Here is a 57,671-nt window from a genome sequence, read left to right as displayed (position 1 = left end):
ATGATCAGCAGTTCTACGATTCCGTATTATGAGGGAACCAAAGAGTTTATGGAATTAGGTTATGTTCCTTTAGATCGCAACGGTAGCGCAGGCTCCTTGACTTTGGAGTATGCTTATGATGATTGGACAATCTATAATACAGCTTTATTAGCGGGAAACCGATCCGTGGCCGATACCTATAAAAAGCGTGCGTCCAATTACGCGAATGTATTCGATACCTCGATCGGATATGCCCGTCCCCGTTATACGAATGGTAAATTCAAAGAGGACTTCAGTTTGTTAAGCACGCACGGTGAAGGGTTTATCGAGGGAAATGCCTTGAATTATTCCTTCTATGTCCCTCAAGATGTCAATGGTATGATTCAGTTGAAGGGAGGCGAGCAAGCATTCATCACTAAAATGGATTCCTTATTCACGATGCATCTTCCTGATGAGTTCTTTGCCGAGACCGAAGACGTAACCAAAGAAGGATTACTAGGAGGTTATGTACACGGCAACGAACCCAGCCATCACATCCCATTCTTATACACATGGACCAGCCAGCCTTGGAAAACCCAATACTGGCAACGTGAGATCATGAATAAGATGTATCGCAACAATATCGACGGCCTTTGCGGTAACGACGACTGCGGCCAGATGTCCGCTTGGTATATCCTTTCCGCCATGGGATTCTATCCGGTTTGCCCGGGTACGGATCAATACGTATTAGGCGCTCCCTACCTTCCATATATGAAGGTTCGCTTGGAGAATGGTAAGACTTTCGAGGTAAAAGCCGATAAAGTCAGCGACAAGAACCGTTATGTAAAAGCGGTAAAGCTAAACGGGAAACCCTATACCAAAGGATACATCACGCAGGATGACATCTTGAACGGCGGAACGCTCACTTTCGAGATGACTTCCAGCCCGAACAAAAAGCGATTGTTCAACGGAGAGGATCGTCCTTATTCACTGACAGATTAGCCTATTTTCACCTAAAAACAGATGAGACTTATGAGATATAAACAATTAATCAGCGGTGCTTTCCTGCTGTGGACTTGCATCGCTTGCTCCGGCAAAAAGGAACAGGCGGCTACCGTAGCGGAAGCTCCCCCTACTCCTTGGGATAATTATTACATCGGAAAGATTGATTTCGAGAATCTTTCCCCCGAGGCTAAGGGCTCGGCGATCTATGCCGCCGTTATCCCTGATCCGGAAGCTTATATTACCAAGCACGCCCGCAAGGTCGTAGAAACGCTTTATTTCACTCCGGAAGATAGTATCCCGGGCATCGAGGAGATCCACTATACATTAAAGGAATACGACGGGGTATCCGCGAAAGACGGAGCGCCCCCTTCCATCAGTATCGTATACAGCACGAAATGGATCGAGAAAAGTTTTGCCAATAACGACACCGCGAAAGTGGATTACGAGACCCGTGGCGTATTATACCATGAGCTGACGCATGGTTTCCAATTGGAGCCTCAAGGCATAGGTAGCTATGGGACTAATAAGACTTTCTGGGCCATGATAGAAGGTGTGGCGGATGCCGTAAGATACCTAAACGGCGGTTTTACCTTGGAAGATCGTCCCAAAGGCGGCCATTATATGGATGGTTACCGCACGACAGGCTTCTTCCTCGCATGGCTTACGCAAACCAAAAACCCGGATTTCCTGCGGAAGTTCAACCGAAGCACATTAGAAGTTATTCCTTGGTCGTTCGATGGTGGCGTGAAATACGCGCTCGGCAATGATTACGACATAGACTCCTTATGGAAAGAATATATGGCAACGATGGGAGATGAAGCGTAGCCCCGGCAAAGGCTACGACCAACGGCGGTAACACTCAACAAGTTACCGCCGTTCTTTTATAGTATCACTCCCGACCTTCCGCCAATAGGCATTATAAGGTCGCAACAATACCCATCGTAAGCTCCTTATACTGCCCATCCTAACAACCTTACAATGGGCATTGTTACATTATTCCCCTAAAACACCTTCCTTATTTGCATTTCCGTAAACATATATCTACTTTTGCGAAAAAGTAAATATGGAACTTTATACCCGAATCCTGTTGCCGAAAGCACGATTCTCTTTCTCGTATGAGGACCGGGTCGTGATGATGGGCTCCTGCTTCGCCGAGAATATCGGGCGGAAGCTGGAAGAGAATAAGTTCTCCGTAGATATAAACCCATTCGGTACTCTGTATAACCCGGCTTCCGTAGCGGAAGGATTGAGGATGCTGCTACGCCCGGAGCGTTTCACTCCCGGCGATTTATTCCAGCATGAGGGCATATACCATAGTTTTACCCATCATAGCCGTTTCTCCGCTCCCTCGGAAGAAGAATGCCTAGGCCATATAAACAGCCGCTTATCCGAATCCTCCGATTTCCTGCGAAAAGCGACCCGGTTGGTAATCACGTTGGGAACCGCTTTCGTCTACCGCCTCAAGAGCGACGGGCGAATCGTGTCGAATTGCCATAAGCTACCGGAAAAGATGTTCGACCGGCAACGATTATCCACGCAAGAGATCGTCGAGGACTGGAAACCTCTGTTACTAGCCCTTTGGGAACAAAATCCCGCCTTGAAAATCTTATTTACCGTAAGTCCGATCCGCCACTGGAAAGACGGGGCGCACGAGAACCAACTCAGCAAAGCTACCCTATTGCTAGCCACGGACGCCTTACAGAAAGATTATCCCGACCGAATCGCCTACTTCCCCGCTTATGAGATCCTTATGGACGAGCTCCGGGATTATCGTTTCTATGCGGACGATATGCTCCATCCCTCCCCATTGGCCATTGATTATATTTGGCAACGTTTTATCGAAAATTTCTTATCCACAGACACTTCGGCAATCCTTAAAGAATGGGGTGATATTCAAAAAGCTATTAACCATAAGCCCTTTCAACCGGATAGCGAGGCCTATAAGCGGTTTATACTTCAAACTTTGTTAAAGATGGAACGAATTAGCGAGAAAATTCCTTCCTTTGATATCAGAAAAGAGATCGAAATAGTAAAGTCTAAACTAAAATAAAAGAATGGAATACGCAATTAAAGAAATAGCAAGAGTTATCGGTGCTAAAACAAACCAATTGCTTGACGATACGGTCAGTTTGCTGTTGACAGATAGCCGTCGTCTCTCCTTCCCGGAAAAAAGCCTCTTCTTCGCCTTGAAAACCAAGACGAACGACGGACATAGATATATACAGGAACTCTATAAACTTCGTGTTCGCAACTTCGTGGTAAGCGATATGCTACCGGAGTTCGAGAGCATGAAGGATGCGAACTTCCTGATCGTAAAAGATACGTTACGGGCTTTACAAAAGCTGGCCACCCACCACAGGAAGCAATTCAATATCCCCGTGATCGGCATCACCGGTAGCAACGGAAAGACGATCGTAAAGGAATTCCTCTATCAACTGTTGCATAACGAGTTCAACATCGTACGTTCGCCCCGGAGCTACAACTCCCAGTTGGGGGTTCCTCTCTCGGTATGGCAGATGAGCGAGAAAAATACACTGGGCATCTTCGAGGCCGGTATCTCACAACCGGACGAGATGGAACGCCTGCAACCCATTATCGCCCCCACGATCGGTATCATCACGAATATCGGGGAGGCTCATCAAGAGAATTTCCTCTCCTCCAATCAGAAATGTATGGAGAAGCTGACGCTTTTCAATGATTGCGAAGCCATTATTTATGATGGGGATGATTTATTTATCGCCAATTGTATCGAATCGGCTTGCCTTTCCCATAAAGCGATCGCATGGAGCCGTACGGACTCCGAGGCTCCTTTGTTTATCGAGTCTATCGATAAGAAAGAGTTTGAGACGATCATTCACTGTACTTTACTGGGCTTCAACCGGGTCGTTACCATTCCGTTCACGGACGACGCTTCTATCGAGAACGTGATCCATTGTATGGCGGTTATGCTTTACCTAAAACCCACCAGCGTAAACGACGTAACAAAATTCTTGCATCTTGAGCCGGTGGCTATGCGATTGGACGTAAAGCAAGGTATCAACAATTGCCTGTTGATAAATGATACCTATAACTCGGATATCAACTCCTTGGATATCGCGCTCGATTTCCAACAAAGCCGCCGGGTAGGCAAGCAATTAAAGAGCACTTTAATCCTCTCCGATATCCTTCAATCGGGTACCTTGCCGAAATCTCTATATAAGAAGGTCGCCGATTTGGTTCGCCGTAAGAAGATAGATCGTATCATCGGTATCGGCCGCGACTTAAAGGAATATGCTTCCGTCTTCGAGATCGAGAAGGAGTTTTACACAACCACCGAGGAATTTATCAAGTCTCCTTCCTTCAAGAAATTCAAGGATGAGTTGATCTTGATTAAAGGTTCCCGCCATTTCCATTTCGAGCAGATCTCCGAGTTGTTGGAGAAGAAAGTGCATGAGACGATCCTAGAGGTAAATCTGGACGCGATCGTACACAACTTCAATCAGTATCGTTCCAAGCTAAAGCCGGAGACTAAGATGGTTTGTATGGTAAAAGCTTTTGGTTATGGAGCCGGCTCTTACGAGTTGGCGAAGACCCTTCAAGAACATCGTTGCGACTATCTGGCCGTGGCGGTAGCCGACGAGGGAGCCGAATTGCGTAAAGAAGGCATCTCGATCCCCATTATCGTCATGAATCCGGAATTCAGCAGTTTCAATGTCTTGTTCGAGAACCATCTGGAACCGGAAGTCTATAGCTTCCGCCTATTGGATGCCATGATCCGGGAGACCGAGCGCAGAGGGATCACCTCTTACCCTATCCATATCAAGATCGATACCGGCATGCATCGCCTAGGGTTTCAACCGGAGGATGTCCCGGCGATCTGTGAACGCTTGATAGCGCAATCCGGGGTTATCGCCCGTTCGGTCTTCTCTCATTTAGCCGGAAGCGACTCGTACGTCTTCGATGATTTTACCCATCAACAATTGGATAAATTCACCAAAGCCGCAGGGGAACTAGAAAGCGGGTTAGAGTATAAGGTAATCAAACATATCCTAAACTCTGCGGGAATCGAGCGTTTCGCCGCTTATCAAATGGATATGGTACGTTTAGGTATCGGTTTATATGGAGTAAGCGCATCCGGACAAAAAGGCTTACGGAATGTCAGCACCTTGAAGACAACGATCTTACAAATACAAAACGTACCCGCAGGGGATTCGATCGGTTATAGCCGTATGAGTTATGTGAAACGTGATTCCCGGATCGCTATCATCCCGATCGGATACGCCGACGGACTGGATCGCCACTTCAGCAACGGAGGTGGGGAAGTCTTGATCAATGGACAACGCTGTCCGATTATCGGCAACATCTGCATGGACGCTTGCATGATCGACGTCACCGACACGCATGCGCAAGAAGGCGACGCCGTAATTATTTTCGGCGACGAACTACCGGTGAGCGAACTTTCGGATAAACTGAAAACAATCCCTTATGAGATATTAACCTCTATCTCGCCTCGGGTAAAGAGGGTTTATTTCCGGGAATAAGAAGTAGCCGCCAACAAAGAATGGCTCTACCTTGTTTTAATATCAAGGCACATATTCAAATGTCAGGCTATGATATTCATTTGCGTATGTTGCACATTTTGTGTATGTTTGTGCCGTAATTAATAAACAAGAGGTATGAGTCATAATTTATTGAAAGGCAAGAGAGGCATTATCTTCGGTGCTCTGAACGATATGTCTATCGCCTGGAAAGTGGCAGAAAGAGCCGTAGAGGAAGGTGCGACTATCACGTTAAGCAATACGCCTATCGCTGTTCGTATGGGTCAGGTAGATGCTTTGGCGGAGAAGTTGAATGCGCAGGTAATCCCGGCGGACGCAACCAGCGTAGAGGATCTGGAGACCGTATTTGCGAAGTCAGTGGAAATATTAGGTGGTAAAATAGATTTCGTTTTACATTCTATCGGTATGAGTCCGAACGTACGCAAGAAACGTACGTACGATGATCTGGACTATGGAATGCTGGAAAAGACGTTGGATATCTCCGCTATTTCTTTCCACAAGATGCTACAGGTAGCTAAGAAACAAGACGCTATCGCCGAGAATGGTTCCGTAGTGGCATTAAGTTATGTGGCCGCCCAGCGCACGTTCTTCGGATACAACGATATGGCGGACGCTAAGAGCCTGTTGGAATCTATCGCCCGTAGTTTCGGTTACATCTATGGCCGTGAGAAAGGCGTACGTGTGAACACGATCTCCCAATCCCCGACAATGACAACCGCAGGTAGTGGCGTGAAGGGAATGGAACACTTGATGGACTTTTCTAACAAAATGAGTCCACTGGGTAACGCCAACGCTGACGAATGCGCGGACTATTGCGTAATGATGTTCTCCGACTTTACCCGCAAGGTAACGATGCAGAACCTATACCACGATGGTGGTTTCTCAAGCATGGGTATGAGCCTCCGGGCCATGAACCAATATAGTAAAGGATTAGAGGAATATACAGACGAGAACGGACACATTATCTACGGCTAATATGTTAGTGAGAATCTATCCGGAGAATCCGAATCAAAAAGAAATAGACAAGGTCGTCAAAGTCCTGCAGGACGGCGGCCTTGTCGTTTATCCTACCGACACGGTTTACGCGATCGGTTGCGATGCGTTAAACGTGCGTGCGGTAGAGAAAATATGTCAGATGAAAGGAGTTAATCCACAGAAAAGCAACCTGTCTATCATCTGCTACGACCTGTCTAATCTTAGTGAATACGCCAAGGTAAGCAACGCCGCTTTCAAACTGATGAAGAAACATCTGCCCGGTCCTTTCACCTTTATCTTACCCACCAGCAGCGAGCTTCCAAAGATTTACAAGAACCGGAAAGAAGTCGGAATCCGTGTACCGGACAATAACATTACCCGTACATTGGTACAATCCTTGGGAAATCCAATCCTAACCATGTCCATCCGTGACGAGGATGAGGTGATCGAATATACGACAGATCCGGAATTGATACACGAGAAATACGAGCATCAAGTGGATATCGTAATCGATGGCGGTTTCGGAGGATTGGAAGCCTCTACGGTTATAGATTGCACGACGGATAATTTCGAGATCGTACGTCAAGGCAAAGGAGAATTGTAGCTATCCACCACGATTTGTATTCGCTCCTCCGGCAGATTAGCAGGGAACTCCAAGCTTATTTCTTGTTGGTCACCCGGCATTAGCGTAATATAGTTATCCGAATAATGTACCGGTAAGATTCGTTTGCCTGTCTCCTTATCAAAGACCTTGATACGGTTGAAGAACGAGATCTGCGAATCAGCGCTCAGACGGACTGTACCTACGAAATTCGAGCCTTCCTTCTTGATCTCGGTCTTGATATCCGGTCTTGACTTCGGAAGTTGAGATAAGCTGGTGTAGTCTTTCGGCTCGGTTGTCAGCCAATAAATATTGGGAACGTCCGCATTCAAAGCCAGCCGTAAGAAATAAGCGCCTTGGATCCCTTCCGGAACGGGGATATCCAATAATTCCTGTACCGTATTCGCCTTGGAGCTCGCTCTCGTCTCTTTCTCCCAAAGCAGTTTGCCTTCCAGATTATAAATACGGGCTATAATCGATAAATCCGTATAATCTTTCAGGGTCGTATTCAACAATCCCGCCTTACGGGTTACCGGGTTATAATAGGCATGTAAAGGTTCACAGCCTTTCCGGGTTCCGTACAAGGAAGCATTTACATCGAGAGACCAATCATACATTTGCCCCCGCAAGGATGTCCATGGATTCTGGGTTTTCCAGATCAAGATACCCGTATACCAATCCCACATATGAGAGGCCCAGCCTTCCATAAAACTACGATATTGGTCATAATTCACGACTTGGGCATACTTACAATAGGTCTCGATATCTTTCACCTCCCCATATCGCTCCAGATGATCGCCATAGCCCAGATCCTTATGATAGCGCCACGTATAATTACGAGTAAAACCTTTCCTTGGGAAACCGGCCAAATCCTGTTCCGTCATCATCTCCCGCATACTCTCGACCTCCGGGGAACCAACCGATCCGGCTTCCGGATTAAACGGATGCGAACGGAAGCTAAAGAACCATTCCGGCTCTTGTATACCGTAAGGACCATCCCCATTATCCCCCAAATAATTCCGGGTAAACAACGTATCTGTAGAGAAACTCACGAAAAGACGTTCCGGATCTAACCGGGGGAAAACCTCCTTTCTCAAACATTGATCGATATCTTTCGCTAAAGGCCATTCATTCGCCCCACACCAGAAACAAAGGCTCGGATGGTTACGGATCATTTTCACTTGATCTTCCACGGAGGCGATAAATAAATCATGATTATCGGGATATTCCCAACGACGTTCTCGGGAATCCATTTTGGTCGGGTCCTCCCAAGCGCCATTGCAATCACCACTGCCCCACAGATCTTGAAAGACTAAGATACCGAACTCATCACAGGCGTTATAGAATTCCGGTCGTTCCACCAACGCACCTCCCCATACACGGATCATACGCAGATTCATTTCCGCGTGGAAACGTACCTCATCCCGATAACGTTCCGGAGAAAGACGAAGCAGCCAATCGGAATTAATATAGTTACCACCCGTGACGTATATTTTCTGTCCGTTCACGAAGAAACGGCGTCCCCCGTTATCCGGGCATTTATCGGAAGTAATCTCCCGGATACCGTAACGCAGCCGTTCCCTGTCACTCACTTGATTCCCAATCTCAAAAGAGAGGTTCATATCATATAAAGGCTGCTCACCGATACCGCTAGGCCACCATAAACGAGGATTCTTTACCGCTAAAGGATTCAAGGATACCGTTTTCTTCTCGAATGGCGATAAAGTAACTGGCTGGGTTAAGCGGGTTCCGTTCGTCTCACAAACCAATAGTCCTTTTAAGGAAGTGCTCCCGGTATTCTCTAGCTCGACAGAGGTATTCACAAAAGCCTCCCTTTGAGTTTTCGTTTCCGGATCACGTACGCCGGGTACCTTGGTCACGACATAAGGAGAAGAGAGGCATACCGGCCCGGTTGTCGTAATAGAGACCTCATCCCAAATACCCGTATTCCGGTCACGTACCGGTTGTATCCAGTCCCAACCCGGCGTATATTGCATCGTATTATTCCGGGCGATCTGCCCATCGCCACCTTGTCCGCCATTCGGATTTCCGGCATGTGTAGGTGGATAAACCAATACCGCTAATACATTAGGGGCATCCGTACGAAGATAAGGGGTTATATTAAAAATCTTCCTCAAGAACATGCCCTCATGGGTATTTCGATTGATCCGCTTACCATTTAAAAAGATTTCCGCCTTATAATTAATGCCCCGGAAATTTAACCAGACATTACGTCCCTCTGGTAAATTATTGATAGTAAACTGACGAGTAAACCAATAAGTATAGAAATCATTGCCGACCTCATGTATATCGGGTATCAGATTGTTATTCAAGCCGAACTCGGGAGCCGGATACATATGGTTCTCCAAAAGTGTAGTCAATACCGTGCCTGGCACACGGGCCGGTAACCATCCTGTTTTATCCAAAGGCGCCGCGCTCAACCGGTTCCCATCCATTTTCACTTCATTCGCTTTCCGGGCATACCAATCTGAGTGAATCAAGGTTTTCTCTCCCGGCTCAGGAATCGCCAACAAGGCTTGCTCCTCTGCTGATACGGGCTTTAACCAGCAAGCCAGACAAAGCCAACAAAATAAATAAATACATCTGTTCATCATATAATCTTAGATTTATCCTTCTAAAGTACTACAAAATTCAGAAGGGCCTCTTCGCAAACTCGAAGAAGCCCTTTCATTACATATTATTTAACAATAAAACCTATTAATGCCGATTAGAAATTACCTACACCAGCCTTATCCCACCATACATGAGTGCCACCTTTATCACCGGAGATCGAACCCGTATTCTCTTGGTTCAGCAGCTCGATACCTTTTTGATATTCCACGGTATTCGTATTATCCTCATTATCGGAATACAATAAACGACGAACCTGTTCATTCGTATCAATATCCCCATTACTCTTATTCACGCGGTTCGGGAATAATTTCGGATAACCTGTACGACGAAATTCCGCCCAAGCCTCGCAAGACAACGGGAAGTTCGCAATCCATTTCTGTGTGATAATACGTTGTAATTTCTTCTCATTAGTCGCACTCTCATCCCACTTAACCGTAATATCATTCTGAGCCTTGATGCTGTTTTGACCATTAACCGGGTCGACGAAGTCCTTTTGTGTTGTCGTGCCACTGATATAGGCATCGATCTCTGTTTCTGAAATTGAACTTACTCCGGCCAGACTTCCCTTATAAGCCAACTGATTCTTAATAGAAACACGGATACCTTGCTCATACAGTTCCTTCGCCGTACCTCCCATGTTACTCCAACCACGCAACGCACCTTCCGCACGCAAGAAATAACCTTCGGCTGCCATCATTACCGGTAAAGCTGTTGTATAAGAACAAACGATCTTCGAGAAGTTACCCCATTGATTCGGTTTAGCAGGCAAGTCACAGCCGCCACGAATACCTAAATATTGAGTACCGGATGCAATCGTCTTCCCATCCTCACATTCAACATCAGCTTGGTTCTTCGTCATATACAGCGGTAAGCGAGGATCTTGGAATCCTTCCAGTATCGTGGTTAAGTTAGCGTTCATGCCACTATCTCCCCATTCGAACATACGAGTTTGCTCATTACTCAAACTCTTATTGATCAATACATCCTGCTTTAAGATAGCGCCCTTGGCAGCCTCTTCAGCTTTTTGTTTAGCTAAAGTCGGGTCGGCCTTCACGATACGCAAGGCTGCACGTAGCTTTAATTGATTGGCTACTTGAATCCACATATCCAAATCGCCATTACACCAATAGTCGAATGACTGTCTCTCCTCCAATGTGGATTTCGGACTCTGGAAATCTTGAAGCGCTTTATCTAACAATTCGAAAATGGAGTTATAAATGCTCTGCTGTGTATCATAAGAGAACGAAGCACCATTTGTCGGATCTTCGATGCAAGACGTATAAGCTACCGGGCCGTAAACATCCGTCAACATCTGGACCGCATAAGCCTGAACAACACGCATCATTCCCGCATAGTCTGTCAATCCTTGTTCGTCACAAGAGGCGATCAAACGACGTGTATTATTGAATATGTGCAAATAAACATTCTCGTACATACCTCCACAAAAACTACGATTCAACGCATAATCCACGTTACCGGAACCATTGAAATTATGTGGTGTCATGAAATAACCGCTAAACAAGTCTACGTTCAAACTAAAGCAGTACTGGAACAAGTTCTGTTGCGGAGCATATACATAAGACAGCGGTTCTTTAAACTGCGCAGAGAAAGGAAGAGTGTTCGGGTCTACCTCATACTGATCGGTATTCAATGTCTCAAAATCGTCTGTACAGCTCACGGTTGTTAATCCTGTGCTAAAAGCTAAAGCTGATACAGCCGCATATTTTAGAATTCTATTTAGTTTCATAAGTAATACCTGTAAGATTTAGAAATTAAGTTTTAAGTTCAAACCAAAGCTACGGGTTGTCGGCAACGCAAACATATCGATACCCTGCCAGCCATTACCCGTTCCAGCAGCTACATCCGGATCCATCGGAGCATCCTTATAGAAGAAGAACAAGTTACGTCCAATGATAGAAGCGGTCAAGTTTTTACCTGCGCCAAACAAGTTGCGGAAGGTATAACCAAATGATAACTCACGCAAACGAACATTAGTTGCGTCATATACGTACTGGGAAGTCAAGATATTAGAGTTGTAGCTTGTACCACCGGTAGTTGAATAATACAATTGCGGGTCAAATTGTACTCCATCGACCTCTACAAAACCTGCGTCACGAGCCAAACCAGAACGTTCGGAAACGCCCCAACCATCCATGGTAGCCTCAGTCATCGACAAGACCTTACCGCCAACCTTCGCATCGATTAAGAATGACAACGTGAAATCTTTATAGTGGAAGGTATTAGTCCAACCCATGTTCACTTTCGCATTCATATCGCCCGCATAAACAAGATCTTTATTATCGGATCCAGCTAATACAGGGGCACCGGTATCAGAGACAATAGGCTTTCCGTTATCATCACGTTGTAAGTCGCGAACATAAAGGTCTCCGAAATGCCCACCTTCTTTCAAGAGCACTTTGGCACCTGTACAATAACTTGTCAGGTTCCACTCGGAAAGCTCGTCGGCCAACTCTATAATCTTGTTATTATTGTAAGAGAAGTTAAAGTTCGTGCTCCAGCTGAAATTATCCGTAAATTGATTATACCAACCTAGACTAACCTCGAAACCTTGATTCTGTACGTTACCAGCATTAATATAACGGCTCTTCAAACCAGTTTCCCATGGAGCGGAGATGTCAAAATATTGATTCTTGGTATTTGTCTTATAATAGGTCAAATTTACGTTGAAACGATTCTGGAAGAATGTACCATCAAAGCCGACTTCCAACGAATTTGTCTTTTCTGGTTTCAACGTACGGAAAGATGATTTTTCCGGCGGATTCAACGCTCCTTGATCTCCTAATGTATAACGCTCGTTGGTCACACCGATAGGCACATCGTTACCTACAATAGAATAAGAAGCACGTAACTTGAATAAATCCACGTTCTTGCCGAAATCAATAAATCTATCCAACAAAACACTTGCTCCAACAGACGGATAGAAGAATGAAACACCATCTGTAAACGCCAATGTTGAGGACCAGTCGTTACGGGCACTAACATCGATAAACAGACCTTCCTTATAACCAAATTGGGCAGTAGCAAACACTGAATTCAAACGTTTCTCGGCCAAAGTCTTTGTAGTCTGTAATTTATAATAGTTAGCCGGAGAGAAGATATTAGGATAGTAAGCACCACTTGTAATCACGCCCGCATCGTTAACAGAGAACTGAGAATCACCCCAACCGATCAATTCTAAAGAAGAACTTTTTGTCTTTTGGTAGCTTCCACCTGCAGTTACAGACAAAGAATAAGTATCCTCCCAAGTCTTATTATATTGGGCCAACAAGTCACCATAAGTCTGCTCGCTATTCACGCGTGTGTCTTTCATCGTACCCAGCAAGTTACGGCCTGCCGTACTAGACGCATATTCATTCAAGTTCCATGTCTCATCACCACGTTCATAGCGCAGGCGACCTGTAACGGAAAGACCTTCCATTATGTCATACTTGACACTACCGCCAAACTCATAGCGATTACGATAAGAAACCGGTTTTTGGCGATTCAACATCCAGTATGGATTGGAGAACTGCTCTTGAGCGGTATTTGTCCAATTGTGTACATTTATATTTCTTGTCCCATCGTACACCTCATAGTTACTCTTATAATAATCCCAGTCCTCTCCTCTTGGAAACAAGTAAGCGCCCAAAGTAGGATTACCCACATAACCGGCAGTCGGCTGGTTCTCGATATGCTGATTATTATAACGAGCGGACACGTCTACATGAAGTTTTGTCCATAGGTTAAAGCCAACCTTCGCTAGCAAGTTATGGCTCATATATGTATTCTCCGGAACAATACCATTAGAAGATACATTCGCATAAGAAAAATAAGATGAGATATTATCATTACCACCAGCCAACGAGATAGAGTTGTTGGTCGTATAGCCAAGATTATAATAATCCTTCGCATAGTTTGGAGAAGCAGAAGCAAGCTTATCGCCCCAGCTAAACGTTCCTTGGTTACTTACGCCATAAGAATTCTGGAACTTCGGTAACACCATCGGAGTCTCAACCGTCGTATTGCTAGATACATTTATAGCGACTTTTCCAGACTGCGATGACTTAGTCGTAACCATAATGGCACCGTTGGCAGCGACCGCACCATACAAAGCAGCGGCGGAAGCACCTTTCAACAAGGTAATCTGAGCGATATCGTCCGGGTTGATAGTAGACATGGCATCACCACCGTCACGACCACCACCATAAGATCCATCAATCTGTGAATCCGAGACATTCATCATCATAGGAACACCATCCACAACGATCAACGGCTGATTATTACCACTAATAGATTTATTACCACGGAACAAGATCTTGGAAGAACCACCCGCACCCGTAGAGTTCGGGGTAATCTGCAAACCAGCGCTCTTTCCTTGTAAAGAGTTGATCATATTCACATTCTTAATCTCGTTCAAGTCCTTACCGCCTACCGTTTGTGCGGAATAAGTCAAAGTCTTTGATTCACGTTTGATACCCATCGCCGTTACGACAACCTCATCCAAAGCCTCTGCGTCTGAAACCATCGTAACATCGATTTTCGTACGGCCATTTACAGGCTCCTCAATCGTTTTCATACTTAAATAAGAGAATACCAAAATAGAGTTTGCGTCAGCCTCCAAGGTATATTTTCCATCAAAGTCAGTAATGGTACCGGTTGTCGTACCTTTTACTAACACGTTCACTCCTGTTAGTGGCTCATTTAGATCCTTGTCAATGACGACACCACTAATCGTTAGTTTCTGTGCATATCCTGTAACACACAGAAAAAACGCCAATAATAAGATAAATGACTTTCTCATGAAAAATCGTTTTTGATTTAAGTGATTCTACATTTGTGCTTTTTTAATTTTCATACTCTTTTTAGAGAGATCGGGCTCTCTTTTCTTTCTTTTTTAGTGCATAGGCATTTACTCTTTTTTGTTTAAAGTTATTATTATGCTCATACGGAAATCTCTTTCTATTTAAAATCAAACGGTTCTATTTTAAATAATAATAACAACGTAGTATCATTAGAACTAAGTCGTTTTTCATATTTTGACAGACAAATATATATATAATAACTATACATACAAGTTAAAACGTAACAAAAATCAGTATGTTCCTCACTTTTTCAGGTGTTTGCGATAACACATAGTCAAATTTTCATCATGCCTCAATAAATTAAATATGTTAATTTGATTTAGTTCTAATGAAACTAACAACAAATTTCAATTAACATAATTTTCCTTCATTATCTTCTTCCTCCTATAACATCCAATCGCTATCTGACTATCATCTTGGAATAAAATTACAGCTCTATTTACAAGCTTCGAAAACAACTCAGTCAGGAAATTAACCATTAACTCTAATTTCTTCCACAAATATTCAATGATTTGCACAGATTATCTCTACATTTGCGATATATATATTAATGTATTGACTATGAACTGGACCCAGCTATTATCCGGCAAGCGTTTCGGGATGGAAGAGTATCACGAGCGGAAACATGAGAGAACTGATTTCCAACGTGACTATGACCGTTTGATTTTCTCATCCCCTTTTCGAAGACTACAAAACAAGACACAGGTGTTCCCCCTTCCGGGAAGTATCTTTGTACATAACCGACTTACACATAGTCTGGAAGTATCATGCGTAGGACGTTCATTGGGTAATAACGTAGCGAAAGGACTTATGCAAAAATATCCGGATGGCAGTATCAACTTCCCGGAGATAGGTTCCATCGTATCAGCCGCTTGCCTTGCCCATGATATGGGAAACCCTCCATTCGGGCATTCCGGAGAGAGAGCGATCTCCGCTTACTTCTCCGAAGGGAATGGGCGAAAACTAGAAGAGAAAGTACGGAAGGAACGGGGACGCTGGGAAGACTTCGTCCATTTTGAAGGTAACGCAAACGCCATGCGGTTGCTGACCCATCAGTTCATTGGACGCAGAAAAGGGGGATTTGCCTTAACATATAGCACATTAGCCTCTATCATCAAATATCCTTACGCATCCATCTATTCAGGAAAGAAAGGGAAATTCGGCTTTTTCCAATCGGAGGAGGGAAGCTATCTGCAAATCGCCCAAGAGCTAGGGATCGGACATAGCCCGGAAGCCCCGGACAAATTTCTTCGTTACCCGTTAGTTTACTTAGTAGAGGCGGCAGACGATATCTGCTATCAAATTATGGATATAGAAGATGCTTGCAAACTACATATCCTGACCACCGAAGAGGCCATACAACTATTATTGGGATTTTTCGAAGGAGAGCGGTTGGAGCATATCCGCAAGGTCATGCATATGGTAGACGATACCAATGAGCAAATCGCCTATCTGCGTTCTTGTATTATCGGGCTATTAGTAGATGAATGTTCCCGTGTCTTTTTAGAGAACGAGGAAAGCATCCTCAATGGTACCTACAGCACTCCGTTAATCAGTAACATATGCGATCAAGCCAAGCAGGCTTACGCTAATTGCTCGGCTACAGCATACAAGAAAATATATAAGGCAAAAGAAGTGCTCGACATTGAATTAGCCGGTTATCATATTTTCAGCCATCTGATCGACAGCTTGACCGAGGCCGTGATGAACCAAGAGCATGCTTACAGCAAGCTGCTCTTACAACGGATACCGGAGCAATACGACACGAAAGCTCCTACTACATATGGCAAGATACAATGCGTACTCGATTATATCTCCGGCATGACCGATGTATATGCGCTCGATCTATACCGGAAAATCACCGGTATGAGCCTGCCGGCCGTTTGATGTTGTAATAAAGTGTTAGAATTCTTCCCGGTACTTGCTTTCCATGCGATCATCCAAGATACTTAGATAGCTTTTATAGCGGGACTCACTGATTAGCCCATCGTTAACGGCTTGAATGACGGCGCAGCCCGGTTCATGACGGTGCGTGCAGTTATTGAAACGGCATTCTTCCGAGTATTTAAACAACTCCCGGAAATAATGGGAGATCTCAGCGTCCGCCATCTCGATCGTTCCAAATCCTTTGATACCCGGAGTATCGATCAAATAGCCTCCCCCGGGAAGAGAAATCATCTCGGAAAAGGTGGTCGTATGCATTCCTTTGTTATGATATTCGGAGATATCACCGGTACGGAGATTCACCCCCGGCACCAGTTTATTGATAATCGTGGATTTTCCGACACCCGAATGGCCGGACAAAAGCGTAATCTTATCTTTTAGATCCGCTTTCAAGGCATCCAAACCTTCCTCGGTCCGGGCACATAGCGTCGAACAGGGATAGCCAATCGAGGTATACAACTCGATTAAACACTCCAACGCCCTTTGATCCTCATTATTATAACGATCAATCTTATTGAAAACTAATTTAACGGGGACACGATAAGCCTCGGCGGTCGCCAAGAAGCGATCGATAAATATCGTTGTTGTTATAGGATAATTCACCGTAACGATCAGCATCGCCTGATCCAAATTCGCGGCGATAATATGCGATTGCTTCGATAAGTTAGAGGCACGACGGATGATATAATTCTTACGCTCCTCGATCTCTGTAATAAAAGCGGTTCCTTCTTTATTAATATCGATTACGACACGGTCTCCTACCGCGACCGGATTGGTACTCTTTATGTCTTTCAGACGAAAGTTACCCTTGATCTTACTCTCTATATCTCGCCCGTCTTCCGTACGGACCGTATACCAACTACCTGTGTTTTTTATTACCAGTCCCCTCATGAGAATTGAAAATTGAGAATTGAAAATTGAGAATTGGAATAAGGACTCAATGGGGTTCCTTAATTCTCAATTCTCAAGTTTCAACTTTCAATTATTTAAACGGTCATTACTTCTTTTTCTTTAGCGGCGTAAAGCTCATCGATCTTTTTGATAAACTTATCATGGATTTTCTGAACCTCTGCCTCGGCGTCTTTCTCTACGTCCTCGGGAACCCCATCAGACTTGATGCTTTTCTTCAAAGCCTCAATAGCGTCACGACGAGCGTTACGAACGCTGATCTTCGCATTCTCCGCCTCCTGCTTACATTGTTTCACCAATTGACGGCGACGCTCCTCAGTCAACGGAGGAATACCTAAGCGGATCACCTCACCGTTATTCTCCGGCGTGATACCTAACTCAGAATCCAGAATACCTTTCTCAATATCGCGGATGATCTTCTTCTCCCACGGAGTGATCATGATAGTCCGTGCGTCCGGAACCGTCACCGTAGCCACGTTAGTAAGAGGAACAGGCGCCCCATAATACATTACCTTCACACAATCGAGGATTTTCGGATTAGCCTTACCAGCCCGAATGTGAGACAATTGCTCGTCCAGATACTCAATGGCGAACGTCATCTTCTCTTCCCCTGCTTTGATCAATTGTTTCGTATCTATCATAAATATACGTTTTTTGTTTGCGAATCTTTTAATTAACAAAAGTAATAAAGATTTCCAACTTCGCAAACATATAATTAAAATACTCCCTAACAAAAGATTTATAGTACCGTATAAAAGCTTATCACCTTCACTGTTTACTTAACTTAGACGTAAAGAATAGTAAGTAGGCTACACCCACGCACAACACCAGCACCGCCCCTACTTGAGAAGCCAACATATCGGATGCCACGCCCATAAAGATCGGGAAGATCGTGCCGCCAAACAGTCCCATAATCATCAAACCGGACACCTCATTCTGCTTATTCGGCATAGAAAGCAGGGCTTGGGCGAAAATAATGGAGAAGACGTTCGAGTTTCCAAAGCCGATCAAGGCGATACAAGCATAGATGATCTCTTTCGAATGGAAGAACAGCAGACCGATCATCGCCAATAACATCAAGAAAACACTAAAGGCAAAGAATCCTTTCGGAGAGACTTTTCGCAAGATAAAAGCCCCGGAGAAGCATCCCGCCGTACGGAAGATGAAATACAGGCTCGTGGCGAAGCCTGCGTCGGCCAATGTCATGCCTAGACGTTCCATCAAGATCTTCGGGGCGGTCGTATTCGTCCCTACATCGATCCCCACATGGCACATGATACCGATAAAGCAAAGCAGGATAAAAGGCTTGCCCAGCAAAGCCAGACATTCGCCAAAGGTGGAGGGCCGCCCCTCCTCTTTGGTCTCATGGATAGTGGTAGCTCCCAATAGCAGGATAGCGATCACGGCGATCACCATATAGACCGGAAACAAGACACGCCAACCGAGTCCCATCGACGGTATCGCTTGGGTAGCCCCCCACATAGCGATATAAGGCGCCAAGAAGGAGGCGATCGCCTTCACGAACTGACCGAATGTCAAAGAACTAGCTAGTTTATCCCCGCTTACGATATTCGATAATAACGGGTTCAAGGAAGTCTGCATCAAAGCGTTGCCGATACCCAACAGGGAGAAGGATATCAACATGACCATATACGCGTCGTCGAAGATCGGGATCATTAGCGAAAGGAAGGTCACAATCAAGCTCAATAGCACGGTCTTTTTCCGCCCGATACGGTTCATCAACATTCCCGTCGGGACGGAGAAGATCAAGAACCAGAAGAACACGAGCGACGGGAAGATATTCGCCTCCGAATCACTCAAGCCTAAATCCGCTTTCAGGTAATTAGAGGCGATTCCCACTAAGTCCACGAATCCCATGGCGAAGAACGCCAACATCACGGGAATCAATTTCAAGGATGAAGTCTTCTCGCTCATGGCTTATAAATCTTTAGGGTAAGCAGGCCATGCGCCACTCTGCGTACAAACATAAGCGGCTACTGTTACCGCTTTCTCATGTGCCTCACGTAAAGGTTTTCCGGTTAAGATCGATGAAATAAACGCCCCGGAGAAAGAATCGCCGGCGCCTACCGTATCTACCACCTGTACCTTCGGGGTAGGAATCGTAGAGACCTCCTCCTCGGAAAAGATCGTACTATACTCCGCCCCGGCCGTAAGTACCAAATAGCGCAAACCATATTTCTTCATGAACCAGCGACACATATCCTCTATCGTGCCTTCCAGACCAAACATCGGGCGAAGCATTTCCAATTCCTCATCATTGATCTTGAATACGTTCGCCAATTCGAGCAACGATTCGATCAGCTCCTTCGAATAGAAATGCTGACGGATATTGATATCGAAAAAGCGCAAGGCATGACTAGGCATATAAGAAAGCAAGGTACGAAGCGTCTCACGAGATTCCGCGGCACGTTGCGCCAATGTTCCGAAGCATACGGCGTCCGCACGTTTCATCAGGTCGATAGACGCTTGGGTAAGAGGGATATGATCCCATGCCACACCTTCGATGATCGTATAGGAAGGGATGCCGTTCTTTAGCTCTACCATCACGCTTCCGGTCGGATATTCCACCGTACTGATATAATTACTATCGATACCGTTCTTATCCAATTCCTGAATAATCTCGGTTCCGAACACGTCGTTGCCCACGGCACTGATCGCGTAACCTTCCGCTCCTAATTGGGTAGCGTGATACACAAAATTAATCGGCGCTCCACCGGCTTTCTTCACTTCCGGGAAAACATCCCACAATAATTCACCAATGCCTACTACTACAGGTTTACTCTTTTCCATGATATATTTTGTTTTTAATTATTTGAAGGGATAAATGGTTAATGACGTAACCGTAAACGCTCCTCCCTTCGCATTGAAACTAATGCGATTATACGGCTCTTCCGGGAAGACTAGGTTGGTCATGACAAACTCTCCATTCCCGTCGAAGGCCTCTATGCTACAATTGTCTACCAACAAACGTAAGGTATATTCCTTAGCGGCGGAGATCGGGGCCGAGGTAGCCGTGGCGAATGTCTTGCTAAAATCCGTAGCCCCGCTGTTACGGCGATCCATCGTGAACGTATTATCCAGAAGATTATAATGCATCTCCACTTCCTCACCTTTCGAGTTAAACAATTGGAAACTCATGATATCGGCTCCGTTATTCTTAAACTTGATCTCGATCTCATAGGTTCCCATATGATCGGAAAGTATCGGATTGACCTCATGGGAACGGTCTACCTTGAAGGAACCTTTCTTCTGGGCTTTCCCTCTCAACTTCAACACCTCGGGAGACGGGGTGCTGCTCAAGTACGTCTGCCCGTTTTTCGTATAAAGAACCAAGTCGCGAGGAACCGAGTTCGCGCTCCGGTATTGCGAGGTCGGCACGTTATTCGCGTACTCCCAATTGCTCATCCAAGCCAAGGCGATCTTCCGGTCCTCCGGAGCGTTACTCCAAGTTACCGTAGCGTAATGATCCTTGCCGTAATCCATCCATTTGGTCAAGGTCGGAGATTCATTCACGAACTGTTTCCCATCGAACGTACCTACGAAATATTGGGTAGCGGAGCCGCCAAACGGACCGCCGGGATTGATATTACAGATCAAGACCCACTTCTTCAATTCCGTACCCTTCACCGGAAGCTCGATCAAGTCCGGGCATTCCCAAACGCCCGCATGCGCTCCTTGTCCTTCCCCGAAACTGCTCTCATACGTCCAGTCCTTCAAATTGGGAGAAGAATAGAGTTGCATCTCCTGCCCTACGGCGAGTACCATGATCCATTTATTGGATTCCTTATGCCAGAAAACTTTCGGGTCACGGAAATCACGTTGCGTAGAAGTAAGGATCGGATTCCGGTCATATTTCTTGAACGTCCGGCCGTTGTCCAAGCTATAGGCCATACTCTGCACTTGCCGGTCGCTGGCCGAGGTATAGAAAGCCACGATAGCGCCAGCGCCAAAACCGGCGGTATTATCCTTATCCACCACACAGCTACCGCTGAAGATCGTACCCAAGGCATCCGGAGCGATCGCCACCGGTTGATGCTCCCAATGAATCAAGTCCTTGCTGATCGCATGCCCCCAGTGCATATTCCCCCACATCGAGCCATACGGATTGTATTGATAGAACAAATGATACTCACCATCCTTGTATACCATGCCGTTCGGATCATTCATCCATCCCCAAGCCGGCGAGAAATGATAGGCCGGACGGAATTTCTCCCGGTTAGACGAATCAAACTGATCGGATAGCTTCATCTCTTTCCAGCAAAGAGCCGATTCCGGGGCAAGCTGGAAGTTGAAGGAGATATGCTTATCCGCATACCCCGAGAGATCTACCGGAACGAAATAATCCACCTTATTCACCGCCAAACGAACATTGAAAGTCCGTACCACGTCATTATCGACAATCATATATAACTTGGATTCCGGCGAGGACTCCTCGACCGGAAGCAACAAATACTTGGCTTGCGCATCCACACGGACAATGCTTTGTCCTTCGCCCAGATGCTTTATATCTATAGTACGTTCTGTCGCATATCCGGCCAACGGATCGACAGCACTTAATAAAACGACACCGACAGCCATACATAAACTCTTAAGAAGTCTCTTTGTTTGTTGTTTCATAAACGAACGGATTAAAGGATAATACAGTTTGATTCTCCGCCAAAATTAATAGGATTCTTCCGGATAGAAAAGCACTTATCCCCTAAAGATGGGGAGATATGACATTTGTGATAAAGATCGTACAAATGTTATTGATACTCGGTAGGCGTAACCCCGTAGACCGCCTTGAAACATTTAGAGAAGTAAGCGGGCGAGGAGAAACCGGTTCGGTAAGCGACCTCACTCACCGTATACGCGTTCTGCCTCAACAACTGGGTCGCCTTATTCAAGCGATAGGTACGCAAGAACTCGACGGGTGCGGTTCCGGTCAGCTCCTTGATCTTCCGGTGAAGGTGCCCCCGGGATAATCCCAAGGTCTCGCTTAGTTTCTCCACATTATATTCGGGGTCCGCATAAACCGCCTCGATCTGTTCCGCGAACTTACGCAAGAAGGTATCATCGATACTCTCCACCTTTTCCGGCTCGGACAGAAGGAGCTTATTATCCCGCAGCTTCTCCAACAAACGTTCCCGTAACTTCTGGCGTTCTTGCAATAGGTGGATAATCTTGATCTTCACGTAATCCGTATGGAAAGGCTTCTGTATATAATCGTCCGCCCCGCCGGTTATTCCGAAAATCCGTTGACGCTCATCGGTCAAGGCGGTCAATAAGATCACCGAGATATGGCTAAAGGGAAGTTGCGACTTGATCGTCCGGCAAAGTTCGAAACCATTCATCTCCGGCATCATCACATCGCTTACTACCAATGATATCTCCTCCTCTTCCAATACCCGCAAGGCATCTTTCCCGTTCGCGACCGTCCGGATCTTGAAATGAAGGCTAAGCTCACGTTCCAAAAAGCCGCGGACCTCATCGTCATCCTCGGTGATCAGTATCGTATAAGGATAGGTCTTGGAAAGCATCTCCTTGGTTTCCGAGTCGTCCAACCGGGAGGCTTCGTAGGCTTGATGGGATACGGGCGTTTCCATCAGGTCGCTATCCTCGAAATGCGCCTTTCCTTTCCGTAGGCAGACCGTAAAGGTAGTCCTTTGTCCCGGCTCGCTCTCCACACGGGTCTCCCCTCCGTGCATATCTATATACTCCTTTACCAAATGTAATCCGATCCCGGTTCCCATCGACCGATCCTCCGTATAGAAACGGTCAAACAGATGCGGAAGGTTAGCGGGACGGATGCCACTTCCCGTATCGATAACCCGTATAAAGACCCGGCCTCCCTCTTCCGTCAGCTCTATCCGCACGCTACCTCCCTCCGGCGTAAACTTAAAAGCGTTCGAGAGAAGATTGAAAAATACCTTCTCCAATAAGTCCGGATCGATCCATAGCGTACATTGTTTTATCGAAGAAGTGAACGTATAGGAGATCGCACGTACCGAGGCCATACTGTCAAAATAAGATTTGATCTCGCCAACGAAAGGAACCAAATCGATTTCCCGTACCGCTAGTTTCTCTTGCTTGCCTTCCACCTTCCGGAAATCCAATATTTGGTTGATCACACGCAACAAACGGTTGGCGTTCTTCTGGATCAGTCCTAGATCCGAGGCGTAAGGAGATTCCCGCAACGAGACAATCAAGCGATCCAAAGGGGCGAGAATCAAGGTCAAGGGCGTACGTACCTCGTGGGAGACATTCGTAAAGAATTGGAGTTTCTGCGCCGTCACCTCTTTCATCTCCGCGTTCAAGGAGATTAGCTTACGATTCGCCTGCCTCATCTTCCGGTTTATGTAAAAGGCGTAAATGGAAAGGGCGATAAAACCGATCATCAATAAGGAGATCACCCCTAAAGAGTTTCGCAGGAAATAAAACCGGTCGGACAAACCGTCGATGCGGGAACGCTGCGCCTCGATACGTTGCTTATATTTCTGGAGTTGGTCCGCTTGCAACAATAAGGTGCGGGCAGACTGATGATCTACCGGAGCCGTACGAAGAGGGATAAACTTATCCACCGGCTCCCCTTGAATGATACGCATAGCCGTGCGAATCACTTGCTCCCCTCCTGTCGGATAGAGGAAAGAGGCGTTGATCCGTCCATCTTCCACGGCTTCCAGACCGGCACCCGCCACAGCATCCACGCCGATAATCCGCAAATCCCGTCCTCGGATGGAATCCCATGCCATAAAGTATTCCCGGGCGGCTATGGCCATCATGTCGTTATGGGCGTAAACGAAATCTATCTGCTCGGGATGCTCTAACTTCCGAAGCTCCATCCGGGCGGTATCGACCAGCCATTGTCCTTCTATCTTACGGAAAGAAAGATCCTCCCTTTCTCGCAAGGCATCGACAAAACCTTTATGTCGCTCTTGCGCCGGGGAGGTTTGCGTGAGTCCCCATATCTCTAAGATAATAGCGTTCGGGGGAAGATAATGGGCGGCGTAATTGCCTGCCGCTAGTCCGATCTCATAATTGTTCGCCCCGACAAAAGAGGTGTATTGATCGGTATTTACCTTGCGATCTGTAATGATCGTCGGGATTCCGGCACGGTACGCTTCCTCGGCAACTGCCGTGATCGGCTCGGATTGATAGGGGGAGATGATCAAGACATCCACCTTTTGGCGGATCAAGTCTCGTATTTGTTGTATTTGTGTCTCGTTATTGTTTTGCGCGTCCTTTATAATAATTTCCACATCATCATAGTTAGAGGCTTCGATACGCATATCGTTAATCATAGCTTCCCGCCAAGCATCGTCCAACATACATTGGGAGAGGCCGATAACGTGCCTCTTCTGTTTCCCCGAGCTCGTGCAACCACACAATACGATCAAGGTTAACCATACTAGTAAAAAGGGATGCTTCATATACAAGAATAAAGGTCTAACGTATTTGCCACAGGGCTGGCACAACCTTGCCATGCCTGTGGCACGACAGTGCCATACGGATGGCATAGCTGTGCCATAACCTGTGGCACAACTATGCCATCAGCATGGCACTGCCGTGTCATCGGTTAATGGCACTAATTATGCACCAGTGTCCCGATATTCTCTCCGCTCATCACTTTCTTCAAGTTGCCGTTGGTATCCATATCGAATACGATGATCGGGAGGTTGTTCTCTTTACACATCGTGGTAGCGGTCAAGTCCATTACCTTCAGGCCCCGGGTATAGATCTCATCATACGTAATATCGGAGAACTTGGTAGCCGTAGGATCTTTCTCCGGATCAGCGGTGTAAATACCGTCCACACGGGTACCTTTCAGCATGACATCCGCCTCGATCTCGATGCCTCTCAAAGAAGATCCGGTATCCGTAGTAAAGAACGGATTACCCGTACCGCCAGACATGATTACCACGTTGCCTTGTTCCAGCAACTCGATCGCACGCCATTTATTATAGAACTCGCCGATCGGTTCCATACGGATAGCCGTCAGTACCTTCGCCTTCACGCCTTGAGCGACCAAAGCGGAGCTAAGCGCCAAGCTATTGATCACCGTTGCCAGCATACCCATCTGGTCTCCTTTTACCCGATCGAAACCTTTGGAAGCGCCGCTCAACCCGCGGAAAATATTACCGCCACCGATCACGATACCGATCTGTACACCCATCTCGGCGATCTCCTTGATCTGTGCCGCATATTCATTCAAGCGAACCTCATCGATCCCATATTGTTTACCACCCATCAGCGACTCACCGCTTAATTTTAATAAGATACGTTTGTATTGAGCCATGTTTTGTATATATTTAATATGTAATTCCGCAAAAGTAACGAATAATCCGATATTCGCATAAAAAAGATCGCCCCAACCGGTGTCGGGGCGATCTAAACACTAATCCCGTGTTTTGTAAGCTGCGAGGATTAGCTAAAATTATATGAAACGTTACTGGTTACTTTTTATCTAAGATCTCCAAGGTATCGGCAGCGATCATGAATTCCTCATCCGTAGGAACGACGATGATAGTCACCTTACTGTCCGGAGTGCTGATTACCATCTCCTCGCCACGCATGCCCTCGTTCTTCTCAACATCGATCTTCATGCCCATGTATTCCATGTTCTCGCAAACCGCACGACGGGTCGCCCATTGGTTCTCACCGACACCACCGGTCCAAACCAAGATATCGCAACCACCCATAGCGGCGGCATAAGCGCCGATATATTTCTTGATGCGGTAGTTATATACGTTCAAGGTCATGATCGCACGCGGATTTCCGGCAGCTACGGCAGCCTCGATCTCACGCATATCGGAAGAGATACCGGAAAGACCGGCAACACCACTTCTCTTATTGATCAAGTCGGAAAGGCCGGCACCATCCATGCCTTCCTTATCCATGATGAAAGACAAAGCACCCGCATCCACGTCGCCGCAACGAGTACCCATCAACAGACCCTCAACCGGAGTCAAGCCCATGGAAGTATCCACGCTCTTACCATTCTTGATGGCGGTAATAGAACCACCGTTACCTACGTGAGCCGTGATAATCTTCTGATCCTCATAAGGAACACCTAAGATCTCACAAGCACGACGGGATACATATCGATGACTGGTTCCGTGGAAGCCATAACGACGTACGCCATATTTCTTGTACATCTCGTAAGGCAAACCGTACATATACGCATAATCCGGCATGGTCTGGTGGAAAGCCGTATCAAACACCGCTACTTGAGGAATACCCGGGATCAAAGCCTCCATCGCCCGAACACCCTTCAAGTTAGCCGGGTTATGAAGCGGAGCCAGATCAGAGCACTCGATTACCTTATTGATTACATCCTGATTGATCAATACGCTAGAAGCGAACTCCTCGCCACCATGTACCAAACGATGACCAACAGCGTCGATCTCCTTATAGTCCTTGATACAACCATAAGTTGCGTCGGTCAATACGCTCAAGATAAACTCGATGCCTTGTTGATGGCCGGGAATCTCTCTCTCGATAACCACCTTCTTGCCCTCCTTATCCGTCAATTTCAGGAACGCGCCCGGCAAACCGATTTTCTCGATACCACCTTGAGCCATAACCTCACCGGAGGTCATATCGAATAACTTATATTTGATAGAACTACTACCGCAGTTCAATACTAGAATCTTCATATTATTAAGTCGTTAGGATTATCTATTATTTTGCGGATCTCAAACCGATGGATTGATTACAAGCGATCGCTACCATCTTATAAATATCGTCTACGGAACAACCGCGAGACAAGTCGTTCACCGGAGCGGCCATACCTTGAAGGATAGGACCGACAGCCTCAGCGCCACCCAAACGTTGAACCAGCTTATAAGCGATATTACCCACCTCCAAAGTCGGGAATACCAAAACATTCGCTTTACCGGCGATCTCGCTACCCGGAGCTTTCTTGCTACCTACAGCCTCAACCAAAGCCGCGTCGGCCTGCAACTCTCCGTCGATCTTCAAGTCCGGAGCCATCTCCTTAGCCAAGCGAGTAGCCTCCACTACCTTGTCTACCATCTCGTGAGAAGCGCTACCCTTCGTAGAGAAGCTCAACATAGCCACACGAGGCTCAACGCCTACGATATTACGAGCCGTAGCGGCGGTAGCGACAGCGATGCTAGCCAACTCTTCCGCGTTCGGATTCGGCATAACCGCACAATCGGCAAATACCAAAATACCATCATCCCCATATTGAGGAGTCTTCGTGAACATAAGGAACGCACCGGAAACACACTTCATGCCCGGAGCCGTCTTGATAATTTGCAAAGCAGGACGCAATACATTACCCGTCGTATTCTCAGCGCCGGCGATCTCACCGTCAGCGTCACCCGACTTAATCATCAGGCAAGCCAAGAACAAAGGATCTTCAACTAAAACCGCAGCCTTCTCGGGAGTCATACCCTTCTTTTGGCGAAGTTGGAAAAGCAAGTCTGCATACGCGGCTTTCTTCTCGTGATTTTTCGGATCGACAAGAGTTGCCTCACCGATGTGGTTCAGTCCGAAACCTGCCGCCAACTCCTTGATCTCAGCGGGGTTTCCAATTAAGATAATGTCTGCTACACCGTCGGCCAGTAATCGGTCGGCAGCTTTAAGAGTTCTTTCCTCGGTACCTTCGGGAAGAACAATACGCTGCTTGTCAGCTTTAGCGCGCGCAATAATGTCTTGCATTAAATCCATAGCGGAAGATATTTTATATTATTTAATAATTGTACTCGTAATCCGGCTACAAAATTAGGCATAATGCAATATAGAGTTTACAAAATAGGCAAAAGAATTACAGATAGAGATACCAGTTTCAGATCTTTTAACAGTAATTCGTCACTTCCCGCTCCCCGGAGAGTATTTGTTGCAGTTCTTCCGCTGTCACATTCACACTTAACTTACCTTTATGGGCCACGGAGATCTTTCCTCTCTCCTCCGAGACAATAATAACCAGCGCATCTGTCTCCAATGACATCCCCAACCCGGAACGATGGCGCAATCCCATATCCTTGGGAAGGGTAGCGTTCTGGGCGACCGGCAAGATACAACCGGCCGCCTTGATCCGGTTATCGGCTATGATCATGGCACCATCATGCAACGGGCTGTTCTTAAAGAAGATGTTCTCGATCAAGCGGGCATTTACATCGGCGTTGAACATTTCGCCCGTATGCTCATAGATCGTCAAGTCCATATCTTGCTGGATCACGATCAAGGCACCCGTCTTTTTCCGGGCCATATTCATACAAGCCAAGACAACAGGGGCGACAAACTTCCCTTCTTTCTCCGGATCGCCTCCTCGCTTGGAAAAAAGTTTCCCTAGGAATTTCCAGCCCCGATGCGAACCTAACGCCAACAGGAAACGGCGGATCTCGTCTTGGAAGAGGATTACCAAAACCACGAAACCTACGCTAATAAACTTATCCAAGATGGCCCCCATCAACCGCATCTCCAATACCTGCGAGATCAAGATCCATACGACGATGAATGATACGACTCCACTGAATATAGCCAATGTGCCTGAGCTTTTCATCAATTTATAGGTCTGGTACAGGAAGAAAGCCACCAGCAATACGTCAATCAAGTCTTTTATACCGAAATGCATCCACATAGTTAATTGAGAATTGAAAGTTGAAAATTGAAAATTATTTGTTGGTCATTTGACCTATGACGCGAATGGCTTCCACTGCTTCCCGCACGTCATGTACACGAAGGATATTAGCGCCGTTCAAGAGAGCGTACGTATTCAATACAGTCGTTCCGTTCAGGCTATCCGCAGGGGTTCCACCCAGTAATTTATAAATCATGCTTTTACGGGAGACTCCAACTAATAAAGGCAACTCAAAAATAGAGAACTCCTTTAAATGGCTCATCAATTGGTAATTCTGCTCCAACGTCTTACTAAAGCCAAAGCCGGGATCGAGGATGATATCATTCACCCCTAAAAGCCGAAGCTGGCGTACCTTCCGGGAAAAGTACAGCATGATCTCCTCCATCATATCCGGGTAATCAGTATGCCTCTGCATAGTTTGAGGGGTTCCACGCATATGCATCATAATATAAGGCACCTTCAAATCCGCTACCGTTTGGAACATATCCGCATCCAACTCACCGCCGGAGATATCGTTAATGATAGCTGCTCCATATTCCTCTACGCAACGACGCGCAATCCCCGCACGAAACGTATCTACGGACGCCGGGATATCCGGGTAATGCTTATTTAATATATGTAAGGCAAACTCCAAACGGCGCATCTCTTCCTCCGGCGTAACCTCAGCGGCATCCGGACGGGATGAATAACCACCGATATCTATCCAATCCCCTCCCTCCGATAAGATTTCCCGGATACGGTCCTCGATAGCGGTCTCGGTCTGTTTGCGGCTGCCCGCATAAAAAGAATCAGGAGTAATATTCAAGATTCCCATCACCAACGGTGTCGCTAAAGAAGTAAGTGTCCCTCTAATATTGAGCGTTTTATCTAACATGATCTTTCCTTATTTCCAGCAAAGATACAGGTTTCTCTCTTAAAATCTCCTTCTAGATTCTTCATTCTTTATTTAATTGCTACATTTGCCCCGAATTAGACAGGAATAAATATTTAACGCGATACAGTCATGAGTATTATCGACCTCTATGATTTATTTATACATAACCCTCAAATAACGACAGATAGCCGGAACTGTCCGAAGGGTTCTATCTTCTTCGCCTTAAAAGGCGATAAATTCGATGGAAATCAATATGCCGGGAAAGCCTTGGCATCCGGCTGTGTCTATGCCGTCATAGACAATCCCGATTATTATATAGGCGAACGCACGATCCTTGTTGATAACGTGCTGAAGACCTTGCAACAATTAGCGCACCATCACCGCAAGGTACTGGGGTTGCCGATCATCGGAATTACCGGAACGAATGGCAAGACCACGACCAAAGAGTTATTGGCTGCCGTACTCTCAACGAAATTCAATTTGCTATATACCGAAGGTAATTTCAATAATCATATTGGCGTTCCCTTGACCTTGCTCCGATTGACTCATGACCATGAGATGGCGGTTATCGAGATGGGCGCCAGCCATCCGGGAGACATCAAGGAATTAGTGGATATCGTCCATCCAAACTATGGCATCATCACGAACGTAGGCCGTGCCCATCTGGAAGGCTTCGGTTCTTTCGAGGGTGTGATCCGGACAAAAGGGGAGTTATATGATTATATCCGTCGCTCCAAAGGCAAGATATTTATCAAGAAAGAGAACGAGTACCTTCAGTCTATCGCCAAAGGCATCGAACAAATCACATATGGAAACGGGGATGATGCTTTTGCGTCCGGACAGGTAGTCAGTTGCGATCCTTTCTTAGTGTTCAATTGGAAGCAACAAGGAAAGTTGCATACCGTCGAAACACATATGATCGGTAGTTATAACCTAGATAATGTATTGGCCGCCGTCGCCGTAGGCCGCTTCTTCAAGATCCCGGCAGAGCGTATCAGCCGTGCTATCGCCGCTTACGAGCCTACCAATAACCGTTCTCAGTTCAAGAAAACCGATAATAACGAATTGATTATCGATGCTTACAACGCGAATCCGAGTAGCATGAAAGTAGCTCTGGACAATTTCATCACCATGCCCGTACAGCCTAAAGCCATCATCCTTGGAGATATGCGCGAGCTTGGACCAACTAGCAACGAATTACACGCGGAGGTTGTCGAACAGATCAAGAAAGGCCAGTTCGACAAGGTGTTCCTCTGCGGCGAGCATTTCTCCAAGGTAGGCAAAGAGTTCTCCCCCTTCGCTACCACAGAGGCTATGACGGAGGAGCTTCGGAGGCAGCCGTTAAAGGGCTATCATATCTTGATCAAAGGCTCTCATAGCATGGGGCTGGAGAAACTAGTGGATATCCTATAAGCTATCATCGAACAAGACAGTTTTCAACTTTTGATACAAGAAGGAGAGAACCAATAAGATAACTCCCAAGATTATAAAGACGACCACTTTCCCGATCGTAGGCAAGAGCCACAGATCTACCAACACCAACTTTAGCAATACGATCGAGAAAGTGGCCAAACTAATCATCCGGACAACCTTCAGGTGCAATCGCATTCCCACCGCCATTTGCATAAAGCCGGCAAGACTCAACGAGATAGAGAAGCCTGCGCTTAATTCATCCGGCAAGCCCAACTGATTCAACAAATTATTCGTTCCCACGGCCAGTAATATCGTAGACAGCAAACAAATATATAAGGTCATCCCATGCGTACGCTTTTCTCTTGCGTCAAATGACTTATAATAGTACCGCCCCAAGACAAAAATATGCCCCCCGATTAAAAGCAAGGAAACCCATAGCAGGAACCGGGGAATAAAGAGATCATCATACCCGACCCACAAAGACATTCCTCCGAACAGGGATAAAGATAGCCCCAAGAGTAGTCCGTATCCCCCCGCATTTCTTGACACAGGCAAATAGCTTTTCCCTAATAAAACATTCGCAGCAAATAAAACCGCCACCGTAAATGTCTCGATATAGCTAAAGGACACGATCGAAGGATCTACATATGAATAGAAATCGAAAACAAAGGCTATATATAATACGACACATCCCGTCAAGAGAGGCCCTTTCGTCGATATCCTTGTCGGACGTACCAACCAAGCGTCTACCCAATACGATAGCCCCGTAAAAATGCCGGTAGCGAACAAGCCATTTATAAATAGGGAAGAATCTCCGTACCGAGCCTCCATACATCCGTGGAAGACATCCATTCCGTAAGAGCCCAGCGTCAAGACCGGAAGTACCCAAGCGAATATCTCGTAAACCCGCAGACGGAAACGACTATAGAACCAGAGAATAATCATTACCTCTGAAGCCCAAAACAAGGTAATAAAGGTCCCTTCCAGTTGGATCGGGATCGTCACCGATACGAACGTAAGAGCGATACCCAATAACGTATGCATCAAGAAAGTGAAAGGTTCCCCTTTCCGTTTGATCCAAAAGAAAAGAGCGAAGTTAATAGCCGCAACAAAAAGGGTTACCAGACCTTTGCAATTCCGCTCAAGCTCCATATTCTGCAGGAGACAAAGGGCAAAGAACAGGAATACAAAATTGTTCAATCCGATCACTCCTAATAAATATTGATTGATCCCCCGGATATTGATTCGTACGATGGAAGCGACCGATAATAAGAAGATCAAATAGAAGGCAATAGAGAAAATAAGTAAATGTGTTAATTGGACACTTCCCATCAAATCCAGATCCGCAGCATACGTATAACCCGCAAAGACGATCCAAGTCAAGGCAAAACAAATTACAGGCAATTCCCCCCACTTCTTATAGATAGATAGCCCGAACATTCCTAGGTCCAAGATCATGACATAGGTAAACAGCACCCAATAACTTCCATCTCCGCTACCCACTAAGAATGGAGCGATAAATCCACCCACCAAAGCGATAATCGCCAGTTCCCTACGATTATAGAGTATAGATAAAGACGACATAAATCCGGTAAACAGCACAAGCAGAATAAAAGCGACCGTTTGGCTAAACAGCCCGTAATAATGATAGGCGATCGCCACCGTTACATAGAAGATCGCAAAAGCGCCTCCCGCCAACAAAGAGCTAAAAGTACGATAGGAATCCTTCAAACGCCAAGCCACGAATAGAAGTAATCCACCCATCCCAAAGCCAAGGATCGTACGCAAGGTCTCGTTTATCCATTCCTTATCTATCGCATACTTCACGAAAAGACCCATACCCAAGACGAGTATCAGGATACCGATTTTACCGAATAAGTTCTCACCGATATATTTCTCATAATTGACAGGCTTCCGTTCCTTCCGGGGTTGAAGATTTCTCGCTGGTTCGACAATCGCCCTTACCGGTTCAGGTTGTACGAAAACTTCCGGCTCTTTCAAGATCTCAGGCTCCGGTTCCTTTATCTCGTCCACAACTTCCGGACTATTCTCCAAACGTTTACGCAAGGCAGCGATCTCTTTCAACAATTCCTCCGTTTTCTCTTGTGATTTGGATATCTTATTACGCAAGTTTATCCAAATCATGATCAGTAATAGAAGTATCAGTAAGGTATATTCCATAAACTCTAAAATTATAAGCTTGCCGCAATATACGCATTTATTTATGTAAAAGCTTTCCGAACCATAAAAAAGTCCCGACGATACGAATATCGCCGGGAGCAATTTTTTATCCGGTTTCCTTCCTCACGGAAATACTATCGGAAGAACTTTTTTACTTTAGTATTAACCACACGTTCCCCCATCACGGGATACTTTGTTGCGTGGAAATTATTTAATTAAATATATTTAGATAGAGACGGGACGTGCCCGCCTCTACTGTATCATTTCGAATAAAATAATTATTTAACAACCACCTTAACAGCAGCCTCACCCTCTACAGCTACAGCTACGATACCTGCCGGTACAGCGATTGTAGCGTTATCAGATGAAAGAACTGTCTCAGCAACCACCTTACCTAAGATGTTAGAGATAACAACAGACTTGCCAGCGGCACCTTGGATTGTTACAGTACCATCGTTAGCGATAACAGAGATAGCAGAAGCTCCTTCTTCAACGTTATCGTTGGATGTCGGGTGTAATGTCGTAGCCTCAGCAACGAACTCATGAGCCTCGTCACGATTATCCGTCCAAACTAATACGTTGTTGATAACTTTCAAATAAGAAGTTACATCTTCACGATCAGTCTTAGTTGCATCATCTTCGTTTGCAATCTCCTTTGTTGTCTTATTCTCGATCTTCAATGTATTATTTGCAGTTGTAACAAATGCCATTGCAGCCGGATTTACAGACATAGTCTTCAAGGTATCAACAGCAGTTGCTTTTTCACGAACAATAGCTAAAGAATCCTCACCATAAACGATAGCTTTAACAAAAGCTGCTTTCACCAAACCTTCTGTAGCATTCCAATAAGCGCTACCTTCATTTGTCTTAGATGTATATTTATCATCATCACCCTTAACCGCAGAATAAACAGAATCTTGAGGATTTACCAAGAAATATCTGTAACCATCAGCGATAGCAGCAGAGTCTAACCCATTACCTGTTGTGATGTAATAAGTAGGTCTAGTTACATCTTTTACACAAGCAGTATCAATCCACAAACCAAACAAGCTGTCGATATATTCTTCTTGACCTGCCAACTTAACCTCCGCAAACAAAGACTTAGGATTCATGGAAAGAGCTTTACCATCAGCCTCGGCAGATTTAACCAACATGTGAGAAGGAGCATTCAATGTAGCGTAGTCCGGAGATGGCTCTACTACCAAGTCAAAATAGTTGTTATTTACAGCTGAAGCTGCAGCAGAGATCAACTTACCAGTATTAACATCCAATACCACAATCTTATCACCTGTAGACAATAAATAACCATTGCCCTTAGCTGTTTTGAATGTGAACTCAGAACCAGCAACTGCAGGAGTAGCTGTATTATCTTCTTTTGCCAACTTAAATTCATTATCCTTAGCTACAACATACTCTTTTGTATATTGCTTGTAAAGTTTATAAGTAGCCGTAGCTAAAGTATCACCTAAAGCGATAGCACCTACACCAGCTTTGTGTTCATCAGCATTGCTAGTCCAGACCTTACCCGTTTTATCTTTAATTACTTCAACCTTGAATTTAGCAGCGTCTTCGGCTGTAGTTTTCTTAACCTTCAATACGCCGTCAACGATTGTATACAAATCATCAACACCCTCCGTACCGGAGATCAAGTTCAATGTATAAGCGAAGTTATCAACAGCTACCTTGTCCAAATACTTCGTAGCCATATAGTTGTATTCCTTGCCACCGGCTTTGATATCTTTCTGATATTCGAAATAGAATTCAGTACCAGCCGCTAAACTTGCAGAAGCAGCGCTATTTACAGCATCCACTCTGTAAGCGTCTTTACCTGTTACCTTATAGATCTGAGCGGCAGCAGTTGTAAGACCTTGGTTGAAGTTACGTTCAACGAATTGGTATTTACCACCCTTAGCAACTACATAGAACTGACCAGCAGGGTTATATGCATTAGGAGCATCCTTCTTCAATTCCAATCCACTAGCCGTAGCATAAACATACTTAAACTCATCACCAGATTTAACCTTGATGAAGTAAACACCATCACCAGTAGGCAATGTAGCCGGAGTGCCCTTACCTAATTTTACGGAAGGAGCGACACCTTGCTCGATTGTAGAAGGAGTACCAGAAAGTTTAGAGACTGTCAATACCTTTGAATTGGTTACCTGAGCATATACTACTTGAACATCAGCAGCAGTACCTGTAAGCGCAGCTTCAAATTTCTTAGTAGTTGTATTATAAACAGGTGCATTCTTTACATAAACAGCGACTTTATCGTTTGATAAGTCTTGAATAAATTTGAACTTTTGAAAATCACCATTCAATACTGTATGATAACCATTATCCAACCAAGTTGAGTCTTTTGCGAATTTATAGCCAAATACATCCTTTTGCCCAGCGATCGTGTACTTAGTTGTATCCAAACCGAAGTAAGCATCCTTTTCACCGATCTTATCAGCGCCAACTTCCTGCAACTGTACATAATCAGCATCAGCACCAGTCAACTGAGTAGCTACTAATTCTTTGCCCTCAAAGATGTTCTCTTGATAAGCCTCTCCAAAGTTCAAAGAGAATACAGTGAAACCATCGCCTAAGTCAGAGGCAGCCAAAGTACGAGCCTTCAAAGCCGAATTTACTTCCGAAGTGAATGCTGTAGCGGCACTAGCAATGCCCAAGGATAACTTACCTCCAGACACAACCAATCCTAAAGATCCGTTCGCAGAATAATAAGCAGAAATCTTGCCGTCAGTAGTTACAGACCACTTGTCAACACCTGCCGCTAAATTAGGTTTAGCATCTTTTTTTGCAGCGAAAGACAATACAGCACCAGTCTTTTTGTTAGTGAAGCTGTAAAGCTTGTTTCCTGTAGCATCAACTCCAGCTTCAGTAACCTTCCACATAGCAGAGTCAATAGAAGCTTTAGGAGCAGTTGCCAAATTGCTAAATGTTTTTACCACTACAGAGTCCGATTTAGCTCCATAAACAGCTAAATAATCAGAAGAACTGGACTTCAACATGGTGTAACCGTCTGTTTTGGTGATTTGGGCTGAAGCAACAGCCGAAATCATTGCAAGTCCAGCTACAAGAGTAGAAAACTTTTTGTTCATAATTCTAAAATTAATATTAATACTAGTGTTAATTAAAAGCTCTTCAATATTTTGCCCCTTCAAATTGGGCATAAAACGACTAGTCTAAACGATCGTCTAAATCTTGCGTTTTTTTAGTGCCAAAACAGGAGATTTGTTGAAAGAATCCGTTGTTTCGTAAAGGATAACCTATCCTATTGATAAGAAAGAGGATAAGCGATAAAAAAATAATGCGGAAGGGTTGTAAGTGTCGAAGAAACGCGTACCTTTGCAAATGACTAGAAAAATCGATCGTTTAGACTAGTCGTTTCTCACATTCTATTCCATCGCACATAAAATATACATCACCTATATAGTAGTATAACCTCTATGCGTATTGCATATATTATAATGTACGAGCGTACATTATATATTATCTATGTCGTTGACTGATTATCAATTCTTCTTTCTAAATCCAAATAAGCATGCTTATCGGATAAGGTGAATTTGAATATTTCCAGCAGATACACCGAGCATTATCCGCCAACAGTATTATATACGGATTATCAGCATATTACATTTACAACTAGATGTAACGCTGTTTACTTCCATATGTAAATGACTTTACTTCTAGAGGTAAACACTTTCGTTTCTACTATATGTAAATACTTTCGCTCTTGCATGGAAGCGCCTCGTTTACGCTTTTATTGGTCAAAATAACGACTATCCTATGTACTTGAACTCTTTTTTCATAAATTTGTCGCTTTATAATAAACTGAGTAAAAAATGAATACACACGAACTTTGCTGCGTAGGACACATCACCTTGGATAAGGTAGTGACACCTAAGAATACCGTCCATATGCCGGGAGGAACCTCCTTTTATTTCTCGCATGCGATAAAACATTTCGATGATATTGACTATACTCTAGTGACAGCCTTGGCTGAATCTGAGATGAAAACGGTGGAGGAACTACGAGCCGAAGGTATCGACGTTGCCGTGATGCCAAGTAAGCACACCGTTTATTTCGAGAATATTTATGGAGAGAACCAAGATAACCGTACGCAACGTGTATTGGCGAAAGCAGATCCTTTCACCGTAGAGTATCTGGAGAACATCGACTCCAAGATCTTCCACCTTGGTAGTTTGCTTGCCGATGATTTCTCTTTGGAAGTGGTAAAGTATTTAGCGGGGAAAGGCTTAGTATCGATTGACTCGCAAGGGTATCTACGGGAAGTAAGAGACAAGGATGTATTTGCCGTGGATTGGCCAGAGAAAAAAGAAGTACTTAAATACGTGCACTTCCTCAAGGCTAACGAACATGAGATGGAGGTGTTAACCGGATATACCGATGCCGTGAACGCAGGAAAAGTTATCTACGATTGGGGCGTGAAAGAGGTATTGCTGACTTTCGGAAGCATGGGATCTATCATTTACGACGGTTCCACTTTCCATAAAATCCCCGCTTACATACCGAAAGAAGTAGTAAACGCTACCGGAGCGGGTGATACTTATATGACAGGATATCTCTATAAACGTGCCAAAGGCGCAAGCATAGAAGAAGCCGGACGTTTCGCGGCAGCTATGACAACATTGAAAATCGAAGGAATAGGCCCATTCAACGGCACTAAGGAAGATGTGTTGCGATGCTTAGAGACAGCGGAACAACGAATGCCTGAGTAGTTGAAAATTGAGAATTGAAAATTATTCGCTCTCTCCTAATTTTCAATTCTCAATTCTCTATCTTTAATTATTCTTGAATGCTTTGCAGAATGTAGTCATTAGCAAGATACAAAGCCCTAACAAGCCGACCACGATATAAGCGTATTTCATATTGAAAGCCTGCGAGATCGCTCCGATCAACAAAGGTGCGATCAACGAGCCGATAAAGCTGATACTGGAAAGGATCGTCAAGGCAATTCCCACCGGAGTTCTCGATTTAGCGCCCACTAAGCTATAAATAGTAGGCACCATACACGAGATGCCCAAGCCTACCAACATAAAGCCTAAGGAATTCACGATCACCTTAACCGTCATCGATTCGAACATTCCACCCAACATGGCTGAGATAAAGAAACCTGCAAAAATAAAGAAACCCGCTAATTGCAACACCTTCTGCTTTCCTAAAACACTATAGGCGGAGTTCGTAAGAAAACGGCCTACCGTCATCATCACCATGAACACTAAGAAACCGATCTGCAAGGATTTAGGAACTTGTAGTACCGATTCGAAGTAAAGTCCACTCCAATCAAACATCGCACTTTCCACCACCAAGGCAAACAGTCCGACGATACCTAACTGGATCAACAGTATTTCCGGCTTACGGATAAAGCTCAACAATGCCGGAGCTTCTTTCTTCTCCGCTTCCTTCTCTTCCTCCGGTGACTCAACCGCCACGTCTTCCTGCAAATACTTCCGGCTTACCAAAACAGTCACTCCAATCAATAACGCAATCAACGTAAAATGCCAGAACGGAGTAACACCGGATACGATCATGATAAACCCGATCAAAGCTCCTAAACAGGCCGCCAGACTCCAACCTCCATGAAATGAGGCCATAATCGTACGCCCATAAAGCCGCTCGATACCAATTCCTTGCGTATTCAAGGATATATCACAAAGATTCCAGAACACCCCAAAACAGAACAAATAAACACCCAGCAGATAAATATTATGTGCCGTACCGATCGCAAATAAGGCCAAGGCATACCCCAACACACTGACCTGCGCCATAATACGACTTCCCAACTTCGACACCAAATAACCCGCTAACGGTATCGCCACAAACTTACCTACCGGGATCAGGAACAAGACCAAACCCCAATAGAAAGCGTAATTCACCTCAAAGAAATCCTTCACGTCCGGAATACGGCTAGCCCAACTAGAGAAACAAAGACCTTGCGCTAAAAAGAAAGAAAGCATCGCATAACGAACCCGTTCCTTGGGAAAAGCGCTACCCAATGGAGTATTCATTTTTTCATTCATTATCATTTACTTTTATTGTTATCATCTATTCGAGAAAGAGGCACGAACCCCATTCCTCCGCAAAGCTATCAAATATATCCTAATCCCCTAAGTCCTAAAAGTAGAATTTATTAGGTAGATTCCCTAATGAAAAGTATATTTGCGAAATATGCACAAGAATGTTGACTAAATCGAGGATGATATGAGAAGCTGGATTATCTTTTTAGGATTATTATTTACCACATTCACACAGGCACAAGTTATTACGGGAAGGGTTACGGACTTAAATAACCATCCTATCGAACTAGCGGTCGTGATTATACAAACGAACGATTCAGTATATGTAAACTCCACCTATACGGACTCTTTGGGCTCTTTTAGTATCAAAGCAGAGATATCCCCTTTCCTCTTAACCGTCCAGCATCTGCTGTATGAAACGTACCAAAGCACTTATGACTCACTTACGATAGGCAATATACAACTGAACGAGAAAAGCCAGACGCTTTCGGAAGTATCTGTTACCGGAGAGCGTCCTTTAGCCAAGGTTGTCGATGGGAAAATAACCTACAGCATGCCACACTTATTAAAAGACAAGATGGCCGTTAGCGCTTACGAGGCGATCCTAGAACTACCGGGAGTGCGGGAACAAAGCGGGAAAATACAACTTGCCGGAACAAATGGAGTCACGGTTATCATCAATGGCAAGACCACCAATATGGGTGAGAGTCAATTGGAGAATCTGCTTAAGAATATGCCCAAAGAACGTATTCAAGAAGCAGAGATCATGTATAGCGCTCCACCCCAATATCATGTACGCGGGGCAGTGATTAATCTGGTCCTTAATAACGGTACTTCCGAGACTCCCAAACTGCAAGGACAAGTCAATGCTCTATACAACCAAGGGCATTACGCTAATTACCAAAGTGGCGCTACTCTCGTTTACAACACGCCTAAATATTCTACCGATCTCATGTACTCCTTCGGCTACCACCGGGAACGGACGGGTGAGGATATCTTATCACACCATTTATTCGATGGTAAGACCTACGAGATCGAGCAATTCGACAGGGGACATACCCGGCTCCCGGTCCATACCATACGCCTAGGCAATGATTGGTTCTTGAACGATAAGAACAAACTAAGCTTCGCCTATACCTCAGAGATCCAGCAATGGACTCATCCTTTCACCTCTTCTGTAGGAACCTATTCGGATTCCGAAAACAGAAAGAAATCCGACAAACCGATCCAGATGCATAATCTGGCGCTCGACTATGCCTCCGGGTTCGGCCTTAATGTAGGGATTGATTTTACCGCTTACATCAATCATACGACACAATATTACCAAGAGAAGAAAGCCGGGAAAGAAGATGCCTTCAACGCTAAATCACAACAAGACATCCGTAGGCTCTCCGTCTACGCGGATCAGAACCATAAATTAGGAAAAGGCTGGATGCTCAACTATGGGACAAAATTCAGCTTCGCCTCAGACAAAAGTTCTCAGGTATATCATTCACTGCGCGAACACGATTGGTCCATCTCAAATAGTTACAGTAAACTGGATGAATATGTATATGATTTATATACCGGCTTTTCCAAGAGCTTCTCTGATAACCTATCCGTAAACGCCTCTTTGACCGGAGAGTATTACAAACATAAGGAGATTGATTATTGGAGCTTATTCCCCATGATGGAAATCACGTACCGAGCCCACCCCAGCCACATCCTGCAATTATCCGTTTCTTCAGACAAGACCTATCCCAGTTATTGGGAGATGCAGAACACGGTGTCTTATCTGAATGGATATACCGAGATACAAGGTAACCCGGATTTAAGGCCGTCCAGACTCTACTCTGCTCAATTGAACTACATCCTAAAAAACAAATACATTTTCACGCTATACGCAAATTATATAGACAATAATTTCAACCAGCTCCCCTATCAATCCTCCGAGAGACTAGTTCTTATCTATAAGACACTGAATTTCGACTATTCCAGTAAGCTAGGCCTAAATGTAATGATGCCATTCAAAGCCGGCTCCGTGCTTGATTCCAGATTAACGTTAAACGGTTATTATGACAAGATGAAATGTGATAATTACCATGATATAAGCTTCAATAAAGATAATCTGGCATTCTATGCCGAATTAAATAATACGTTCAACATCTCATCGAAGCCTACTATCAAAGCGGAAGTATCCGGTTCTTATATTACCCGCAACATTCAAGGCCCAATGACGATCAGCTGTATGTATAACGTAGACGCCGGCTTGAAATGGATCTCACCCAACGGCAAAGCGGAGATCTCTTTAAAAGTGGATGACATGTTTAATTCATGGGTCCCAAAAGATCTTAATCTCCAATACAAAACACAAGACTTACATATGCGTATGATCCCGGATTCCAGACGAGTCTCCTTATCCTTTATCTATAAATTCGGAGATTTTAAAGCAAAAGAGCATAAAGAGGTGGATAGTTCCCGATTCGGGAAATAAAAGTCGATGGTCTATACTACGCTTTCAAAGTACATTCATTAGTTCCGACACGTAAAGCCAAATCATGTAATGAAGGCGGGTTCAAATATTCGGAACATATAATATCCCGGGCCTGATAAATTTTATCCCGATCGGAAAAGCCTACTATCTTTGCGTTAACCGGTTCTTTACCTTCCGTCTCCCGCATAAATAAAGACAAGCACTCGGTTACTTTTGCTTCGAGATACATTGGCGAGGCATTTCCCATCATCTGAGAGACCTCAAGATCATTCAACGCCACAGATAAAGCGATTGGAATCGAGAGATTCTTGGGAGCGATAAAGAAAGTCTCCCTCCTGACGAATCGCAAATAAGCACTCCCGAAGTACTCCGTATAACGTTCCGACAAATCCGCCATTTAGGGAACGCATGCAACAATCCTCCTTGCAATAGATCTGGTATCTTGTCACATTAAAATCCCTGCATCTGAAATCACAGATACGATAGGTCAATAATTTGTTTTCCGCCTCCCAACAGTTCTCTTCTAACCCTCTTGAACGATTGGTAGAAAAACAACTTATATCCGGCATTTCTAAAGCGATCGTATCTCTTCCACGAGATGAGAGTTCTATGTGTACCATTTTTCCGTTTGATTAAAATACACTTCCTTCTTGCGTAAATAAACCAAAAGCAAAGGATTCATCGACCGTAAGGTAACTGAAGATCCGGTAGTGGTATCGATCGGTTGCGGACTAGACAGCCGTTTCCAACGTGTCTCCAACCATAACCAAGCGACCTTCTACGAACTAGACTTACCTGAAGTAATCAATTTGCGTGAAAAGCTATTCCCTGCCTCCGCTAAAGATCTCACGATCAAAAGCTCTATGCTCGAGACGGACTGGATGGATATGTTGAGACAAAAACATCCTCACGGCCGCTTCCTTTTCCTCGCGGAAGGTGTAATGATGTATTTCAATGAGGAACAGGTAAAATCTGTTATCCAAAACCTCGCCCAACGCTTTCCCGGATGCGAGATATATTTTGATTTCGTCAGTAAATGGGCCGCCCGCAACTCCGACAAGCATGAATCGGTAAAACGGACAAAAGCCCGTTTCCATTTCGGACTAAACGATCCGCACACAATCGAGCAATGGTTCCCCAAGCTCAAACTGATCGAACGATTCTATTTCATCAGCGAAGAGAAAAAACGCTGGGGACTACCCGGCTTGATCATGTGGTTAATCCCGGCGCTACACAAGTCTTTTGGAATCGTAGGTTATAAAGTTGGAGAAATAAGTAAATAGGTTATCTACCAAATAAAAAAGCTAGTTCTGTATTCGATCATGAGTTTTGGTATTAAATAGAAGACCTCCACGTAGTTTATCAGAAGGACTTTCCGACAATTGTACCCCCTTTTTGTTTTTCGGGGAAGGGGGTACGATTTGGATACTCAACCGTATCTTTTCGTGCGCCTTTTTGGGCTTTCAAGCAAGACTAAAACATAAAAAAGTCCCACAATACGTTAATATTGCAGGACTTATCTCTTTTAGCTTTGTTCTTATGTGATCCGCCTGGGGCTCGAACCCAGGACCCCAACATTAAAAGTGTTGTGCTCTACCAGCTGAGCTAGCGAATCATCCTATGCGTTACTTCTGTAATGCGGGTGCAAAGGTAGGAGTATTTTTTTAATATGCAATAGGCATGGCTATTTTTTTGCGATTAAATCTGAATTTATTTTCTCTCGCTTAGGTTGATGAGCAAGGTTTCCGGGGTCTAACTCATTATCTTCGTGCAAGATAAAGCGTTTATAGTAGGATAAGCACAATGTTGTCAATGGGAGGGCTATTATTAAGCCTATAAAGCCTAGGATCGTTCCCCAGATGGATAATGAGAGTAAGATGATAGCGGGATTCAGTCCCATAGCCTTACCCATTATGCGGGGGGTAAGATATAAATCCTGTATACATTGTACGATACCCAAAACTAAAATAGCCATACCGAAGATCAACCAGAAGTTCTCGCCAGTCTCGGCCGAACGCAATAAGCTCAATAGAATCATCGGGATAATACCGATCGCCTGCATATAGGGAATTAAGTTCAGCACGCCGATAAACAGGCCCAGCGTGACCGCCAACGGGAAATTAATGATTTTAAAACCGATCGCAAGGAGAACCCCTACAGAAAGAGCGATCAACGATTGTCCGCGGAAATAACGGTTCATGCTGTATTCCACATCCTCAGCCAAACCTTGCAGGAACGGACGGTAACGCTCCGGTATCAAATCGCTCCAACCATTCGCGATCTTCTCATAATCCAAAAGGATGAAAATAAAGTAAAGCAAGATCACGAACACGATCGTGATACTGAAAAGGATTGAGAAAGTGTTCGATAAGATAGACCATAACTGGGGCGCAATCTGCTTCACCGCTTTCAACAAATTCTCCTTACTCAATAACTCCATGATCTGGGCGAAGTTCACATTACTTTCCAGATATTCCATCCATGAATGCGGGATCAAAGGGACATGACCTTCACCGGGATCATGTGTGCGGATCAGTTCTAGCGTTTTATCCGCCTCAGCCGCGATGGAAGGAACGACCATGACTACCAGCAACGTTATCAATAGCCCTAAAGTCACCAATACCGCCATAATCGATAAGATGCGGCTCTTAAAACATAATTTATATTGGAAGAACTTTACGAACGGTTGCATCATATAAGCCAGTAACCAAGCGATCAGGAAAGGTAACAAAGCGTTTCGTAATAAGGCTATCAAATAAATAATTCCTGAGATGACCAGTATACCGAACACTATGCGTATTACACGGTCAAACGTAAAAGGCTTGTCAAACAGTGGATTCATATTATTTTCATATCTTTGCTTGCGACAAAGATAGAATAAAGTAGAATATATAAACATCATGATACGTAAAATATCCTTTTTCTTCCTCATTTCTTGCTTATACCTTTCAGTGGGGGCACAGACTCCACAACCTATCAAGCAATTCCTGCGCAAGCCTTATATGGAAGGAGCTTCATTTTCCTTGATCGTGAAAGAGGTTAACAGTGGCGAGACGGTATTCGCTTACGATACAATCCGGCAGCTGACCCCAGCCTCGGTCATGAAAACGGTTACGACCGCTACCGCATTGGAGATATTGGGCGAGGATTATCGCTTTCCCACGACATTAGAATACGACGGCTCCATCGAGAACGGCTTGTTAAAAGGCAATTTATATATCAAGGGAAGCGGAGATCCTAGCCTTGGCTCAGCGCATTTCGCCCCGGATCATAAGCGGTTTCTACAGGAATGGATCTCCGCCTTGAAAAAGGAGGGTATCCATAAAATACAAGGAGCCGTAATCGCTGATGAAAGTATATTCGACACGGAAGGCACTTCCCTTAAATGGGTTGGCGAAGATATGGGTAGTTATTATGGTGCCGGAAGCTATGGGATTTGCGTATTCGACAATCTTTATAAATTAGGGTTGCAAACCGGAGCTCCCGGAACCCGCCCGAAGTTGAAAGGAACCGAACCGGAATTATCCGGCATCCATTTCCATAATTACTTAACGGCCCAGCAAGTATCTTCGGATAGTTCTTTTATCGTAGGGGCACCATTCGCCACGGATCGTTATTTATATGGCATTGTCCCCGCTAACCGGGAATGGTATCCGCTCAAAGGGGATATCCCGGACCCGGCTCTTTTCCTAGCGGATTATCTCACTAGGCAATTGGAACATGAAGGGATCACGGTCGGCGAATCACCGTCTTGTTTCCGTATCTTGCGGGAAGCCGGTAGGTGGCAACCCGGGAAACGGACCGAGATTGTTACCACTTACTCCCCTACGCTTCGGGAAATCGTGGAAGTGACCAATCATGTCAGCCATAATTTATTCGCCGATGCCTTGATCAAGACGATCGGCCTACGCTATACGCCCCGTAAGGGAGAGGTTATATCTTCTTTTAACCGAGGAATCCAGGTGCTTCGGGACTATTGGCAAGGGAAAGGACTCGACCTCTCGTGCGTCTGGATGTACGATGGTAGCGGTCTTGCGGTTTCCAACAAGTTATCAACAGCTTTTGTGGCTGATTTATTGATTTATATGAAAGCCTATTCACAACAACACACAACCTTCTACGAATCATTGCCCGTAGTGGGGGTAGAAGGCTCGGTGAGGAACTTCTTAAAAGGCTCATCCCTCCAAGGAAAAGCCCATCTTAAAAGCGGAAGCATGAGCCGGGTAAAAGGATACGCGGGATATATAAACAAAGGCGATAAGCAATACGCCATCGCCCTATTCGTAAACAACTATTCCTGCGACGGACGTCCTATGACCGTAGCGATAGAGAAATTATTGCTCCAGTTGTTCAACTAACCGGCAGTTATTTCGGCAGGATCGATCTACGCTCTATCATCTCTAGGAAATGCTGTTTATAATTGTCGGAGATCGGGATATACTCCTTTCCAAAGACAATCCGGTTCCGCTCGATCACCTTGATCTTCTCCGGCTGGACGATAAAAGAGCGATGAACACGCACAAAGCGATCCGAAGGTAACATATCCTCCAAACTCTTCATGCTCATCAACGAAAGGACCGGACGGGGCTCATCCTCCACGAATATCTTCACGTAATCCTTTAATCCTTCAATATATAATATCTTGCGCAGCTCTATTTGCAACAGCTTATACTCACTCTTGACGAAAATACTCTCCATCCCGCCCTTCTCCGCGATTGGCGCGGATCCTTCCTTCTCTTCCGAAGACACCGGCTTACGGAGCAACTCATACCATCGCAACGCCTTATTCGCCGAGGCAAGGAAGTCCGGATAACTAATTGGCTTCAACAAATAATCCAGCGCGTTTACTCGGTAACTATCCACGGCATATTGATCGAAAGCCGTCGTAAAAATGACACGGGTATCGGCGTTCAAGATACGGGAGAACTCCAATCCGCTCAACTCCGGCATCTGGATATCCAGAAAAAGCAGATCCACCGGCCGATCCCGTAAGTCGGAAAGAGCGTCCAAGGCACTATTATAAGTCCCTTGTAAATCCAGGAACGGAGTTTTCAAGACGTAGCTTTCCAGCAAGCTAACCGCTAAAGGTTCATCGTCAATAATCGCGCAAGTCAATCTCATATCTCAGTCTCGTTTATAGTAATTGATAGATAAGAAGAATAGTTATCCCCCTCCCGACCGCATTGGAACGAGAAATGCCCCGAATAGAGCAGCCCCAAGCGTTTCTCCAGATTCACCAGCCCGATACCGGAACCACTTTTATCTTGATCCGGGCTTTTCGGGAAATAGCTATTCACAATAGTACAAACTACCTCCGCCCCCTCCTGATGGATATCCAAATGGATGAAAGACGGCTTATTATTGCTCACCCCATGCTTAAACGCATTCTCGACCAAGGAGATAAACAACAGGGGGGCGATCAAGGTTCCCGGGGAGGAAGCAACGATATTCGTTTTCAGCTCCACATGTTTGGGCAGGCGTATACGCATCAGCTCCACATAATTACGAAGGAAGTCGAAATCCTTCTCCAATGGGACAAAAGGCTGGCTACTCTCATACAAGACATAGCGAAGTAAGCGGCTCAAATCGTGCACCGCCTCCTGCGCCTTCTCCGGGCTGAACGCTATCAAGCTATAGATATTATTCAACGTATTAAACAGGAAATGCGGGTTAAGCTGGCTCTTCAAGTTCTGCAATTCCGCCTCGGCACGCTCCTTCTCCAGTTCCCGCTGGATAGCCGCCACCCGGTACCATCCGTCCGTCATCTTGATCGCCACGCTAAGGCCGGCTACCAAGGAGTAGATAACGGCGTTGACGAGAAAGAACCCCACCGTCTCGTTCAACGGGCGGGGCGGACGAGCCGGATGATGCATCTCCGGCGGATAGAAATAGCGCATGCAGAGATGCACGAACAGCATCATACCCCCGATAAGCAATAGGTTGATCAACAGGAAACGCCCTGTCCGGCGGTTGAACAAATACCGCCTCACCAGCCAGCCGTAATTCAGGTAGAAGACGAGCATGAAGGAGAGCGGCACGATGATGCTCCGGAAATAGCCCTCGAACGTGACTTGCGACTCCCTCCCCGTAAAGAAGAAGGGGGAGCAGAATAGGATACCCCATCCCGCGATGTGTATCAACTTTCCCAAACCTTTGATAGGGGGGGATTGTGGTGTGTCATTCATCTTATCATTCTCTTTAGTGCTATGCAAATATAGTCATTCCTACGTTATATGAGCCATGTAGCCTTACCTAGTGAGCATTCGTCTACTCATAGCGTATGGCCTCGATCGGGTCGAGCTGCGCCGCCTTCTTGGCCGGGTACCATCCGAAGAACACGCCCGTCACCGTACATACCACGAAAGAGAGCAGTACGCTCCACGGCTGGATATAGATCGGGAAATGCGCCACGACATTCACGATCAAGGCAGCTCCCACGCCGAAAAGCACGCCGATCAATCCTCCGGTCACGCTGATAAGGATAGACTCGATCAAGAACTGAGCCAAGATATCCATGCCTTTCGCACCGATACTCATACGGAGGCCGATCTCCCGCGTACGCTCCGTCACGCTCACGTACATGATATTCATGATACCGATACCACCAACGAGAAGAGAGATACCAGCCACCGCAGCCAGCAACGTCGTCATTATATCCGTCGTACTTGTCAACATCGTGCTCAACTCCTGCATACTCCGGATCGTGAAATCATCATCATCGGTTTCCCGCAACCTATGGTTACGCCTCAGTATCTCCGATATCTCGTCTATGGCTTGATCGGTGTACTCCTCCTTGAGCGCCGAGCAGGTTATGCCTTGCAAATGGGTAATGGCCAAGATCTTTTTTTGAATAGTTGTGTATGGAGCTAAGATCAGGTCGTCTTGGTCCATTCCCATGCTGTTGTATCCTTTGCTTTTCAGTACGCCCACGACCCGGAACGGTAGCTTCTGGAAACGGATCACCTTACCGACGGGATTCTCTCCGCCGGGGAAAAGGTTATCCACCACCGTCTTCCCGATCACGCATACCTTGGCGGCGGTCTGTACGTCCTGATCGCTGAACATATCGCCATCCTCCACCTCGTATCGGCGTATCTCCATATAATCCGGGCTAATACCGTAGACGGTAGTCGGGGCGTTATTGGCGCCATAGATGGCCTGCCCACTACTGTTCACGGAGGGCGAGGTGGCGGAGACGTAGCGAGTCTCGTTCACGATATCCTCGTAGTCCTGTAGCTTCAGCGTCTCCATGGCAGAGGCGTCTTGGCGTACGCCGCCACGCATGTCGGCTCCCGGCTGGATCATGATCATGTTCGAGCCCATCTCGCTGATCTGCGCCTGTATACTCCGCTTCGAGCCTTGACCGATGGCCAGCATCGTGATCACGGAAGCCACGCCGATGATGATACCCAGCATCGTGAGGAATCCCCGCAGCTTGTTGTTGGCCAAGGCCCGGAGGGCTATCTTTAGTAAATTCGTCGTATTCATTCTAAATAATATGCTATTACCACATTAATTCATTATTCTAATCATCATTCTTGGGCAGGCGGGCCAAAGCCTCAGCGGCGCTCAAGATATTCGTATTCACCGTATCGGCGGTTACATGACCGTCGCGCAACGTGATATTCCGGCTGCTGTATTGGGCAATCTCCGGGTTGTGGGTGACGAAGATAATCGTGCGTCCCTCGGCGTGCAGGCGCTGGAAGAGCACCAAGATCTCGAAAGAGGTACGGGTATCCAAGTTGCCGGTAGCCTCATCCGCAAGGATCACCGCCGGATCGTTCACCAAGGCACGGGCGATCGCCACACGCTGCATCTGGCCACCGGACATCTGGTTACTTTTATGCATCAGTCGGTCTCCCAAGCCCACGGCGATCAAAGCGTTGACCGCCTTCTCCCTACGTTGGGCCGCTTTATAAGTAGGATTGTACATGAGAGGAAGCTCTACGTTCTCTACCGCTGTCGTCTTCGGTAACAGATTGTAATTTTGAAAAACGAATCCGATCTTGCGATTCCGGAGGGTCGCTCGCTGCCGCTTGTTCATGGTGCGCACGGATACTCCGTCTAAGTAATACTCCCCGCTCGTAGGAGTATCAAGGCAACCCAGCGTGTTCAACAACGTACTCTTTCCGGAGCCGGAGGTTCCCATGATCGTAACGAACTCCCCCTCGTGAATCGTGAACGACACGCCTCGCAGGGCATGGACGGTCTCGTCGCCTACGTGGAAGTCTCGTTTTATATTGTCTAATCTGATAATTTCTTTCATGACGCAAACTATCTCTTATTTTTGTTGCTTCCCGGAGGGCCCGGCATGAAGGGGCTACGCTCCGCTCCTGCACCTACTTCCGGCATGTTGGCGGCGCTCGCTAAATCTACGGCTACCTCATCGCCCTCGCTCAAGCCCTCGGTTACTTCGGTCACGCTGTTGTTGCTGGTTCCGACCGTAATCTGCCTCGGGCTCAAGGTATTTCCTTGGCGGGACCAAACCAAGCGTTTTCCGGGTTGTACCTCCGCATTCGGATCCGTCACGGTCATACCCAACGATTCCATGATGGCGGGCTCGGGGATAAAACGAAGTGCCTTGTTCGGCAAGGTCAGGATATTCGCACGTTCCAACGTATAAATCGTGATATTCGCCGTCAAGCGAGGTTTCAGTTTCAAGTCCGGATTATCTGCCGTAATCACTACCTCGTAGGTAACGACCGTAGAAGAAGAAGTACTGGAAGAAGCGCTGGAAGTGCTTTCGCTGTCCCCTAAACGAATCTGACGAACCACGCCCTCGAATTGATCGTTCGGGTAGGCATCCACCGTAAAACTAACCCGTTGGCCTTCCTCCACATTACCTATATCCGCCTCATCCACATCCGCTATTACCTGCATCTTCGTCAAGTCGGCGGCAATGGTAAACAGCGTCGGGGTCTCGAAGCCGGCGGCAACGGTCTGCCCTTCCTCAACGGCCCGGTTGATAACCACTCCGTCTATAGGGCTCGTGATCGTGGCATATTCGAGATTACGGTTTACTTTCACCATGGAGGCCTGACTCTGGTCGTAAGCGGCCTTCGCCTTCTCATAATTATAGGTAGCCGTCTCATAATCCGTATCGCTAATCAATTGTTTCTCGTGAAGCACCTTGCTACGTACGTAGTTCTTTTGTTGATACTCGAACTCCGTCTTGCTGCTCGCCAATTGCGCCTCGGCGGAACGAAGTTCGGCTTGGAGGTTGATCTTATCCATCTCGGCGATCAGTTGGCCGGCTTTCACCACGTCGTTATAATCAGCGTACAACTTATCGATGATACCGGAGACCTGCGTACCTACCTCAACCTCGGTAACGGGCTCTACCGTACCGGTGGCCGTAACCGTATTCGTGATCGTGCTGCGCCCTACTTTAGCGGTCTCCAGCTTGATCCCGCCTTTCGAGGATTTGCCCGTGAAAAGGAACACGCCCCCCGCTATAAGGATAACGGCAACACCGCCCATGATTAGTTTCTTCTTGTCCATATTCTGATTCGTTTTATTTCTGTTTTACGTTGTATTCTTGTTCAAAAGGCCCCCGCGACCTCCGTCGCAGGGTAACCTTGAAAAAAGAGAGTGGAGTAAATATATATATCCATTAGTGGGTTAATAATTCTCCGCAACCGGCTTCTTCTGATAAACATTCAGCAATTGAACGCTCATCAAGGCCATGTATTTCGCTTGTAGCTGCTCTTGCTGGGCGGTCAGATAATTGTTCTTCTCCGTCAATAGCTCAAGCGTATTTTTCATACCGAGGCTGAATTGCTCATCGATCAAGTTATAGCTTTCTTTCACGTAACTCAAGCGTTCGGTAGCCGAGGTATATTGGGTCTGCGACGAGGTAGCGTCCAGATAGATCCCCTCCACGGTTTGCAGCAATTGCTTTTGGGCATTCAGCAACTCCAACTGGCTGGTGGTAATCGCGTATTTCGCCTTGTTATAGGCCGTCTTATACTGGCGGTTACTGAAGATAGGGATGCTGATCGTCAATCCGACACTCTCGTTGAAGCTATTCCAGATCTGGCTACCGAAAGCGTAATCCGTTCCGGAAAGATGGCCGGTACCCAGCCCGGCGTTCATGGAGAGCGAAGGAAGGAAAGCACCTTTCGCCTTTTTCTTCTCCAGCTCGGCGATATCCACGGCCAGCTCACTGCTCTTTATTTGCGGCATCACGGCCAGAGAGGTATTGTAAATCGTTTGCTTGCTCGGAAGCGGGGTTAAGATATCTTTCTCCGTAAGCTCCGGCATCACCAATTCGATCTCTTCGGTTATATCCAGTTCTAGTAATTGCTTCAATTGCAACTTATAATTGTCTAGATTCGTCTGGGCTACGACCAATTGATATTTATCGGTGCTTAACTGGCTTTCCAACTGAGCCAAATCCACTTTCGAGATCGAACCGGCACGTAGCAACTCCACCGCACGATCCCGTTGCGCCGTAGATACCTCGACCGTATTTTGGTTGATACGAACGGACTCCATCGCATATAGTACCTGCATATAGGTCTGTATCAAGGAGATTTGGATATCATCCTCGTTTTGCTCGATACCCAGCTCATCGACGGTATTTTGTATTTCCTGTTGCTTGATCGCCTGTACACGTTGCCCTCCATCAAAAAGCGTCCATTTAGCGTTCAGCGCATAATTACCGCTATAGCTATTATTCGTAGCGGCGTCGCTCGAAGGATAATTCACGAATCCTTGGGTAACCGAAGCCGAAAGGGAAGGGAAAAGCTGTGCTTTCGCCTGCTTCGTATCCTCTATACCGGAAAGATGCGACACCTTGCTTTTCTTTACTTGGATATTATGCTCCAAAGCGTAATCCAAGCAAGCGCGCAAAGTCCATCGGGTAGGTTGCTCTTGTGCCTTACTCCCCACACAGAGGAAGAACAGACATGCGAATAATAAAGCGTATTGTTTCATATTGCCTTCGTTTTCTATCTTTTTACGAAAGCAAAACTATATTACCTTAAAAACATGGGCAACCAGACTAGAAAAAGGGGCTGTTTTCACCGATTAAACGGGCAATTCCATCGACATCGGGATTACCAATATAAAATAATACCCGCGATACCCGCCAAGATGATCATCAAGATAGGATGTACCTTGAATTTCCATGTTAGGATGAAAGCGGCGCCAAAGATCAAGAAGCTTTTATAATCGATGAAGTTCTCTTTATTCATTAATAGCAAGGCGGCGGCGGCGATCAAACCGACCGTAGCCGGGCGCAATCCAAGGAAAGCCGCCTCTACATATTTATTATTCCGGAACTTAGCGAAGAAATAAGAGATCAAGAGAACCAATATGAAAGAGGGCAGACATACCGCGAATGTCGTCAGGCAAGACCCTAGGATACTCATCGTCTCCGAATACCCCGCATTATGCACCGCCGTATACCCTATATAGGTGGCGCTATTGATACCGATCGGCCCGGGTGTCATTTGAGAGATAGCGACTATATCGGTAAACTCCTGCAAGGAAATCCAACCATAGCGGTCCACCACGTCGGCTTGTATCAAGGATAACATCGCATACCCGCCACCAAAGCCCAATATACCGATCTTCAGATATACATATAATAATTGCAACCAAATCATATCAGCCCTTCTTATTTAAACCATACACCAAACCTCCGGCTATAGCCGCCAAGATAATCCAAGCGGGAGACACCCCACCCATCCAGATCAGCAATGCCGCCCCGACAGGTATGATCATTTGCACGTAACTCAACTTGATAGAGCGTGCGGTTGTCAGACAAGGCACGGCGATCAAGGCGACCACCGCCGGACGCAATCCCATAAACGCCTTCTCCACCCATACATTATCCTTTACCTGCGTAAAGAATAACGCGATCAAGAGCATGATTACAAAAGAAGGGAGAATCGTACCCAAGGCACAAACAAAACCGCCCCATGTCTTCTTCAGTTTATAACCCACGAAGATCGCTATATTCACGGCGAAAATACCCGGCAACGATTGGGCCACGGAGAAAACGTCGATAAAGTCCTCTTTCGTCATCCATCCCCGGTCCACCACATCCCGCTGGATAAGCGGCAACATGGCGTATCCACCTCCGATGGTAAACATACCGATTTTCACGAATGTCAGAAAAAGCGTCCAATACATACCCTTATCTGTTTACGTTGGCTAACGTCCTAAAAGCCTATTGTAAGTTTCTTTATTATTAATAATCTGAAGCGCTTTCTGGTAACTCGGATTATCATCATTGATAATCTGGAAGTACTGCGCCATATCATAGAGATCCCGTGCGATAAGCGCCTTGATCTGAAGCATGATCAACGGCTTCGAACGATTATATTGCTCTTCCTCAAACTCAATCTTCTCATCGCCGGCCATCTTAAGAAGCTCCTCCATGATATCCTCTCCGACCACGAAACCTTGCTTATACTGCTGGAATTTCGGATATTTAGCCATCATCTGGTTCCGATTACGATCCAGATAATTCATGGACACCCGATTGACTAAACCGGAAGCTACCAGTTTCCGGTGATAATCCGTATAGCGAGTCGTATCTACCGGGATGAACACGTCCGGCATAATACCTCCACCTCCATATACGGTACGCTCGGTAACCAAGGTGTTATACTTCATTGAATCCGGGAAATGAATGCTATCGGCACTCATCAACTCCCCCCGGTTATAACGATCGATCAGATCATGGTGGTACTCCTCCATCTTCCCGTTCTCGTAAGGCTTTTGTATACAACGTCCGGTGGGTGTATAGTAACGGGAAACCGTCAAACGAATCATGGAACCATCCGGCAGGGGAATCGGTTTCTGTACCAAACCTTTACCAAAGGTACGGCGACCTACGATCACTCCACGGTCCCAATCTTGAATAGCGCCGGAGACGATCTCGCTGGCCGAAGCCGAGGACTCGTCCACCAGAACGACCAAACGTCCCTCTTGGAATTGTCCACGAGCGGTAGAGTTCGCCTCCTCACGAGGTTGCTTACTCCCTTTCGTATAAACGATCAACCGGTTTTTATCCAAGAACTCATCCGCTAACTCTATGGCGATATTCAAATATCCCCCGCCATTTCCCTGCAAATCCAGAATCAAGTTCTTCATGCCCTGTTTCCGGAGCTTCTCCAACGCCTCCCTGAATTCATCGGCGGAAGAAGCGGCGAAACGGTTCAACTTAATATAACCGGTATTCTTATCCGCCATATAAGCGGCATCCAGACTATACACGGGAATCTTACCGCGAACGATCTTGAAATCCATCAATTCCGGCGACTTGCCTCGCTTTACTTTCACACGCACCTCGGTACCTTTCGGTCCGCGTAGTTTCTTCATGATATCGGTAGTCTTCATCTTCACGCCGGCGATCAAGGTATCGTCTACTTGGATAATACGGTCGCCCGCCATCAACCCCACCTTCTCAGAGGGACCTCCGGGGATTACCTGAATCACGTAAAGCGTATCCGTCAACATATTGAACTGTATGCCGATACCATCGAAATTGCCTTGTAAAGGCTCGGTCATCTCTTTCGTCTCCTCCGGGTCCATATAATTGGAATGAGGGTCTAGCTTATCCAACATGCCGACTATAGCGTCTTCCACCAACTTCGTCTCGCTAGTAGAGTCGACATATAGATTAGAGATGGCGAATAAAGCCAATTGGAGCTTCCGGGCATCCATATTCGCTTTTTGCGCTGTCGCTCCGGTAAACACACCTAGGACGATCAGCAGGGATAAGACGATTCTTTTCATCAGATATATTCGTTTCATAATTTTCAATACAATCTCGTCTCTTTAGGGACGAATTGGGAAATGTCTTTGCCGTAGCGTAACAACTCACGGACAATGCTTGAGCTAATATGCGTATGCTCCGGTTCCGTAAACAAGATAAAAGTCTCGATACCCGTCAACTTACGATTCACGTCCGCAATCGTCTTCTCGTATTCGAAATCATTGACCGTACGGATTCCTCTTAAGATAAAGCCGGCTCCGACCTCTTTAGCGAAATCCACCGTCAATTGATTATATGACATGACTTTCACCCTTGGATTATCCTTGTATAGATTCCAGATCGCTTCCATCCGCTTCTCCAAGGAGAAATAGGTAAGCTTCTTATCGTTGATACCGATCGAGATCACGATCTCGTCCACCAGTTCCAACCCACGCCTTACCAAGGATTGATGCCCGATCGTAAAAGGATCGAAGGTACCGGGAAAAAGTGCGATACGTTTATTTTCAATTGATGACATCTTCTTCAACCACTAAGTTATCGATAATAAAGTTCTGTCGCTCCATGGTATTCTTCCCCATATAGAACTCGAGCATATCTTTCACGAGGTCCTCTTTCTTCATTGTCACCGGATCAAGGCGTATATCCTTGCCGATAAAATGCTTGAACTCATCGGGAGAGATCTCTCCCAGACCTTTGAATCGGGTGATCTCCGGATTCTTCCCGGCAGCGGCTATGGCAGCCAAGCGTTCCTCCTCTGAATAACAATACCACGTCTTCTGCCGGTTACGTACCCGGAATAATGGGGTTTGCAAGATATAAACATGATTACGCTTAATCAAATCGGGGAAGAATTGCAAGAAGAAGGTAATCAACAATAAACGGATATGCATCCCGTCCACGTCGGCATCTGTCGCGATAATCACCTTATTATACCGCAAACCTTCCAAGCCATCCTCAATATTCAAGGCCGCTTGAAGCAAGTTAAACTCCTCGTTCTCGTAAACGATCTTCTTTGTCAAGCCATAACTATTCAAAGGCTTACCCCTCAAACTAAATACAGCTTGGTAATTCGGGTTACGGCTCTTCGTGATAGAACCGCTAGCCGAGTCACCCTCCGTGATAAAGATACTGCTTTCCTCTAGCAAATCCCCTTTCGAATCGGTCAGGTGAATCCGGCAATCCCTTAGTTTCTTATTATGTAAATTCGCTTTCTTCGCACGCTCGCGGGCCAGCTTCGTAACACCGGCGATCGCCTTGCGCTCTTTCTCGGACTCCAAGATCTTCTTCAGTAAAAGCTCCGAAGTCTCCATATTCTTATGCAAATAGTTATCCAGGTCATTCTTGATGAAATCACCGATAAACTTCGCTACCGTAGGGCCGTCCGGTCCTATATCTTTCGAGCCGAGCTTGGTCTTTGTCTGGCTCTCGAATACAGGCTCCTCCACTTTTATGCTGATAGCGGCCACGATACCCGCACGAATATCCGAATACTCGAAATTCTTATTGTAATATTCCTTGATGACACGGCCTACAGACTCCTTGAAAGCGGAAAGGTGCGTACCGCCTTGGGTGGTATGCTGGCCGTTCACGAACGAATAATATTCCTCTCCATATTGGTTGCTATGCGTGATAACCACCTCTATATCCTCCCCTTTCAGGTGGATGATCGGGTAAAGAGGCTCGGTGGTCATATTCTCGTTCAACAAATCCACCAGACCGTTGCGGGAATAGAAACGCTTGCCGTTGTAAATAATGGAAAGTCCCGAGTTCAAGAAGACATAGTTCTTTAATAGCCCCTCGATAAACTCGTCCTTATAATGATAATCCTTAAAGATCTCCCGGTCCGGGACAAAGAATACCTGCGTACCGTTCGCCTCCCCGGTCGGTTGGATATCCGATTCCTCCGTGACGATCGCCTTA

Annotated in this window: 42 protein-coding genes and 1 tRNA gene (2 of these 43 cut by a window edge); 12 read left to right on the top strand and 31 right to left on the bottom strand. The window is 45.8% G+C overall.

Features of this window, described 5'->3' with window-relative positions; all coding sequences use genetic code 11:
• The 6 genes from DWX84_RS08065 to DWX84_RS08040 form a co-directional block, all read left to right on the top strand.
• A protein-coding gene (locus tag DWX84_RS08065; RefSeq protein WP_048927093.1) for a GH92 family glycosyl hydrolase crosses the window boundary here: on the top strand, positions 1–960 show its 3' portion. The gene continues 1,377 nt to the left of window position 1, outside the view; 960 of the gene's 2,337 nt are visible here — the last part of the coding sequence; the start codon falls outside the window, past its left edge; the stop codon is at positions 958–960.
• Positions 961–990: 30 nt separating this feature from the next.
• Complete coding sequence (locus DWX84_RS08060; RefSeq protein WP_009016816.1) at positions 991–1,788, top strand: basic secretory protein-like protein; 798 nt, start codon at positions 991–993, stop codon at positions 1,786–1,788.
• Between the two features lie 238 nt (positions 1,789–2,026).
• Complete coding sequence (locus DWX84_RS08055; protein ID WP_008779137.1) at positions 2,027–3,013, top strand: GSCFA domain-containing protein; 987 nt, start codon at positions 2,027–2,029, stop codon at positions 3,011–3,013.
• Between the two features lie 4 nt (positions 3,014–3,017).
• Positions 3,018–5,483 carry a bifunctional UDP-N-acetylmuramoyl-tripeptide:D-alanyl-D-alanine ligase/alanine racemase gene (locus tag DWX84_RS08050; protein WP_009016815.1) on the top strand — a complete coding sequence of 822 codons (2,466 nt, stop codon included), beginning with the start codon at positions 3,018–3,020 and terminating at the stop codon, positions 5,481–5,483.
• Positions 5,484–5,618: 135 nt separating this feature from the next.
• Positions 5,619–6,476, top strand: a complete 858-nt coding sequence (locus DWX84_RS08045; protein ID WP_005859732.1) for an enoyl-ACP reductase — start codon at positions 5,619–5,621, stop codon at positions 6,474–6,476.
• 1 nt (position 6,477) lies between these two features.
• Positions 6,478–7,080 (top strand): L-threonylcarbamoyladenylate synthase, encoded by a 603-nt coding sequence (locus DWX84_RS08040; protein ID WP_005867379.1) that lies wholly within the window; start codon positions 6,478–6,480, stop codon positions 7,078–7,080.
• On the opposite strand, the gene DWX84_RS08035 is transcribed toward DWX84_RS08040, so the two are convergent.
• From DWX84_RS08035 to DWX84_RS08025, 3 genes are all read right to left on the bottom strand, one after another.
• Positions 7,059–9,692, bottom strand: a complete 2,634-nt coding sequence (locus DWX84_RS08035) for a glycoside hydrolase family 2 TIM barrel-domain containing protein (RefSeq protein WP_009016814.1) — start codon at positions 9,690–9,692, stop codon at positions 7,059–7,061. The two genes, DWX84_RS08040 and DWX84_RS08035, sit on opposite strands and share 22 nt — an antisense overlap.
• A 113-nt stretch (positions 9,693–9,805) precedes the next feature.
• Positions 9,806–11,458, bottom strand: coding sequence for a SusD/RagB family nutrient-binding outer membrane lipoprotein (locus DWX84_RS08030; protein WP_009016813.1), 1,653 nt, complete (start codon positions 11,456–11,458; stop codon positions 9,806–9,808).
• An 18-nt stretch (positions 11,459–11,476) separates the two neighbouring features.
• A complete protein-coding gene (locus DWX84_RS08025; RefSeq protein WP_048927092.1) occupies positions 11,477–14,512 on the bottom strand; it encodes a SusC/RagA family TonB-linked outer membrane protein in 3,036 nt (1,011 codons plus the stop codon).
• Positions 14,513–15,134: 622 nt separating this feature from the next.
• Here DWX84_RS08025 and dgt point away from each other — a divergent pair.
• Positions 15,135–16,460 (top strand): dGTP triphosphohydrolase, encoded by a 1,326-nt coding sequence (gene dgt, locus DWX84_RS08020; RefSeq protein WP_048927223.1) that lies wholly within the window; start codon positions 15,135–15,137, stop codon positions 16,458–16,460.
• Between the two features lie 15 nt (positions 16,461–16,475).
• Here the strand turns inward: dgt and rsgA are convergent, their stop codons facing one another.
• From rsgA to folP, 11 genes are all read right to left on the bottom strand, one after another.
• Positions 16,476–17,408 (bottom strand): ribosome small subunit-dependent GTPase A, encoded by a 933-nt coding sequence (rsgA, locus tag DWX84_RS08015; protein ID WP_048927091.1) that lies wholly within the window; start codon positions 17,406–17,408, stop codon positions 16,476–16,478.
• Positions 17,409–17,503: 95 nt separating this feature from the next.
• Entirely contained in the window at positions 17,504–18,067 is a 564-nt protein-coding gene (frr, locus tag DWX84_RS08010) for a ribosome recycling factor (protein WP_005859749.1), read from the bottom strand.
• Positions 18,068–18,194: 127 nt separating this feature from the next.
• Positions 18,195–19,361 carry an MFS transporter gene (locus tag DWX84_RS08005; RefSeq protein ID WP_044545430.1) on the bottom strand — a complete coding sequence of 389 codons (1,167 nt, stop codon included), beginning with the start codon at positions 19,359–19,361 and terminating at the stop codon, positions 18,195–18,197.
• A 3-nt stretch (positions 19,362–19,364) separates the two neighbouring features.
• A complete protein-coding gene (locus tag DWX84_RS08000; RefSeq protein WP_044545429.1) occupies positions 19,365–20,237 on the bottom strand; it encodes a carbohydrate kinase in 873 nt (290 codons plus the stop codon).
• 18 nt (positions 20,238–20,255) lie between these two features.
• Positions 20,256–22,064, bottom strand: coding sequence for a DUF4980 domain-containing protein (locus tag DWX84_RS07995; protein WP_048927090.1), 1,809 nt, complete (start codon positions 22,062–22,064; stop codon positions 20,256–20,258).
• A gap of 128 nt (positions 22,065–22,192) precedes the next feature.
• The gene (locus DWX84_RS07990) at positions 22,193–24,856 is read right to left on the bottom strand and encodes a substrate-binding domain-containing protein (protein WP_048927089.1); all 2,664 of its coding nucleotides are present in this window, start codon (positions 24,854–24,856) and stop codon (positions 22,193–22,195) included.
• A gap of 155 nt (positions 24,857–25,011) precedes the next feature.
• Complete coding sequence (gene pyrH / locus DWX84_RS07985; protein WP_005867363.1) at positions 25,012–25,722, bottom strand: UMP kinase; 711 nt, start codon at positions 25,720–25,722, stop codon at positions 25,012–25,014.
• 157 nt (positions 25,723–25,879) lie between these two features.
• The gene (locus tag DWX84_RS07980; RefSeq protein WP_036614670.1) at positions 25,880–27,082 is read right to left on the bottom strand and encodes an acetate/propionate family kinase; all 1,203 of its coding nucleotides are present in this window, start codon (positions 27,080–27,082) and stop codon (positions 25,880–25,882) included.
• Between the two features lie 25 nt (positions 27,083–27,107).
• Entirely contained in the window at positions 27,108–28,121 is a 1,014-nt protein-coding gene (gene pta, locus DWX84_RS07975) for a phosphate acetyltransferase (RefSeq protein ID WP_048927088.1), read from the bottom strand.
• A gap of 127 nt (positions 28,122–28,248) precedes the next feature.
• Positions 28,249–29,034 carry a diadenylate cyclase CdaA gene (gene cdaA / locus DWX84_RS07970; RefSeq protein ID WP_008772898.1) on the bottom strand — a complete coding sequence of 262 codons (786 nt, stop codon included), beginning with the start codon at positions 29,032–29,034 and terminating at the stop codon, positions 28,249–28,251.
• Between the two features lie 34 nt (positions 29,035–29,068).
• The gene (gene folP, locus DWX84_RS07965) at positions 29,069–29,908 is read right to left on the bottom strand and encodes a dihydropteroate synthase (protein WP_122377475.1); all 840 of its coding nucleotides are present in this window, start codon (positions 29,906–29,908) and stop codon (positions 29,069–29,071) included.
• 129 nt (positions 29,909–30,037) lie between these two features.
• Here folP and murF point away from each other — a divergent pair, with 129 nt between their 5' ends.
• Positions 30,038–31,321: a UDP-N-acetylmuramoyl-tripeptide--D-alanyl-D-alanine ligase gene (gene murF / locus DWX84_RS07960; protein WP_048927086.1), complete on the top strand. Its 1,284-nt coding sequence runs from the start codon at positions 30,038–30,040 to the stop codon at positions 31,319–31,321.
• Here murF and DWX84_RS07955 read toward each other — a convergent pair.
• A complete protein-coding gene (locus tag DWX84_RS07955) occupies positions 31,316–33,502 on the bottom strand; it encodes a DUF2339 domain-containing protein (protein ID WP_122377481.1) in 2,187 nt (728 codons plus the stop codon). The genes murF and DWX84_RS07955 overlap by 6 nt on opposite strands.
• A 278-nt stretch (positions 33,503–33,780) precedes the next feature.
• Positions 33,781–36,678: a DUF6383 domain-containing protein gene (locus DWX84_RS07950; RefSeq protein WP_229040455.1), complete on the bottom strand. Its 2,898-nt coding sequence runs from the start codon at positions 36,676–36,678 to the stop codon at positions 33,781–33,783.
• A 672-nt stretch (positions 36,679–37,350) separates the two neighbouring features.
• Between DWX84_RS07950 and DWX84_RS07945 the strand changes: the two genes are divergently transcribed.
• Positions 37,351–38,247: a PfkB family carbohydrate kinase gene (locus tag DWX84_RS07945; protein WP_005867349.1), complete on the top strand. Its 897-nt coding sequence runs from the start codon at positions 37,351–37,353 to the stop codon at positions 38,245–38,247.
• Between the two features lie 63 nt (positions 38,248–38,310).
• On the opposite strand, the gene DWX84_RS07940 is transcribed toward DWX84_RS07945, so the two are convergent.
• Entirely contained in the window at positions 38,311–39,549 is a 1,239-nt protein-coding gene (locus tag DWX84_RS07940; RefSeq protein ID WP_122377474.1) for an MFS transporter, read from the bottom strand.
• 181 nt (positions 39,550–39,730) lie between these two features.
• On the opposite strand from DWX84_RS07940, the gene DWX84_RS07935 reads away from it, so the two are divergent.
• The gene (locus tag DWX84_RS07935) at positions 39,731–42,019 is read left to right on the top strand and encodes an outer membrane beta-barrel protein (protein ID WP_122377473.1); all 2,289 of its coding nucleotides are present in this window, start codon (positions 39,731–39,733) and stop codon (positions 42,017–42,019) included.
• 16 nt (positions 42,020–42,035) lie between these two features.
• On the opposite strand, the gene DWX84_RS21825 is transcribed toward DWX84_RS07935, so the two are convergent.
• Complete coding sequence (locus DWX84_RS21825) at positions 42,036–42,416, bottom strand: hypothetical protein (RefSeq protein WP_233573923.1); 381 nt, start codon at positions 42,414–42,416, stop codon at positions 42,036–42,038.
• 313 nt (positions 42,417–42,729) lie between these two features.
• On the opposite strand from DWX84_RS21825, the gene DWX84_RS07925 reads away from it, so the two are divergent.
• Entirely contained in the window at positions 42,730–43,302 is a 573-nt protein-coding gene (locus tag DWX84_RS07925) for a class I SAM-dependent methyltransferase (protein ID WP_233573922.1), read from the top strand.
• A 259-nt stretch (positions 43,303–43,561) separates the two neighbouring features.
• Here the strand turns inward: DWX84_RS07925 and DWX84_RS07915 are convergent.
• A tRNA-Lys gene (locus DWX84_RS07915) sits at positions 43,562–43,634 on the bottom strand.
• A 69-nt stretch (positions 43,635–43,703) separates the two neighbouring features.
• Complete coding sequence (locus tag DWX84_RS07910; RefSeq protein WP_122377480.1) at positions 43,704–44,861, bottom strand: AI-2E family transporter; 1,158 nt, start codon at positions 44,859–44,861, stop codon at positions 43,704–43,706.
• A 58-nt stretch (positions 44,862–44,919) separates the two neighbouring features.
• Between DWX84_RS07910 and dacB the strand changes: the two genes are divergently transcribed.
• The gene (dacB, locus tag DWX84_RS07905) at positions 44,920–46,377 is read left to right on the top strand and encodes a D-alanyl-D-alanine carboxypeptidase/D-alanyl-D-alanine-endopeptidase (protein WP_122377472.1); all 1,458 of its coding nucleotides are present in this window, start codon (positions 44,920–44,922) and stop codon (positions 46,375–46,377) included.
• 7 nt (positions 46,378–46,384) lie between these two features.
• On the opposite strand, the gene DWX84_RS07900 is transcribed toward dacB, so the two are convergent.
• From DWX84_RS07900 to DWX84_RS07850, 11 genes are all read right to left on the bottom strand, one after another.
• Positions 46,385–47,140 carry a LytTR family DNA-binding domain-containing protein gene (locus DWX84_RS07900; RefSeq protein WP_008772909.1) on the bottom strand — a complete coding sequence of 252 codons (756 nt, stop codon included), beginning with the start codon at positions 47,138–47,140 and terminating at the stop codon, positions 46,385–46,387.
• Positions 47,137–48,204, bottom strand: a complete 1,068-nt coding sequence (locus DWX84_RS07895; RefSeq protein WP_122377471.1) for a sensor histidine kinase — start codon at positions 48,202–48,204, stop codon at positions 47,137–47,139. Before DWX84_RS07895 ends, DWX84_RS07900 begins: the two co-directional genes overlap by 4 nt.
• An 82-nt stretch (positions 48,205–48,286) precedes the next feature.
• A complete protein-coding gene (locus DWX84_RS07890) occupies positions 48,287–49,507 on the bottom strand; it encodes an ABC transporter permease (RefSeq protein ID WP_005867338.1) in 1,221 nt (406 codons plus the stop codon).
• Positions 49,508–49,544: 37 nt separating this feature from the next.
• Complete coding sequence (locus tag DWX84_RS07885) at positions 49,545–50,285, bottom strand: ABC transporter ATP-binding protein (RefSeq protein WP_048927065.1); 741 nt, start codon at positions 50,283–50,285, stop codon at positions 49,545–49,547.
• 8 nt (positions 50,286–50,293) lie between these two features.
• Positions 50,294–51,520, bottom strand: a complete 1,227-nt coding sequence (locus DWX84_RS07880; protein WP_122369214.1) for an efflux RND transporter periplasmic adaptor subunit — start codon at positions 51,518–51,520, stop codon at positions 50,294–50,296.
• Between the two features lie 120 nt (positions 51,521–51,640).
• Positions 51,641–52,957: a TolC family protein gene (locus DWX84_RS07875; protein WP_008772912.1), complete on the bottom strand. Its 1,317-nt coding sequence runs from the start codon at positions 52,955–52,957 to the stop codon at positions 51,641–51,643.
• A 122-nt stretch (positions 52,958–53,079) separates the two neighbouring features.
• Positions 53,080–53,631 (bottom strand): chromate transporter, encoded by a 552-nt coding sequence (locus tag DWX84_RS07870; RefSeq protein ID WP_022192757.1) that lies wholly within the window; start codon positions 53,629–53,631, stop codon positions 53,080–53,082.
• 1 nt (position 53,632) lies between these two features.
• Positions 53,633–54,160, bottom strand: a complete 528-nt coding sequence (locus DWX84_RS07865; RefSeq protein WP_005859800.1) for a chromate transporter — start codon at positions 54,158–54,160, stop codon at positions 53,633–53,635.
• Positions 54,161–54,181: 21 nt separating this feature from the next.
• Positions 54,182–55,771, bottom strand: coding sequence for a S41 family peptidase (locus DWX84_RS07860; protein WP_036630834.1), 1,590 nt, complete (start codon positions 55,769–55,771; stop codon positions 54,182–54,184).
• A 23-nt stretch (positions 55,772–55,794) separates the two neighbouring features.
• Positions 55,795–56,268, bottom strand: a complete 474-nt coding sequence (gene coaD / locus DWX84_RS07855; RefSeq protein WP_005859804.1) for a pantetheine-phosphate adenylyltransferase — start codon at positions 56,266–56,268, stop codon at positions 55,795–55,797.
• Positions 56,255–57,671 carry the 3' portion of a DNA topoisomerase IV subunit B gene (locus tag DWX84_RS07850; RefSeq protein WP_005867331.1) on the bottom strand. The gene runs 449 nt beyond the window's last position, so the window shows 1,417 of its 1,866 coding nt (coding positions 450–1,866); its start codon lies off the right edge, out of view; its stop codon occupies positions 56,255–56,257. Before DWX84_RS07850 ends, coaD begins: the two co-directional genes overlap by 14 nt.

This window comes from Parabacteroides sp. AF21-43 (genome assembly GCF_003635435.1).
Taxonomy (GTDB): Bacteria; Bacteroidota; Bacteroidia; order Bacteroidales; family Tannerellaceae; genus Parabacteroides; species Parabacteroides distasonis.
Note: the sequence above shows the minus strand (reverse complement) of the source record. Positions and strands in the feature narration are given on the sequence as shown.

Bases quoted from the DNA above. Each gene is read 5' to 3' on its own strand.
- DWX84_RS08060 (WP_009016816.1), top strand. From the start codon at position 991: ATGAGATATAAACAATTAATCAGCGGTGCTTTCCTGCTGTGGACTTGC.
- DWX84_RS08055 (WP_008779137.1), top strand. From the start codon at position 2,027: ATGGAACTTTATACCCGAATCCTGTTGCCGAAAGCACGATTCTCTTTC.
- DWX84_RS08050 (WP_009016815.1), top strand. From the start codon at position 3,018: ATGGAATACGCAATTAAAGAAATAGCAAGAGTTATCGGTGCTAAAACA.
- DWX84_RS08045 (WP_005859732.1), top strand. From the start codon at position 5,619: ATGAGTCATAATTTATTGAAAGGCAAGAGAGGCATTATCTTCGGTGCT.
- DWX84_RS08040 (WP_005867379.1), top strand. From the start codon at position 6,478: ATGTTAGTGAGAATCTATCCGGAGAATCCGAATCAAAAAGAAATAGAC.
- DWX84_RS08035 (WP_009016814.1), bottom strand. From the start codon at position 9,692: ATGATGAACAGATGTATTTATTTATTTTGTTGGCTTTGTCTGGCTTGC.
- DWX84_RS08030 (WP_009016813.1), bottom strand. From the start codon at position 11,458: ATGAAACTAAATAGAATTCTAAAATATGCGGCTGTATCAGCTTTAGCT.
- DWX84_RS08025 (WP_048927092.1), bottom strand. From the start codon at position 14,512: ATGAGAAAGTCATTTATCTTATTATTGGCGTTTTTTCTGTGTGTTACA.
- dgt (WP_048927223.1), top strand. From the start codon at position 15,135: ATGAACTGGACCCAGCTATTATCCGGCAAGCGTTTCGGGATGGAAGAG.
- rsgA (WP_048927091.1), bottom strand. From the start codon at position 17,408: ATGAGGGGACTGGTAATAAAAAACACAGGTAGTTGGTATACGGTCCGT.
- frr (WP_005859749.1), bottom strand. From the start codon at position 18,067: ATGATAGATACGAAACAATTGATCAAAGCAGGGGAAGAGAAGATGACG.
- DWX84_RS08005 (WP_044545430.1), bottom strand. From the start codon at position 19,361: ATGAGCGAGAAGACTTCATCCTTGAAATTGATTCCCGTGATGTTGGCG.
- DWX84_RS08000 (WP_044545429.1), bottom strand. From the start codon at position 20,237: ATGGAAAAGAGTAAACCTGTAGTAGTAGGCATTGGTGAATTATTGTGG.
- DWX84_RS07995 (WP_048927090.1), bottom strand. From the start codon at position 22,064: ATGAAACAACAAACAAAGAGACTTCTTAAGAGTTTATGTATGGCTGTC.
- DWX84_RS07990 (WP_048927089.1), bottom strand. From the start codon at position 24,856: ATGAAGCATCCCTTTTTACTAGTATGGTTAACCTTGATCGTATTGTGT.
- pyrH (WP_005867363.1), bottom strand. From the start codon at position 25,722: ATGGCTCAATACAAACGTATCTTATTAAAATTAAGCGGTGAGTCGCTG.
- DWX84_RS07980 (WP_036614670.1), bottom strand. From the start codon at position 27,082: ATGAAGATTCTAGTATTGAACTGCGGTAGTAGTTCTATCAAATATAAG.
- pta (WP_048927088.1), bottom strand. From the start codon at position 28,121: ATGGATTTAATGCAAGACATTATTGCGCGCGCTAAAGCTGACAAGCAG.
- cdaA (WP_008772898.1), bottom strand. From the start codon at position 29,034: ATGTGGATGCATTTCGGTATAAAAGACTTGATTGACGTATTGCTGGTG.
- folP (WP_122377475.1), bottom strand. From the start codon at position 29,908: ATGTTAGATAAAACGCTCAATATTAGAGGGACACTTACTTCTTTAGCG.
- murF (WP_048927086.1), top strand. From the start codon at position 30,038: ATGAGTATTATCGACCTCTATGATTTATTTATACATAACCCTCAAATA.
- DWX84_RS07955 (WP_122377481.1), bottom strand. From the start codon at position 33,502: ATGGAATATACCTTACTGATACTTCTATTACTGATCATGATTTGGATA.
- DWX84_RS07950 (WP_229040455.1), bottom strand. From the start codon at position 36,678: ATGCCCAATTTGAAGGGGCAAAATATTGAAGAGCTTTTAATTAACACT.
- DWX84_RS07945 (WP_005867349.1), top strand. From the start codon at position 37,351: ATGAATACACACGAACTTTGCTGCGTAGGACACATCACCTTGGATAAG.
- DWX84_RS07940 (WP_122377474.1), bottom strand. From the start codon at position 39,549: ATGAATGAAAAAATGAATACTCCATTGGGTAGCGCTTTTCCCAAGGAA.
- DWX84_RS07935 (WP_122377473.1), top strand. From the start codon at position 39,731: ATGAGAAGCTGGATTATCTTTTTAGGATTATTATTTACCACATTCACA.
- DWX84_RS21825 (WP_233573923.1), bottom strand. From the start codon at position 42,416: ATGGCGGATTTGTCGGAACGTTATACGGAGTACTTCGGGAGTGCTTAT.
- DWX84_RS07910 (WP_122377480.1), bottom strand. From the start codon at position 44,861: ATGAATCCACTGTTTGACAAGCCTTTTACGTTTGACCGTGTAATACGC.
- dacB (WP_122377472.1), top strand. From the start codon at position 44,920: ATGATACGTAAAATATCCTTTTTCTTCCTCATTTCTTGCTTATACCTT.
- DWX84_RS07900 (WP_008772909.1), bottom strand. From the start codon at position 47,140: ATGAGATTGACTTGCGCGATTATTGACGATGAACCTTTAGCGGTTAGC.
- DWX84_RS07895 (WP_122377471.1), bottom strand. From the start codon at position 48,204: ATGAATGACACACCACAATCCCCCCCTATCAAAGGTTTGGGAAAGTTG.
- DWX84_RS07890 (WP_005867338.1), bottom strand. From the start codon at position 49,507: ATGAATACGACGAATTTACTAAAGATAGCCCTCCGGGCCTTGGCCAAC.
- DWX84_RS07885 (WP_048927065.1), bottom strand. From the start codon at position 50,285: ATGAAAGAAATTATCAGATTAGACAATATAAAACGAGACTTCCACGTA.
- DWX84_RS07880 (WP_122369214.1), bottom strand. From the start codon at position 51,520: ATGGACAAGAAGAAACTAATCATGGGCGGTGTTGCCGTTATCCTTATA.
- DWX84_RS07875 (WP_008772912.1), bottom strand. From the start codon at position 52,957: ATGAAACAATACGCTTTATTATTCGCATGTCTGTTCTTCCTCTGTGTG.
- DWX84_RS07870 (WP_022192757.1), bottom strand. From the start codon at position 53,631: ATGATTTGGTTGCAATTATTATATGTATATCTGAAGATCGGTATATTG.
- DWX84_RS07865 (WP_005859800.1), bottom strand. From the start codon at position 54,160: ATGTATTGGACGCTTTTTCTGACATTCGTGAAAATCGGTATGTTTACC.
- DWX84_RS07860 (WP_036630834.1), bottom strand. From the start codon at position 55,771: ATGAAAAGAATCGTCTTATCCCTGCTGATCGTCCTAGGTGTGTTTACC.
- coaD (WP_005859804.1), bottom strand. From the start codon at position 56,268: ATGTCATCAATTGAAAATAAACGTATCGCACTTTTTCCCGGTACCTTC.